The organism is Ruegeria sp. AN6, from assembly GCF_056540425.1.
Genome location: NZ_JBQFWR010000007.1, coordinates 115,344 through 170,540, shown reverse-complemented (window position 1 = coordinate 170,540; position 55,197 = coordinate 115,344). Strand labels below are relative to the sequence as shown.

The window sequence follows — 55,197 nt, the reverse complement described above, 5'->3', positions numbered from 1 at the left end:
GCCAAGTCGCCGGTACACTTTCAGGAGGTGAACAGCAGATGTTGGCCACAGCCCGAGCGTTATGCCTGCGCCCCAAGGTACTGCTTTTGGACGAACCGACCGAAGGCTTGCAGCCTTCAATGATCGAACAGATCCGGCAAGTCGTGGTTAAAATGAAAGCAGAAGGCTACGCTATCGTCCTTGTGGAACAGCGTATCGATGCGGTTTTGTCGATTGCTGACCGGATCACCTTTATTGAAAACGGCCAAGATCGTGTGACTGTCCAACCCGCAGATGTCGCAGAAGATCAGACGATCCTTACACGTTACCTCGGTGTCTAACAGCATCGACCCAGATAAGCTTCTGTAGATTTTTCTGGATTTGGGTCGAAATCATCGCTGTAAGCGGTGCCTACTCCGTCACCAATCCGTCAGAAGTTGGCTCAAAAAATTCCAGTTCATATAAATGTCAGCGCATGGTGAATGGATTGGCCATTGCCGCATCTGACGTATTGATCCAGGTGGTTTTGGTTCTCGTGTAGTCATAAACCACGTCAATCCCGGCCTCTCGCCCATAGCCGGACTGATTAAACCCACCAAATGGGGCAATGGGAGAGACTGCGCGATACGTGTTCACCCAGCAAATCCCTGCTTTGAGCCGTCCTGACACACGATGTGCACGGGCGACGTTTTGGGTGAATACCCCCGCGCCGAGCCCATATGGCGTTTCATTGGCGATTGCGATGGCTTCCTCTTCCGTATCAAACGGGATCAAGGACATAACCGGGCCAAACATCTCAACCTTCAGGGTCTCGATGTCGGTATTGGGGCATTCCACAAGCGTCGGCGCCATATAGTTGCCAGCGCGCTCCAACCTGCTTCCACCAAAACGGATACGCGCGCCCGCGGAACGGGCGGCATTTAGCGCGGCCTCTATTTTCTGTATCTGCGCTGACGTACAAAGAGGTCCGATTTGCGTATCGGGCGCAAGAGGATCGCCGACAGTGACGCCCTCCATTTTGGATTCAATCAGAGATACGATCTTTTCAAATACCGGGCGGTGGACAAGCCCACGACTACCAGCCACACAGCTTTGCCCTGATGCGCCAAAATTTCCTGCAATCAATCCATTCGCGGCACCATCGAGATCAGCGTCATCGAAAACGACCATCGGGGATTTCCCCCCCAGCTCAAGCGAGGTAACCGCGAAATTTTCGGCCGAGTTGCGAACGACATGACGTGCGGTTTCCGGCCCGCCGGTAAAGGCGATACGGTCTACATCCGGATGGCGCGTCAAGGGTATGGCGCAGTTTTCGGCATCACCAGTTAGGACCGATACAACGCCAGGCGGAAACCCGGCTTTTTCAATGAGACGGGCAAATTCAAACAGAGGCGCAGGAGCGATTTCTGAGGCTTTTAGTACAACAGCACAGCCCGCAGCCAGCGCCGGTCCCAACTTGGTTGCGGTCAGGAACATCTGTGCGTTCCAGGGGACGATCGCGACCACAACGCCGATCGGTTCGCGCTGGGTAAACGCATGCATGTCGGGTTTATCAATCGGCAGAACTGCACCTTCGATCTTGTCTGCCAGTCCCGCATAGTAGCGATAGTAATCCCCGACATAGGCGGATTGCGCCGCGGTCTCAGCCAGCAGCTTGCCGCTGTCGGTGGTCTCGATGCGGCCGATCTGTTCGGCATGCTCCTCGATCAATTCTGCCAGACGATACAACAGCTTGCCACGCTGAGTCTGGGTCATGTCGCGCCATGCAGGGTCGTTGAGGGCCCGGCGAGCGGCACTGATCGCGCAATCAACATCGTCGGGTGCCGCACAGGCAAAGGTGGCCCAATGTATTCCGGTGGCGGGGTTTTCCGAGGACATGGTTTGCCCTTGGGCACCGTCGGTAAATTCCCCGTCGATGAAAAGCTGGTAATGTGGTTTCTGGTCCATCTCTTCCCTCACTGGAATGCTGGCATGACGTCGTCGATAAAGCGGGCAAGCGAGGCGCGCTTACGCTCAAAACTCATGCCGCTGTCGATCCAGAATGAGAACTCATCATACCCTAAATCTTCGTAGCGTTTGATCTGATCAATCACCTCAGTTGCGGTTCCGACCGTCAGATCACGCCGCAGGTTTTCCGGGGCCATCAGCGTGTTGGCAGCGATTTCTTCTGCGGTCAGTTGTTGGATCAAACCTTGTTTCACTGGCCGCTTGTTCTGGAACCATGCACCAAAATAGCAATAAAACCGCGACAACTCTTGTGCAGCTAAATCTACATCGGCTGCATCTTTTCCGACATATGTGTGGTGCAAGAGCATGATTTTGGGGCGTGGCCCAGCATACCCTTCACAAGCGTCATTGAAACGGCCGACCAGACTCTCAATCTCTTCCATCCCTTGCCAGAGTGGGGTGACTTGGATGTTAAATCCATTGTGAACGCCAAATTCATGGCTGTTGGGATCACGCGCGGCGATCCAGATTGGAGGCCCGTCTTTCTGAACAGGTTTCGGCGCAGAGGTCGTTGCGGGAAACTGAAAGAACTCTCCTTCATGTGCACAATCGCCAGCCCATAGTTTGGGGATCAGGGGCACCAACTCGCGCATACGTTGCCCGGCCTCCCACGCGTCCATACCCGGCATGAGACGTTCGTATTCATAAGAGTAAGCACCGCGCGCGATGCCAAGTTCGATCCGGCCACCTGTAATCAGGTCCGCCGATGCAGCTTCGCCTGCCAGTTTGATGGGGTGCCAGAAAGGGGCGATGACTGTACCGGTCCCAAGTTTCACATGGTTGGTGTGATTGGCGAGGTTGACCAGTTCCAACAAAGGGTTAGGGGAAATGGTGAAATCCATTCCATGATGCTCACCCGTCCAGACCGCGCGCATTCTGGCGTCATCGGCCATTTTGCACAGCTCGATGAAATCGCTGTGAAGATTTTCCTGGCTTTGATCAGGGGTCATGCGTTCCATGTGCGCAAAAAGCGAAAAATCCATGGATCAGTTCCTTTCAATCAAGCTATGAACATCGCCGCGATCCGCATTGCCAAGGTAAAACCCAAAGCTGTTCGTGCGGGATTCGAGCGCAAATCGCTGCATCATGTCGGCAATCGCGGAGGTCGTGTATGAGAGGGTCGGCAGGGCATCGGTTGGGATGGGTTGCAACGAAGTTTGTTCGGTTTGCACGCCACTGTGGGCCAGAAAGTAAACATGGTGGGTCTGGCTTTGCGCATCGTCATAGACAGAATAAACCGGGCCAAGCTCGACGGGGCTTCCCTGCAATGCGAGGGCGTCGGTCAGGTCCTGCCGCAGATTGCCAATGTCGCTTAGGCTGATCTGAGGCGGTCGGTATCCATCGTCAGTGAGTTCCAGCAAAACGCAGTCGTTTGAGTTAATAATTGCGCCACAAGTTGTTGTGCCACCATTCCGGTCCATCGCGGAGCGTTCGAGGCCAAGGCTGAAATACTGCCCGCCGGTATATCCAAGCCCAAGGGCGTCGGATTCAGTGAACGCTTGCACTTCTCCGATCAGGATTTGGTGGTCCCCTGCAGGCAAGGATTGCCATGTGCTGCAAGAAAACTGAGCAATAGCCCCATCGATCAACGGAATGCCGTTCAGATCGAGCGTATGGGGGACCGCGGCGAAACGATCTCCGGTGAAACTGGCGAATGTATTGGATACTTCTTGCTGCCCCTCGGCCAGAATACTAATGGCGAAGTGACTACAGTTCGAGAACTGGTCAAAGGTCGACAGAAACCGACCCGGACAAACCAGAAGCAGAGGCGGATCAAGCGAGACCGACGAAAAGGAATTGGCGGTGAAACCGCAAAGTGTTCCGTCATTTGCACGGCAGGTCACCACGGTCACGCCCGTCATGAAACGGCCAAACGCGCTGCGTAGGGTGCGGGGATCAATCTCTGCCATGAGTTGACTTTCTAGCAAATTCCAGCAGCGCAGAATTGACTTCGGCTGCATGTGTCATGGGCATCATGTGCGCAGCGCCTGTGATTATTTGGGCTTTTCCTTTCGGGGTAAGCGAGGCCATGGTTTCAGACATCTCGGGTGTCGAATTGGGTTCGGCGCTCCCCGTCAGGAAAAGTGCGGGGCAGGTCAGCGCAGAGAGCGTGTCGATATCTGGGCCATTTTCATGCGCAAATATGCTGTAGGCTCTGCGGTAGGCCATCGGGTCGACGTTTGTGAGCCAATTTCTGCAAACCTCTTTCTCGATGACATCTGCATCATCACCGAACCAACGGGCCAGGGTAGGCGTCGGGTCAGCGCCTGTTTCCGTGTCCAAAAGAGATGCGCGCGCTTTTACGGCTTTGGCGGCTGTATCACTTCGATTGTATATGGCATTCAGTGCCGCCACACCCAGCACCTTTCCCTTATGTCGCGCAGCCAGATCCAGTGCGATCATGGCCCCCATGGAATGACCAATGACGATTGCCGGGGTATCCAGGCCGGATGCAATCGTATCTGTATAACCCCGGAGGTCTTTTGCTCCGGCTGGTAAGGCGCTTGCGCCATGGCCCGGCATGTCCACTGCGGTGACACGGAACATTGACGACAAGGTGTCCAGTTGCGCGTTCCATGCTTCGGCCCGAAGCCCGACACCATGTATCAACAGAACCGCAGGACCGTCACCTTGGCGGATCGCGCGGAGGCGTCCGAAATCAGACCGCGGCCGGGTTGTCCAGATCATGGCCCAAATCCTTCAAATCCTGATAGCGATCTCCAATCCTATGATGCGGGCGTCCACCGGTAGCTGCTCCCAGCACCACCACGATCTCGTCATCCCGCGGAGCATCAGGGATCGAGAATTGGATGGTGAGGTAGTGTGATCGCCGGCCTGCATCGTTTTTGTCCATCAGCGGAACCATGATCGGTGCATTGGCCGTTCCGCGTGTATTGGTAAATGCCAGATAAGATTTGGCGCCGACCGCCTCACGATAAAAATTGCCGAAGCGCAGCGTATGAATTAGCCCCGAGGCATGTTCGACCTCGCCGTTCAGACCAACCACGGCGGCTTTGCCATAAGCTTCGATTGCATCTCCGCCGCCGGCCAGGGTGATCATCCGGTTGGTCATCATCTCTCCCAAAACAGGGCCATAAGCTTGTATTTCGGGTTTCAGGTCCTCAACAAACCGCCCCGCCCACGGGTTTTTGACAACAGCGGCAACAGCGAACATGCGCCAAGGTTGTTGTGTTTCTTTGAAACCTTCGATGAGAACCTCTTCATCATAGGTCATGATCTTCCGTATCTCGGGGCGCATAAATTTCTCCTGTTCGCTACCCGAGAAATTCAGAGATTACACCGATTTTGACAAACGATTGATTTAAGGGCTTATGTATTAAAAAGACTAATGGCTTACTTGACCTATGAAAAAATCGCTGCCCCCGCTGACCTGGTTTCGCGCGTTCGAGGCCGCTGCGCGCCATCTGAGTTTTACCGCTGCCGGTGAAGAGATCGGCCTGACCCAATCTGCGGTCAGCCAACAGGTAAAGTCCCTTGAAACACGGCTGCGTGCAGCTTTGTTTACGCGCCATGCGCGTGGATTGTCGCTGACTGACGAAGGGCGCAAACTGCTGCCTCAGGTCGGGGCGGCACTGGGGGTGTTGTCTGCAGCGACAGATACATTCGATACTGGGCCGTCAGAGAACCTTTTGACCATCGCGTCGTCAGTCAGTGTTGCCCAGTGGATTATCGCGCCAAACCTTGCTGAATTTCGGAAGAGACATCCGAATATCCGCGTTCGTCTTCTAAGTGCGGTATGGCCGGACGAGTTCAGTTCTGCACGTGCAGATGTAGAAATCCGCTTCGGATCAGAAAAACAGGTAGGAAGAAATGCCAGATTGCTCACACCTAACCGGCTCATTGCCCTCAAATCACCCAGCCTTAAAGGTGGGGTAAGTGATTTGCCGTTGATCGAAGCGGTCGGCACATCCAGCGGATGGAAAGAATGGTCCGCAAAGGTTGAGCCTGTTCCGGAGCCTCAGATTTTTGCGGATTCGTACGGTGTGGCCTTGCACTTTGCTGCCCACGGCAATGGAATTGCGCTTGTGAGCGAACTTCTGATCAAACACGCGATCAATTCTGGTGTGCTTGAAAGGGCGCATCCGGCAACCGTCGAAAGTAACGAAGGATATTACCTGTCGAGCAACGAAGAGAATGAATTTGCAAGGCAATTTCAGGGCTGGCTGTTGGAGCAATTACCACAACAATAAAGAGATCAATGTCTCGAAAACACTAATCTACGAGTGGTTTGCCCTATTTGATACCAGAGACAAATTTCCAGTTAATGGATGTGGGCCATTCGCATTAGTCTAGATTCCCACTTTGCAACAAACAAACAGTCGACCAAAGCGGGCGCAAAGCTTATTGGAACACCCTAAATGGCATTTACCGACCCAAAGACTGAGAAGATGAATGGTGGGCGACCCTGGAATCGAACCAGGCGTGCGTCTCCGCGAGGGAGTTACAGTCCCCTGCCACACCTTGCGGCCTGTCGCCCACTGTCAGGCGTTGCACCTGACGTGGAGGCGTGATTACTAGCGCGTCTAAAGGGCGTCAACAGGAAAATAACGCTTTGACGCAGGAAACCGAATTCCCGGCCCGGAGGCCCGTAAAATGAAGAAACCAAAGTGGGTCGTCGAGAAAGAACAGGCGCGAAAAGCTGCTGCTGCCGAAACCGTATGGCTGTTTGGATTACATGCTGTTCGTGATGCCTTGATGAACCCGAAACGGCAGAAGTTACGCTTGATCGTGACGCGAAACGCCCGCGATAAGTTAGCGGAATCCATTGATTTTTCCGGGATTGAGGCCGAGGTAGTTGATCCACGGAAATTCACGGCTCCGATTGATCCGGGCTCTGTTCATCAGGGGGCTGCGCTTGAGGTCAAGCCACTGGACTGGGGTGGGCTTGCCGAGAATTGTATCGGGCAGGATATCCCGCGTGTGTTGCTTTTGGACCGGGTCACAGATCCGCATAACGTAGGTGCGATTCTCCGTTCAGCGGAAGTATTGGGCGCAAGTGCGGTAATTGGCACGCGGCACCATTCGGCCCCTGAAACGGGCGCACTGGCGAAAACTGCCAGCGGGGCGTTGGAACGGCAACCGTATCTGCGTGTCCGTAACCTGGCTGACGCGATCAATGCGCTGCAGGATATGGGCTTTCTGGTTCTGGGTCTGGATGGTGAGGCAGACGAAACCATCGAAACCGTATTGGAGGGCAAACGAACGCAGCCAGTAGCGTTAGTATTGGGGGCCGAGGGACCGGGCCTGCGTCAAAAGACCAAAGAAACTGTGGACCAGCTGGTCAAGATTGACGCGGCGGGCGGATTTGGGTCACTCAATGTCTCAAATGCTGCCGCAATTGCACTATATGCGTCACAGCCCAGATGACAGGAGGTTCACATTTCCACGCCGCACAAAATCGCCACCTGCTGTTATTGTGGAACCCGCGCCGCGCTGGTTCTTAGGGGGAAAAAGCAACATGAACTAAGTTGCTCAAGCTGTGGTGCGCCTTTGCATAACCTCAAGATGGTTCCAAAAGTCAAGCTTGTTGATCGTCCGGTACAAAAATCTAGGCCGGCCCATTACAATAAGAAAAAGGCAAAGAAGAAAAAGGGCCTGTTTTCGCGCGTATTGGACGAAGCCTGGGATGCTATTGAAGACGTTTTCGATTGAAGACCGCACGCGTGTTCACAAGGGCGTCATGGGGGTTTTCGTGACCAGATGAATTGTGCAACTTAAAACCCTCTCAAAATCAATCGATGAATCAGTGATGCTGTCCCGACGTTCCTTTTTAACCAGTCTCGCATGTCTTGCCGTAGCACCTTCAGTAAGAGCGCAGGAAAAGCCGATGTTCTATTCGGACGGCGGATTGGCTGTTTCTGGCTATGATGCGGTCTCATACTTCAGGATCGGAACGCCTGCGCTGGGGAAGTCTGATTTTTCCCTGATGTGGAAGGGGGCCGTGTGGCAGTTCACATCGGAAGAAAATCGTGACAGATTCGAGCGCAACCCACGGGCTTTTGCTCCTCAGTTTGGTGGATATTGTGCGTATGCGATGGTGCAGGGGATGCTCAGCAGCACTGACCCGCAAGCATGGCAGATCGTTGACGGAAAGTTGTACTTGACCCATTCGGAAGCGATTGAGCGTATCTGGAAACAGAACGTGTCGCAGAACATTCGCGAGGCCGAGGGGCATTGGCCTCAAGTTCTGTATAACTGATCGGCAAATCTCCGCCAATTGTGACTTGTCATCACAAAAATGCGCGCACCCTCTTTTTTTTCACAAACTTAGGCTTAAATGTCACAGTGACCGCGGAATGGAACTGCCGCGGGTCATTTCACTGTCCCTCGTTCCAACAACTGGCGCTCAGGCAAGACCTGAGCGCTTTTTTCTTTTTGGCATGGCGTCTAGGGTGCCATCATGACTGATTACTCTGACCAGTTCCTGACCACAGTGTTGAAACGTACCAAGGTTGTTGCCGTTGTTGGCGTGTCGATGAATCCGGTAAGGCCCAGCTACTACGTTGCGCGTTACTTGTCGCTCAAAGGCTATACGGTGATTCCGGTGAACCCGGGGCATGCCGGTAAACCTCTCTTTGGTCAGACGGTCAGGGCTTCGTTATCCGAGATCTCTGAAGCGGTAGACATGGTTGATATTTTTCGACGCTCTGAAGCCGTTCCGCCTATCGTTGACGAGGCTTTGGCCGAGTTGCCGAATCTACGCACGATCTGGATGCAGATCGGCGTAGAACATGCCGAGGCCGCCGCCAGAGCGCAGGCCCGCGATATTGACGTGGTCATGAACCGCTGCCCCAAAATCGAATATCAGCGTTTGTTTGGTGAACTGCGGATGGGTGGGTTCGCCACCGGGGTGATTTCATCTAAGTTGTAGAGGGCAGAATACTTAGGGGCATTGCTATTAAGTGATATACACCTTGGCGTGAGGTTCTACACTTCTCGCCTGGTATGGTTCTTCACTCAGGACAGTTTCGCGTAACAAGCGAACTTACGATACTAACATCCAGATCGCCACTGCTGCTAAAACAGACCCAAAAAGTCGGTTGAGTTTTTGGGCGCTTTCTGGGCACCGGAAGAAGCTTGCGATCCAGTCTCCAACCAATGTCCACACCACGAATGCTATTAGGTTGTTAAGTGTAAAGACGGTCGTGATCAGAATGACAGGGGCGAAATTGCTCGGGCTTTCTGGTCTCAGAAACTGCGTAAACATCAAAGCTATGATGACATATGCTTTTGGATTGAGCAGAAGCAGAATTGAACCGTCCATAAACGTGGCCGGCTTCGCGTCCTCTGCACCTTGAAGCGTTCCCGCTCGCAGCATTTTCCATGCAATCCAAAGAACATAGAGCGAACCCGCGATTTTCAGGATCGTAAATAGTTGAGGAAAACGCTCAATGGTCGCCAGAAATCCAAAGCCGATTGCAGCTGTCACGAACCAAGTCGCGATGTGGTATCCGGCGTTCGCGGGGACGGTAGCGCGGAACCCGAACCGCGCACCATTGGCCGCAAAAAACATGTTTCCGGGCCCGGGGCTGTAAGCGAGCGGAAGCAAGAACAAGAAAAGCGTTAGTGTGGTCTGATACATTCCGAAATTCCATGATTAATGGAATTTCAGGCTTAGGCGGTTTGTCCCTCTCAGAGCGACCCGTTTCATGCGTAATATTCCAGGCCGATGCCTTAGACTTGACTTTGAGGTCGCCATCTGGGCGACCTTACCGGTTCTCGGTTGGTTGAATGGGGAATACCCCAGCCAGCAGGCATCCAGCAGGGTTTAATTCGCAGGCAATGACGTTATATGCCCCGCCTGTTCCTTACGACGCTTTTCCAGAACCACTTCGCGTGGAACCCACTCGTAACGGGTGTCCTCAACCAAGGGCGACCAGAATAACACTCCACCATAACGCCAGGGGTCCAGGACGACGCCGTCATACATGCTCTCGCCTTTGCGGCTGATGATGGCGGTGCTGTGGTCGATGCGGAACGGGTTATCCGCATTGGCGATAGCGCGGTGCAACTCGAGCGTATGGAATTGTTCCTGATCCAGACGACGCTCGATATCCTCGGCCCAATGCCAGCACAGGCCACGCGGACGCAGACCCTTATTGACCTTGGCGTTATGGATAAGTGGAGGATCGGTGATTTCGTATTCTTGCACCAGTTGCGCAGTATAGGCATAGGCGATGCGGGCGGCGCGGGTGGCCTCTTCCGGATCGATATCGGGGCCGAGGCTTTGGATCTCGGCGGCAAGCCGCTGGACCTCATCTCCAGAGGAAGGGGGAGGGGTGGCACAGGCCGCGAGGGTGGCGAGTGCTGCTGCGAACACCAAAGCTCTAATCATCTGCACGCCCTTTGCCTCAATGCACCCGAACCCGGAGTATAGCGGGCCGGGTAATTGCACGAAACCCGCTTAGACTTTTGGCCGGGATGCCTTTTCCATGATGCCGCTGGTGCCCTGTCGACGGGCCAGTTCGCTCAAAACATCGTCCAGCGCCACGTCGCGCGCAGCCAGCATGACCAGCAAGTGGTAAAGCACATCCGCCGCCTCAGAGGTCAGCTTTTTGTTGTCGCCCTTGGCTGCCTCTATGATCGCTTCGATAGCCTCTTCACCAAATTTCTCAGCACATTTCTCAGGGCCTTTGGACAACAGCTTGGCGGTCCAGCTGCTGTCAGGATCCGCCCCTTTGCGGGCCTCAATGGTTGCGGCCAAATCGTGCAGAATACTCATGTCAGCCTCATTGGAATGCCGGCGGCGGCCATATGTTCTTTGGCCTCTTGGATGGTGTATTCGCCGAAATGGAAGATCGAGGCCGCCAGAACGGCGCTGGCCCCGCCCTTGGTGACGCCTTCGACCAGATGGTCCAGATTGCCGACGCCACCGCTTGCGATCACTGGCACATCGACGGCATCTGAAATCGCGCGGGTCAGGGGCAGATTGAATCCGGCCTTGGTGCCATCGCGATCCATCGAGGTTAGCAGGATCTCTCCCGCGCCTTTGGCGACAACGGTCTTGGCGAACTCAACCGCGTCGATACCGGTGGGCTTGCGACCGCCATGGGTGAAAATCTCCCACTTGCCGGGGCTAACGGTTTTGGCGTCGATGGCGCAGACGATACACTGGCTGCCGAACTGGTCCGCCGCCTCAGCAATCACATCCGGGTTGGCCACAGCGGCCGAGTTAAAGCTGATCTTATCGGCTCCTGCCAACAGCAGGGCACGTACATCATCCTTGGTGCGAACTCCGCCACCCACGGTCAGGGGGACAAAGCATTGTTCTGCCGTGCGTTGGACGACATCAAACATGGTGCCGCGATTTTCGTGGGTTGCATGGATGTCGAGAAAGCAGATTTCGTCGGCTCCAGCGGCATCATAGGCCTTGGCGGACTCCACCGGATCACCCGCATCGCGTAGGCCCACGAAATTCACACCTTTGACCACGCGGCCATCAGCGACATCCAGACAGGGAATGATACGGGTTTTCAGCATTGGGTATCCTCTGTTGCCGGCACCTCTACCGGCAAAGCCTCGCCGATGCCAGACTTGTGATTGTGATCTACCGAGAAGCCATGGAAATTAGAGATGAAATTCATGAAAAGGATTATCCAGATGCGACATCTTATTTTGGCTTCAATAATCACATTCGGAGGCGCGCTGTCCGCCATGGCTGACGACATCATCAAAGTACAAACCAATAAAACAGTGGCCGAGGCGCTGGACGCCCTCGAAGCTGCGGTAGGCAATGCAGGCGCGACTGTATTTGCCCGTATCGATCACGCGGCTGGGGCAGAAAAGGTCGGTACTCCGATTGCACCCAATCAGGTGCTTATCTTCGGCAATCCAGCACTGGGCACGCCTGCGATGCTGATTGATCCGCGCGCCGGGTTATTTCTGCCTCTGAAGGTGCAGGCCTATGAGGATGCGAATGGTCAGGTATGGCTGGCTTATGAAGACCCAAAAGAGACGATGGATGAACTCGATGAGGTCGAAAAGTCACCGGTCATCGATAAGATGCGTGGCGCATTGAAAAAGCTGACCACAGCCGCAGCTGGCTAGTGGGGCTTCGTGTCAGGCGCTTGCGCGGCTCACCCGTGCAAGCGCGTTGCGCGCAATCAGGATGTGAAAAGGCAAAATAATCGCCAAGTATAGTCGCCCACCCAGATTGTGTCGATGAACCCAGGTTGCGAGGGAAATACGACCGTCTTCGGAAAAGACAGACACGCGGAAATCGAGGTGACGGTCATCGAAGCCAGCGATCACCTCGCTCGCGTCATCGTGCTCAACCGGAAAAATACCCACCTTATCAGTTGCTTCTGGCCCTGTGTTATCAAGCCCAAACGGGGCGACCAGGATGCCGCGCAGTCGAACCAGCGCCTTGGCCCACGAAGGGAAATTGGTGATAACCTCTGCCGCCTGACGCGGCGAAAGATCAGAAACCACGCTGAAACAATCCAGAAAATCGCCATCTTCTAGCCGGCTATGCAGCAGACTCTTGGTTGGCAGTTCGGATCGCTTTACGCGTGATTTGAGCATCGGACTATTCTCTGAGTGTTGTCAGAGCCTCTTTCAGATCGATGGCGCCATCGTAAAGCGCGCGCCCTGAGATCGCACCATTCAAATCTGCGCCACAATCGCGCAGGGCAATCAGGTCGGAAATAGAAGACACACCACCCGAGGCAATGACCGGGATGTCGACGGCTTTGGCTAGGTCAGCAGTGGCTTCGATATTTGGTCCCTGCATCGCACCATCCCGGTTGATGTCGGTGTAGATGATTGCAGCGACGCCAGCATCCTCGAAACTGCGCGCCAGATCGGTGACCTGAACATTGGTCTCTTCAGCCCATCCTTTGGTGGCAACCATGCCGTTACGCGCATCGATACCGACAGCGACCTTACCCGGAAAGGCTTTGGCTGCGTCGCGCACCAGATCGGGGTTCTCGACCGCGACAGTGCCCAGAATCACTCGCGCCAAGCCTTTCTCGATCCAGGCCTCGATTGTTGCCATGTCACGAATGCCGCCACCTAACTGAGCTGGAACATTGCACTCCCTCAGAATAGCCTCAACCGGGGCTGCGTTTACCGGTTCACCGGCAAAAGCACCGTTCAAGTCAACCAGGTGCAGCCATTCACAGCCAGCTTCTACAAAGGCGCGGGCTTGCGCGGCGGGGTCTTCATTAAAGACCGTCGCCTTGTCCATTTCACCGCGCAGCAAGCGCACAGCATTGCCGTCTTTGAGGTCGATAGCGGGGTAGAGGATCATGTCAGGCGGCCCTATATCTTTGTTACACGCGCGGGATATCGCACAGGCGGGGCAGGGGCGCAACGCGACGCAAAGTCAATCTTGCCCGGTACCGACCGGCGGGTCAGACTGTCTGCAAAACAGGGAGACAACAATGAAGACATATACTCTTGCAGCTATATTCGCTGCGATGGCCACAACCGCCTTTGCCGCCGATCCGGTGGACGGTTTGTGGAAGACTGCCCCAGGAGATACGGGCGGTTATCTGCATGTGACGATATCCGAATGCGGCAGTGCCATTTGCGGTACCATCGACAGTGCGTTTGACGCTGAAGGCAATCAGCAACTGGAATACGAGAACCTTGGGAAGCAGATCATCTGGGACATGGTGCCAGATGGTGCCGGTGCCTATAGCGGCGGCAAAATCTGGGCACCGGATCGCGATAAGACCTACAACTCAAAAATGTCGCTGAACGGGCAGAACAAACTGACGGTGAAAGGCTGTGTCGCGGGTGGTTTGATCTGCCGTGGACAGGATTGGACCCGAGTTCAATAACCGATCACGGAGTCCAGGTCAGGAAATTCCCGATCATGCGCAGGCCTACGTCCTGGCTTTTCTCAGGGTGAAACTGCATCCCGACCATGGTGTCACGGCCAATCACGGCCGTGACCTCTTGCCCATAATCCACATATGCCAATCGTTGGACCGGATTAGTCACCCGAAAGTGGTAGGAGTGGACAAAATAGGTGTGATCACCTGATTTCACTCCGTCAAAAACCGGGTGGCCGCATTCCAGAACCAGATCGTTCCAGCCCATATGCGGAACCTTCAGGGTACTGTCCGAGGGTTCGATCTTCACGACATCACCGGCAACCCAACCCAGACCGTCGGTCTCGGAGTATTCGTGCCCCTTGGTCGCCATCAGCTGCATACCAACGCAGATGCCCAGAAACGGGCGGCCCTTCTGTTCCACCGCCTCGACCATCGCGTCATAGATGCCCTTGTGGCCGCGCAACTCGGTGGCGCAAGCTGGAAAGGCTCCATCTCCGGGCAGGACCAATCGATCCGCCCGCGCAACAATGTCAGCGTCCGAGGTCACGACGACTTCGCCAGCATCCAGCTCGCGGGCCATACGCTGAAACGCCTTCTCTGCCGAGTGCAGGTTACCGCTCTCGTAGTCAATGATGGCGGTCAGCATCTACAGCGCGCCCTTGGTGGACGGAATCGCATCCGCCTTGCGCGGATCGGTCTCGACCGCCAAACGCAGAGCGCGGGCGACTGCCTTGAAGGCGGCCTCGGCAATGTGGTGGCTGTTGAAGCCGTGTAATTGGTCGACATGCAGGGTTATGCCGCCATGGGTACTGAGCGCTTGAAAGAACTCGCGCACCAACTCTGTATCGAACGTACCGATTTTGGATGTCGGCAGGTCCACATTCCAGATCAGGAAAGGGCGGGCGGACAGGTCCAGCGCACAACGCACCTGTGCATCATCCATGGGCAGGTGACATTCGCCATAGCGGCGAATACCCTTTTTGTCCCCTAATGCCTGCGTCAGCGCCTGACCCAGAGCAATCCCGGTATCCTCCACCGTGTGGTGGTCGTCGATGTGGTAATCACCCTTGGCGCGGATCGTCATGTCGATCAGCGAATGGCGCGCCAGTTGGTCGAGCATGTGGTCGAAGAACCCAACACCAGTCTGGTTGTCATACTGGCCGGTGCCGTCCAGATTGACCTCGACCGAGATCTCGGTTTCAGCGGTCTGACGGCTGATCTTAGCGCTGCGCATGGGCGAATTCCTTTTGCTTCTGGGGCGCTTATAGACCCGGAAGAGCAGCCTATCCAGACCGCTTTGAGCCTTCGGTGCAAACTGTTGCAGGGGATTGCACCCGGGCGCGGCCCATGCCAGCCTGCGGTCAACACGAACCAACAAGGCCCGGCCCATGTCCACCTGCGTTTTCATCCAGATCCGCTGTAAACCCGGCACCACCTACAAGGTAGCCGAAGAGATTGCCCTCCGCGAAATCCACTCCGAACTGTATTCCACTAGCGGCGAATATGACCTGCTGCTGAAACTCTACATCCCCGAAACCGATGATGTAGGCCATTACATCAACGAAAACCTGCTGGTGATTCCCAATATCGAACGCTCGCTGACCACGATGACGTTCAAGGCTTTCTAGCCCAGTTCAAACGTCGTCACGCCGAAGATTCGGTTCAGGTCAATCTCGGGTTCGTGGTCGGAATACATCCGCGCGGTCTCAAAGACCTTCTCCAGCCCAAGCTCTTCGGCCAACGCGAACGCCGATACATTGGGCTGTGGCATATCGATGAACACTTCGTGCGCGTTATTAACCTCGGGAATCGACGGGAGAACAGCGGCTAGCAACGCCCTCGCGATTTCTGTAGTGTCCGCAAATAGGGGGCCGATCTTATAACCCGTTAAACAAGGGCGCAGTGCTGCATAGCCCCTGATCCTGCCGTTCTCGGTATAAAGCTTTGAAACGTGGCTGAAAGCACCAAGCCAGCTTTCCAGAAACAGATCGCGTGGTGCGGGGAACAGAGCGCGATCATATACATTCAATTCATCAGACGCTTGTTTCAGATCCGATGTATGGCTGTTTGGCTCAGCCTCTAGCTTGGCCAGAATCTGGTGTTTTGTCCCTGCGAAACGACAGTTGTATAAGCAAAAGAAAAGCCAGTCTTACGATAGTTTTCCTGCTGTTCGACCACGCCATCTAGGCCCATGTTTCGCCCCTTCAATTGCTCAGCGCATGCTGTGCGATTTCAAGCCCGTGGCCGTGGTGCCTGAGCTCGGGCTTTACGATGTAGAACCTCAAAAAAAGAAAATCTGTCGACGTAATTCACTGCCGAAACAGATGAGATCATCTCGCCATCCAGAAACCCACTAGAAACCCATCAGGGTCTGTCGGGCGAAAGCACTCGGCATCATTTACACCCGGGTTCCAACCTTCGTGCCCGGCCCAATCCACGGCGTGCCGAACCTCGGCTTCGGTGAGAGGGCGTTTGTCATAGCACGGTATGGTCAGGCCCCTGTTTTATGGTTGTATTGGTCAGAGTGGCCCAGCCCGCCGAAAAGAACCAACCCCTTGCTGGCTCGGCGCGCGCGCGTGTCCAGAGCAGCACTGCTTAATCCAAAATTGCGATCGCTTCGATTTCGATCATCATTCCTTCATAGATAAGCGCGGGCACGGGTATGCCAGTCGTAGCAGGCCCCGGCGCCGTGTAAGAATTCGAGCGTATCAGCAGGTTTTCATGCAGCGCTTCCGCCGAAGCACTTCCCTGATAGAAGGTCGTGACTTTTACGACGTCGTCCAGTGTCGCACCAAACTCGGCTAGAACTTTGGATAGGTTATCCATTGCGATCTTGGTTTGCGCGACCATATCTCCGGGCTGAAGGACTTGCGCCTGATGATCCAGGGCTACTTGCCCGCCAATGTGGATGACATTGCCACACCTGTTACCCTGTTTGTACGGAAGCGGTGTGGTCCAATTCCAATGCCCGTCTGGCCATGCAAAATTTTTGGGCTCATCAATCGCCGACGTGCAAATCGCCGTTGCCGCTATTTTGGTCGTCAATCCTTCGTGCGCAAAGTTGGATACCGGGATCCCCGTCGCTGCAGGTCCGGGATCGGAGAAATACGAAGCTCTTAGACTTGCGGCTTTCTTCCAGCTACTGCCATGTAGATCATCTTGATAAAATGTGTTGAGCTTGACGATGTCGTGCAAGTCCGCGTCGACCGTCGACAGCGCCCGCTTCAAACGCTCCATGGTTTTGGCAGTTTGCGCTGGAATATTGTCTGGGGCCTCAACCGTTCCATGTGGTGTCAGGGCAGACATCTCGCTGGTAAAAACCATATCCTCGGAACGAACCACATGTGAAAACCCGTCTGGCAAATACGGCATGTCCTCAAGTCGATGGCATTGTTTTGGTATTCTGGCACCGTCTGGACGCCGCATGGCAACGCCTTCGATTTCTGTGAGCATGTCCGGATAACATAGCTCTGGCATGTTGATCATGCTGATCACGGGGCGGGCCGTGTCGCCAATGATCTGGCTTAGAAGCTCCTGTAAGTGGCCTTCGTCATTCGCATCCCCTACGTAATAGACGACCAAGCGCACCAGATCATCGAAATCGACACCCAGATCAGAGAACAGGTTGGCCATATAGGCCATAGAGTTTCTGCATTGCGCTGTCAGATCGCCAATGTTGCGCACATTGCCTTGCGCATCCAGATCGACTTGCCCGCCAGTGAAAATCATGTCCCCGGCACAGACGGCGTGGTGATGAGTCAATTTGACGGGCCAATCCCAATGCCCGTCAGGAAAACTGTATCGTCTGGTCAATCCATCCTCCGCGCCTGATTTGGCAACTGTTGGATGGAAGCCAATATGATGTCAAAACAGAAACGAGTTCCGTAAAGCACCACATTCAAACAGGTGTTGAAGGTCTGGTATCTGGAGCGGGCGAGGCGATTCGAACGCCCGACCCTAACCTTGGCAAGGTTATGCTCTACCCCTGAGCTACGCCCGCATCAGATACTTATGTCGGTCCAAAGACCTCTCAATGGAGCGGGCGAGGCGATTCGAACGCCCGACCCTAACCTTGGCAAGGTTATGCTCTACCCCTGAGCTACGCCCGCGCCGTTGAGTGAGGAGGGATGTATAAATTCCCACACGTGGCTGCAAGAGGAAAATGGGGCCGTTGGAAAATTATTTCGACGGAATGCCTGCCCCTCACGCGTTCAAGAGCAAATGGAAAGCAAAGCAAGCTGCGCGGGAAGGTGTTACGATGATCAATGTCTCAGATTTGAAAGCCATAGCGTTGGGTGTCATGATCATTCTTGTGATCATGGTTTCGAAATTTGACAGCGAGCGCATGGAATCTGAGGTCTCGCACCGATTTAGCGGCGCTCAGCCTGGTTGGTACGCTCCTATCGGATAACAGCGATCAGGTGCTTCAAAGCGCCAGAATAAGACCCGCGCTGGCCGCGACCAAAATCGCCGAGAATGTCAGTAACATTCCGATCTGTCGCATAATGATTGTTTGTGGCGTCTTTCCGAAGCCGTAGGCGTGCGACAGCCGTCCGGCCAGCAACATCAGACCCAGCAGATTAACAAGCCATGCTTCAGCGCCCTGCAACTCAACCATGGCGATCAGCAGCAATGCGAAAGGAGCATATTCGGCACAGTTGGCCTGCGTCCGCATGGCTTTGATCATGGCCTTGTCGCCGTGATCTCCGACCGAGATTTTGCCTTTGCGACGCTGCAGGATGACGTCCACGCTGAGCGCAATGAACAGAAATGCAATCAGTGCAGCGTAGATCGGGGTGATGGACAGCATGACAGCTCCTGATATTGAAAAGGCCGCGCAGAGAACTGCGCGGCCCTGTATGCCTTTATGTGATAACTGGCTTATTCCAGTTCGACCAGCAGGTCCTTGGCGTCAATCTGGCCGCCGGGTTGGACGTGGACGGCCTTGACCGTTGCGTCTCGCTCGGCGTGGATGCCGGTTTCCATCTTCATCGCTTCGATGGTCAGCAGCAGATCGCCTTCGTGTACTTCTTGACCTGCCGAGACGGCAACGGTGGCCACGACGCCCGGCATCGGCGCGCCAATATGGTCGGGATTCCCAACTTCGGCTTTGGGCCGCTGCGCAGTAGTGGCTTTGACCATCCGGTTCGGCACGCGGATCACACGTGGTTGGCCATTGAGTTCAAAGAACACGCGCACTTCGCCGTTTTCGTCGGTCTCGCCGATGGCCTGACAGCGAATTTCCAGCGTTTTGCCGGGGTCAATCTCGGCAGTAATTTCTTCGCCGGGTTCCATGCCATAGAAGAAGGTGCGCGTGGGCAGGGTACGGACCGGGCCATAGGTCCGGTGGCGGCCCATGTAATCCAGGAACACCTTGGGATACATCAGATAGCCGTTCAGGTCCTCGTCATCGACCTCTTTGCCCTCAAGCTGTTTGGACAGATCGGCGCGGGTGGCTTCCAGATCGACGGCCTCGACATTTTTGCCGGGGCGTTCCGTATTCGGTACTTCGTCTTTTAGTACCTTGGTGATGATCGTGTTAGGGAACCCGCCCGGAGGTTGACCCAGATTGCCGCGCATCATGTCCACGACCGAGTCAGGGAAGGCGACGTCGGTGGCCGGGTCTTCAACCTGTTCACGTGTCATGTTCTGACTTACCATCATCAGTGCCATGTCACCGACCACTTTGGACGACGGTGTCACCTTGACGATATCACCGAACATCTGGTTCACATCGGCGTACATCTGGGCGACCTCGTGCCAACGCTCCTCTAGACCCAGCGAACGCGCCTGTGCCTTTAGGTTGGTAAACTGACCGCCGGGCATCTCGTGCAGATAGACCTCGGAGGCCGGGGCCTGCAGGCTGGATTCGAAGGCCGCGTATTGGCCACGGACGGCCTCGAAATAGTCGCTGATCTCGCGGATGGCCTTGATGTCCAGCCCGGTGTCACGCTCGGTATGACGCAGCGCCTCGACCACGGTCCCCAATGTTGCTTGGCTGGTGTTGCCGGAGAAGCTGTCCATCGCGCAATCCACCGCGTCCACGCCCGCCTCAGAGGCCGCCAGAATAGTGGCGCTGGCGATACCGGCCGTATCGTGGGTGTGGAAGTGGATCGGCAGGCCGACCTCTTCCTTAAGCGCGCGGATCAAAATGCGTGCCGAGGCTGGTTTCAACAAGCCCGCCATGTCTTTCAGGCCAAGAACATGCGCGCCCGCATCTCGCAGCTCTTTTGCCATACCGACATAATATTTCAGGTCATACTTGGCGCGATCCGGGTCGAGGATATCGCCGGTATAACAGACTGTACCTTCACAGATCTTACCGTTCTCGATCACTGCATCCATGGCGACGCGCATGTTCTCGACCCAGTTCAGCGAGTCGAAAACGCGGAACACGTCGATATTCTGCGAGGCTTGCCGCACGAACTCCTGCACCACATTGTCGGGATAGTTTGTATAGCCAACCCCGTTTGCGCCACGCAGTAACATCTGGGTCATCAGGTTCGGCATTGCCTCGCGCAGGTCGCGCAAACGCTGCCACGGGCATTCCTGCAGAAAGCGATAGGCCACATCAAAAGTCGCGCCACCCCAACATTCAACGCTGAACAACTGGGGGAGGTTCGCCGCATAACTTGGCGCTACCTTGATCATGTCGATCGAGCGCATCCGGGTGGCCAGCAGCGACTGGTGCCCGTCACGCATGGTAGTGTCAGTGATCAGCAGTTGCCGCTGCGCCTTCATCCAGTCGGCAACTGCCTGCGGGCCTTTTTGCTCCAGTAGGTTGCGTGTGCCCATTTGGGGCTCGGCCTTGGGCGCGGGGGGCTTGGCCTCTTTCAGGTCGGCGCGTGGTTCGGGGCGATCCTTGGTTTCGGGATGCCCGTTCACGGTGATGTCCGCGATATAGTTCAGAACCTTGGTGCCGCGGTCGCGACGCTTCTTGAACTGAAACAGATCCGGTGTCTCATCGATGAACTTAGTCGTGTATTCATTCGACAGGAAGGTTGGGTGCTTCAGCAGGTTCTCGACAAAAGCGATGTTGGTGGAAACGCCACGCACCCGGAATTCGCGCAGGGCGCGGTCCATCCGGGCGATCGCTTTCTCGGGGGTAGGCGCCCAGGCGGTGACCTTGGTCAGCAATGAATCGTAAAACCGCGTGATCACCCCGCCCGCATAAGCGGTGCCGCCGTCCAGACGGATGCCCATGCCGGTAGCCGAGCGATAGGCAGTGATGCGGCCATAGTCGGGGATGAAGTTGTTCAGCGGGTCTTCGGTGGTCACTCGGGTTTGCAGGGCGTGACCGTTCAGGCGGATCTCGTCCTGGCTGGTTTTGCCGGTAGCCTCGGCCAGCGTCTTGCCCTCGGCAATCAGGATTTGCGCCTGCACGATGTCGATGCCCGTTACCTCTTCGGTGACAGTGTGCTCGACTTGCACGCGCGGATTGACCTCGATGAAGTAGAACTTACCGGTGTTCATATCCATCAGGAATTCAACCGTGCCCGCGCATTCATAGTTTACATGGGCGCAGATGCGGCGGCCCAGCTCGCAAATTTCGGCGCGCTGTTCGTCGGTTAGGTAAGGGGCAGGGGCGCGCTCAACGACTTTCTGGTTGCGGCGCTGGACCGAGCAGTCACGTTCATAGAGGTGATAGATCTCGCCATGTTTGTCGCCGAGAATCTGAACCTCGACATGGCGGGCGCGGGTGATCATCTTCTCCAGATAACCCTCGCCATTGCCAAACGCCGCTTCGGCCTCGCGACGACCTTCCAGAACCTTCTCTTCCAGCTCATCTTCGGACAGGATCGGACGCATCCCGCGCCCGCCGCCGCCCCAGCTGGCTTTCAGCATCAATGGGTACCCAATCTCGGCCGCTTCAGTTTTGATGGCGGCCATATTGTCGCCCAATACTTCAGTTGCCGGGATGACTGGAACGTCAGCCGCGATCGCCACTTTCCGGGCGCTGGCCTTATCGCCCAATGCGCGCATGGTTTCGGCCTTGGGACCAATAAAGGTAATGCCATTCTGAACACAGGCATCTACGAAATCCGGGTTCTCGGACAGCAAGCCGTAACCGGGATGGATTGCATCCGCGCCACATTCCTTGGCAACTCGGATAATCTCGTCGATCGACAGATAGGCCGCGACCGGTCCCAGATCCGCACCAATACGATATGCCTCATCCGCCTTGAAACGATGCAGCCCCAACTTGTCTTCCTCGGCAAAAACCGCGACGGTCCGTTTGCCCATCTCGTTGGCAGCGCGCATCACGCGAATGGCAATCTCGCCGCGGTTGGCGATCAGGATTTTCTTGAAGTCTGTCATTGCAGGTCCCGGTCTTTACTAGGTGTGGCCTTGTGAATAGGCGGACAATACAGCCACGTACATATGTAGTTCTGGGTAGAACCGGCATGTTAACGCTCGCAATCGCCGCCTATTACCGCTTTTCTTTACACGCGCTGCGCCGCAGCATCAAATACTGTATCTATGATGTCAGATTTTCTGTACCCTAAGTGCTTAGGGCTGTGGATTTCACTTCTGAAATCCGTCTCAATCCGAGTGATTCGGAAGCGCACAGGGCCAAGATTTCCAGATCAGCGAAGTCCTAGACGCCATGCCGGTCGCAAGCAGGCAACGACTGGCATGGGCTCAAGGCTTAGCAAGAGAGGTCGAGGAACCTGAAGCCACCGGCCTTTTTCGGTCGGCAATGTCCGTGACGGTCTGATTGGATTTTCCAACCTGCACCTGATTGCGACCTTTGTCCTTTGCCGCATACAGCGCATCATCAGCAACACGCATCAGATCCTGCGGCATCACACCGTGGGTCGGATAATGTGCAACCCCAGCTGAGATGGTGATGCGCGGCAGTGATTTCTCGCCATACCGAACCGTGATCGCTTCGACCGCCTGCCGGATCTGTTCCGCACGGGTCATCGCATCATCCGGCGTATTGTCCGGTAGGATCAGCATGAATTCCTCGCCGCCGATCCGGCAGGCCACTTCATCCCGATCACACCCAGTTTCAAGGGCCGATCCAACCGCGCGCAGCACCATGTCACCTGCGTCATGTCCATGCGTATCGTTAAACTTTTTAAAATGATCCACGTCCACCGCGATCAGGCTCGGCGGAGAGCCGGTTTGCTGACTGCGGCTGATGGCTTTGCGCAGTGTCTCAGTCATGTGGCGGCGATTGAACAATCCGGTCAGAGGATCGCGGACGGACTGGTCATGCAACTGATCCCGCATTCTGACATTCGCGATGGCCATGCTGATTTGCTCTGCACACAGTTGTGCCAGTTTCTTACTGTCATGGAACGCCTCTCCGCTGCCTTCATGAGCGCGCAGATGCAGCAAACCCACTGTCTCGCCATGCGCAAGAATGGGAAAGCAGAAATAGGGCCGCCCGTCATGAGGTTCGGCATGTTCGCAGACAAAATCGACCTCGGAGGCACCGAATTCATAAGTCCGTCCACGTCGCAGACCCCAGCACCCCTCGGGATGAATGTGCGCTTTGTGCGAGCCACCATTCCAGCTGGCACAGCCATCCAGCACATCGCGCGAGTTTGAGTAGACATATACACTGCCCTCGGCCTCAGGCAGAATGTGGGTCATGAAACGCGATACCATATCGAAGAGCTCATCCAATGACCGGCTGGATTGCAGCCATTCATTCAACTCACCCAGCAGGCGCACCTCGCGCGCGAGGCGCAGTTGATCATCCATTAGCTCGCGTTCCTTGTCTGACCTGTTTTTCAGCGACTGGAGCTGATACCGGTTGGTGCGATAGGTCACCAGACTCACCGCACTCAACGCAAACAGGGCAATCCCGCTTAGAATGGCCAGAGAAACCCGCAACCGGTAGATGAATGTACTGCGCAGGTCGGTGAAATCCGTAAAGAACTCGATCGCGCCTATGAAGCGGCCGTTCTTGGTGACCGGCATGAATACCTCGGCCACGTGATGCTGGGTGGTTTTGCTGGTGTTTTCCGTGTGCAGATCAAGCCCGTCAATTTCGGACAAAGGAACAGTTTCCTGAATGTAGTGTGTCATGCCCCGCGCCACGTCACTGCGAAAGAAGTTTCGCGGTTCCGAGGTGCCGATTTCCTCGGGGCGGGTCGACCAGACCACCCGTCCGGACGTGTCGAACAGTTTGAAGCGATAAACATCCGAAGCCTCGGGCATTGTCGAAAGAAACTCGGCATCATGATGATCGATTTGCCCTGTGCGCAGGGCGTTTTCTGGATCCTCTAGATGCAACACGACCCGGCGCTTCCAAAGCTCGGCCTGTTTAAGAATATCGGTTCTGAGCATACGGTCTACGACCGGAGCGGGCAGCGCATAAATGCTCCATCCCGCGGTCGCAGCCAGCGCTATAAGCAGAATGGTGATTCCCGCCCATTTCAGGCGATGGCCAAGCGGTCGCCGATCCTTCAATTTCATATTCCGCACTCCCACTGCATTGAACCAAGCATCATTGCCAAGGTTTGACAGGGGGTTAACGGCGGTGGGTGATTGTTTGGAAATTAACGAATGTGGCCGCAAAATCCTTGTGAACAAGGCGTGAACAAACCCTTTCCCTTGGCGCGCATCCAGCGTAGTTTGAATCCATGAGCAGTTTTGATGAAATGGACGCCTTCGAGGGCGCCTCACTGTCGGCGCGGGCGATGCCTGTGCCCTCGGCAGAGTATCTCAATGATCTCAACCCGGCACAGCGCGAAGCTGTTGAACGACTGGATGGTCCGGTGTTGATGCTGGCGGGCGCGGGAACAGGTAAGACTAAAGCGCTGACCGCACGGATCACGCATCTGCTTAGAACCCACCGCGTGCGTGAGAACGAGATTCTGGCGGTGACCTTCACCAACAAGGCCGCGCGCGAGATGAAACAGCGCGTAGGGCGCATGCTGGGTCGACCCGCCGAGGGAATGCCCTGGCTGGGCACGTTTCATGCGATTTGTGTCAAGCTGTTGCGTCGCCACGCGGAATTGGTCGGGCTAAAGTCTAATTTCACCATTCTGGACAGCGATGATCAGAAACGGCTGCTGAAACAGCTTACTCAAGCCGCCAATATCGATGACAAGCGCTGGCCCTCGCGGATGCTGGCAGGGATCATCGATGACTGGAAAAACCGAGCCTTGACGCCCGATAAGGTGCCTGCCGCAGATGCCGGAGCCTATAATCATAAGGGTATCGAGCTTTATGCCCAGTACCAGACCCGCCTGCGCGAGTTGAACGCGGTGGATTTCGGCGATCTGCTGTTGCATATGGTCACGATCTTCCAGACCCACCCGGACGTGCTGGAGCAATACCAGCGCTGGTTCCGCTACATCCTTGTGGACGAGTATCAGGACACCAACGTCGCCCAATATCTCTGGTTGCGCCTGCTAGCCGGTGGACACAAGAATATCTGCTGCGTCGGTGACGATGACCAGTCGATCTACGGCTGGCGCGGTGCCGAGGTGGGCAACATCCTGCGTTTCGAAAAGGATTTCCCGGGCGCCTTTGTCGTGCGCCTGGAACAAAACTATCGCTCAACCCCACATATTCTCGCCGCCGCGTCCAACGTCATTCGCGGCAATGAAAGCCGCTTGGGCAAAGAGCTTTGGACCGACCGGGAAGAGGGTGAAAAGGTCCGTCTGATCGGCCACTGGGATGGCGAGGAAGAGGCGCGCTGGATCGGTGAGGAAATCGACGCGATGCAAGGCGGCACGCGCGGCGTGCGGCCCATGAACCTCGACGAAATCGCAATCCTCGTCCGCGCCTCGCATCAGATGCGGGCGTTTGAGGATCGGTTCCTGACCATTGGTCTGCCCTACAGGGTGATCGGTGGCCCCCGATTCTATGAGCGGATGGAGATTCGCGATGCCATGGCCTATTTCCGGCTGGTGGTCAGCCCCGAGGATGATCTGGCCTTTGAGCGTATCGTGAACACCCCCAAACGCGGCCTTGGCGATAAGGCGCAGCAAACGATTCAGGTGGTGGCGCGCGAAAACGGAGTGTCTCTGGTCGACGGCGCGCGGATCGTTGTCGACAATGGTTTGATCAAGGGCAAGGGCGGCAAGGCGCTGCGCGAGTTGATCGACGGGCTGGCGCGCTGGAATGCGATGACGCGCGGGCCTCGGATCGAGGTCGATGATGACACGGTGATCGATGATGGCGTCTCGCCGATCCGCTACGGCGCGCCCGAGCATACGCATATCGAGCTGGCGCAGATCGTGTTGGACGAATCCGGCTACACCGCCCATTGGCAGAATGAAAAGACGCCTGAGGCGCCGGGGCGGTTGGAAAACCTTAAAGAACTGGTCAATCAGCTGGACAATTTCGAGAACCTGCAAGGGTTTCTGGAACATGTCAGTCTGGTGATGGACAATGAGCAGGACAGCGACGGGGCCAAGGTCTCGATCATGACCCTGCACGCGGCGAAGGGCTTGGAATTCCCCGTCGTGTTCCTACCGGGTTGGGAGGATGGGTTATTCCCCTCACAGCGCTCGATGGACGAATCCGGTCTCAAAGGCCTCGAAGAAGAACGGAGGCTGGCCTATGTCGGCATCACCCGGGCAGAAGAGGTCTGTACGATTTCCTTTGCAGCTAACCGACGGGTGTTCGGACAATGGCAGAACTCGATGCCGTCCCGGTTCATTGATGAGTTACCCGAAGATCATGTGGAAGTGCTGACGCCGCCAGGTCTGTATGGTGGTGGTCAGACCACTACCGGTATCGAAACCCGCGCGGCTGAGGCGAATGTCTATAACTCGCCGGGATGGAAACGGATGCAGGCGCGGCAGGGACAGTATGGAATGTCGCAACCGAAAGAAAGCCGGAATACCGTGATCGACGCCACAGCGGTCGCCAGCTTTACTCTGGGTGAGCGGGTGTTTCACCAGAAGTTCGGTTATGGGGCAGTGATCGGCATCGAGGGCGACAAGGTTGAGGTTGAATTTGACAAGGCCGGAACGAAAAAGGTCGTCTCGCGTTTTCTGACTGCGAAGGATGACGTGCCGTTCTGACGCTTACAGCCCCTCGACCAGCACCAGATTCGCTGTCGCCGTTTGTTGCCTGATCTTGGCCAACTCAACATAGTCCGGATCGTCCTTCCACGCGTTTGCGGCAGCCATGTCTGGGAACTCCATCAAGACAATACCGTCTTCTGCCCAACTGCCTTCGATCACTTCGACGGGCTTTGAGGATATGGTCAGCAGGCGCCCGCCATGCCGGTCAAAGATCGGCATGAAGCCTTCAAGGTATTTCTGGTATCCATCCGGGTCATGAATGGAAATCTGGGCGATGAAATAGGCGGCCATGGGACACTCCTGAAAATCGTTCACGGCCCCAGCTTACATCTTGTGCGTCAAAAACGAAAAACGGCGGTTCCCAGGGAGGAGGGGAACCGCCGTTCTTTTCTACATCAGGGCAGGGAGGAGGTAGCCCTGATGTATCCGAGCCCGGGTTTGATCCCGGTATGAGGAAGACGCGGCGACGTCAGGGAGGAGGAAGGCGTCGCCGCGCGCTTTCAACATCAGGGCAGGGAGGAGGAGAGCCCCGATGTATCGGCTTCCGGCAGTCAGAGCCGGTATTAGGTGCGGCAACGTCAGGGAGGAGGAGAGACGTTGCCGCTGATTACAGACCCAATAGGGAGGAGGATGGGCCTGATCTCAGTATCTGTGTCGCGCTTACTGCGCGGTTTGCTCTTCGGTGGCCTGCTGGGCCAGTCGACGGATCATCGAACGGTGCAGGCCCAGATCGGCCAGCTCGCGATCCGACAGTGCCGACAGTTCGTTTACCGTCTGGCGGTACAGGCGGTAGCGCGCAACGCGGGTCTTTACGGTTTCAACCAGTGCTGCGACTCCAAATACCGGAGCGCTCTTCAGACCTGTTTGTGTGCTTGCGACTGCCATCTTCATCATCCGTTCATTCTTGTTGCTGCCGGCATCGTCCGGCGCTTGCTTGAGACTGAAGATAGGCAAATGCTGCGATTGCACAATAGTTCGCGCCGTCAATGCTGCTATGCAGCAAATGCATGGATTGTCGGGATAATCCGGGCTACCCCAATAATTGCCTTTAAAATATAGGTTTTCGCATGCGGTTGGCTTTTTGCCAGTTCAGGTGCCGTGATTAAAGGTGCTTATCCCTTAAGCGGGATTGGCATTTGTTTGGGCATGTTGTGTCAGATCAAGAGGGGGTAGAGCTGTTCGCCTCTGATCCAGCTCGTGGTGTGACGGTGCCATGGGAAAGCATGGGTCGACTATGGGAATGGCCTCCTAAGCGATCGCGATTCGTCCTGTTTGGTTGGATCTCATGGGGGCTTGCACCGGATTTATCGCCAACTAGGAAGTTTAATGGGAATTCGTGGGAAAAAAATTTTTCAACACTGGGTTGCGCATATGTGGTGTTGACGGATACAAAAATCACAATTTATGGTGTATTTAGCCCTGATTTCGATTGCTTTAATCTTATTTTGAAGCCAGAATCAGTTCTCTTCTTGCAAAATTCCTGTTGATTTCCATGATTTCCCATGGCATCCCTTGTTTACCCGATGAGGGCGAGGACAGTTAAGGGGCACCAAACGACCCCGAACCAAAAATACAAAAACAGGTTTCATACAGGCATCTCGCTTTCATCAATCAACAGATCCGGCGCGCGGGCGAGCAGACATCCCCCCAGGTGGCGCGCGCAGCTGGACATCCCGCAAAGCGGGTCAATGCGGCGGGTTGATCAGTGGCAGCAGATCAACCCGCCGTTTTTCATCCGGGGGGAACGTGAATTTTGAGGTGGGGCGCAAGCGAAAGGGACAGTCGTCTTGGCGCGCAGGTTTAGAGGTGAAAGCCACCATAAGGTGGATACGAAGGGCAGGGTCTCGATCCCGGCCTCGTTTCGCCGTGTGCTTGAAGCGTCCGATCCCAACTGGCAGCCCGGTGACAATCCTGAACTGGTGATTGTCTATGGCGACCACCGCCGCAAATACCTTGAATGCTATACGATGGAAGCGATCGACGAGGTGGACGCCAAGATCGACGCGCTGCCGCGTGGCTCGATGCAGCGTCGGATGCTCCAGCGGATGTTCCACGGTCAGTCCTTTCCGACCAATGTGGACGAAACTGGCCGTCTGGTTTTGCCCGCCAAGTTGCGTAACAAGATCGATCTTGAGAACGAGGCATTCTTTATCGCCGCTGGTGATACCTTTCAGATCTGGAAGCCCGAGACATACGAGGCCGAGGAACTGGCCACGACCGAGGAATGGCTGGACGATCTGCCAGAGGATTTCGATCCGATGCAGTATCTCGACGGCATTGGGGACGGGTGACGGCATGGCCGGCGCTCAAAGCTCATCGGACAAACCTCACATCCCTGTTTTACTACGCCCGTTGCTGGCTGCAGTGGCGCCTGTGTCCGGCATTTGGCTGGACGGAACCTTTGGTGCAGGTGGATACACGCGCGGTCTGCTCGAAGTCGGGGCCGAGAAGGTCATTGGTGTGGATCGCGATCCACTGGCCTTTGAGATGGCCGCGGATTGGGCCAGTGAATACGGTGATCGGTTGGTGATGCTGCAGGGTGTGTTTTCGCGCATGGATGATTATGCGCAAAATCTGGACGGCGTCGTGCTGGACCTCGGCGTTTCTTCAATGCAATTAGATCAGGCGGAACGTGGCTTTTCCTTCATGAAAGACGGTCCGCTCGACATGCGGATGAGCCAGGAGGGTGAAAGCGCTGCTGATTTGATCAATACGGCAACCGAGACGCAACTGGCCGACATCCTGTTCCATTTCGGCGAAGAACGCGCCAGCCGTCGCATTGCCAAAGCCATCGTGAAGGCGCGGGCCGAAGAGCCGATCACAACGACTTTGCGGTTGGTCGAGATTATCGAATCCTGCCTGCCGCGCCCGAAACCCGGTCAGTCACACCCGGCGACGCGCAGCTTTCAAGGACTGCGGATTGCTGTGAATGCGGAATATGAAGAGCTGTTTCAAGGTCTTATGGCAGCAGAACGCGCTTTGAAGCCGGGCGGGCAGCTGGCTGTGGTCACTTTCCATTCTATTGAGGACCGGATGGTCAAGCGGTTCTTCCAATCGCGCGCGGGCAAGACAGGCCGCGCGAACCGCTATGCACCCGAGATGGCGCAGGAACAGCCGCAATTCACCCTCAAAACCCGGAAAGCCGTGGGGCCGGATGAGCAGGAGCTGCGGGAAAATCCACGCGCACGCTCGGCTAAGTTGCGTGTCGCCATTCGTACAGATGCTCCGGCGGGTGAAATTGAGGCACGGGCCATCGGGATGCCGGAACTGGGGGGAAGGGCAAGATGAAGAGTATTTTGTATATGTTGACGGCCCTTTCTGTCTTTGGGCTGGCGCTCTGGGCCTATCAGGAAAACTACCGCACCCAACAGGTGGTGAAGGAAACTCAGTCATTGCAGGGCCAGATCGGTATGGCGCAGGCACGACTGGCGGTGCTGAACGCTGAATGGGCCTATCTGAACCGGCCGGATCGTCTACGTGAACTAGCAGACCTGAATTTCGAGCGTCTCGGGCTGCTGCCTCTGCGCGCTGAACAGTTTGGCCGCGCGGACCAGATTTCTTATGGTGAAGATCCGGACCTGCCCATAGTCGACCCGCTTGAACTGCAGGCGATTGCCGAGACGCAGGCACTTGGTGAGGTGCAGTTCCCATGACCCGAACACCACTCCGTCCGCTGGCCCGAATCCTCGACGCCCGCGCCAAGGGCGAGAACCCGAAGACGATCGAGCGGGAGAATATCCGCAAACGTCACGAAGACATGAAAGACCGCGCCCGTGCGCGCGCCGAAGGCCGCCTGCTGGTATTGGGTCTGTTCTTCTTCTGCGCTTTCTCGGTGGTGGGTTTCCGCATGGGCGTTTTGGCCACGTCTGAAGCACAGGAACCACTGGCCAGTGCGCCGGGTGCTACCATCGCGATGCAACGCGCGAACATAGTTGATCGCGAGGGACGCATTCTCGCGACCAATCTCGACACCTATTCCGTCTACGCCCAGCCGCCGCTGATGATTGATCCGATTGCCGCCGCGGATCAATTGGTGGCGATTTTTCCCGATCTCGAAAAAGAGCGGCTGGTCAAGGATTTCACCGGCAAGCGTAAGTTCCTATGGATCAAGAAACGCATCTCGCCCGAGCAGAAGCAGGCCGTGCATGACATTGGTGATCCAGGTATCCTGTTCGGACCACGTGAAATGCGGCTATATCCCAATGGCCGACTGGCGGCGCACATTCTGGGTGGCTCGGGATTTGGTCGTGAAGGTGTCAGTGCAGCTGAAGTGATCGGTGTTGCGGGCGTCGAAAAACAATTCGACGATTATCTGCGCGATCCGGCCAATGGCAACAAACCCCTGCAACTGTCGCTGGACCTGACCGTTCAGGCAGCCGTTGAACAAGTGCTCTATGGTGGCATGAAGATCATGAATGCAAAGGGGGCATCGGCGGTACTGATGAACGCCCATACGGGTGAGGTTGTCTCGGCCGCTTCACTGCCGTCATTCGACCCCAATGATCGTCCACGCCCGCCGACGTCGGGCTTTGACCCCTCGGACAGCCCGTTGTTTAACCGCTATGTGCAGGGTGTGTATGAGTTGGGCTCAGTCTTCAAAATCTTCACCGCCGCACAGGCCGTTCAGTTGGGGCTGGTCAATTCCAACACGATCATCGACACATCCGGCCCGATGAAAATCGGGCGTTTCCCGATCGGCGAATTCAACGGCAAGAACTATGGCGAGATCAGCGTGGCAGATGTGATCGTCCATAGCTCAAACCGGGGCACCGGTCGCCTGGCCTTGCAAATTGGGGCCAAGCGGCAGCAGGACTTCCTGAACGCATTGGGAATGTTCGACCCAACCCCATTTGAAATCGTCGAAGCCAAAGGCGGTCAGCCTCTCAAGCCCAAGAAATGGGGCGAGTTGAGCACTGTGACCATCTCCTATGGCCACGGCTTGTCGACCAGCCCAATGCATCTGGCCGCTGGGTACGCTGCGGTTGCCAATGGCGGGCACTATGTCAGCCCGACCATCCTGCGCCGCAATGGTCCGCAATACGGCCCACGCGTGATGTCCGAAAACACGGCCAAACAAGCGCAGAATATGCTGCGCAAAGTGGTCACGGATGGCACCGCCAGCTTTGGGGATGTCAAAGGCTATGACGTAGCAGGCAAGACCGGCACTGCCGACAAGCCCAAGCCACGCGGCGGGTATTACGACGACAAGGTTATCGCCACTTTCGCCACCATCTTCCCGGCTTATGATCCGAAATATGTGCTGATCGTCACGCTGGATGAGCCCTCGATTGTCGCCTATGGCGAAAAGCGCCGCACCGCAGGCTGGACTGCTGTTCCGGTTGCCGCTGAACTGATCGGGCGCGTGGCGCCGCTCTTGGGGCTCAGACCCCGGCTTGAGCCTGAGGCGCGCGCTGCTATAACGCTGACCTCAAATTAGGCCGTCGGACAAGAGGTGGGTCATGGGCAATCGGTCAAAGAAACTTAGCCAACTGGCCCTGACCGCGCGGGGTGGGGCGAATCCCGACATCACCGGACTGGCCGTCGACAGCCGTGAGGTGAAAGACGGCTTCCTCTTTGCTGCCCTTCCCGGCACTCGCGTTCATGGCGGAGAGTTTATCCAATACGCCCTGCGTATGGGGGCAACCGCCATTCTCACAGACGCAGAAGGGGCCGAGCTCGCTGCCAAAGAACTGGCCGCATCCGACGCGGCGCTGATCGTGACCCAAGACCCCCGTCAGGCCTTGGCCGGGGCCGCGGCACTTTGGTTCGGCGCTCAGCCGCAAACCATCGTGGCGGTCACTGGCACTAACGGTAAAACATCCGTGGCCAGCTTTGTGCGCCAGATCTGGACCGAGTTGGACCTCGCCGCCGTCAACCTGGGCACCACCGGGGTTGAAGGTGCATGGACCGCGCCTTTGGCGCATACCACGCCCGAGCCGATCACGCTGCACCGCTGTCTGGCCGAGGCAGCCGACAATGGTGTGACCCATGCGGCGATGGAGGCCTCATCTCACGGCCTTGAACAACGTCGTCTGGATGGTGTGCATTTGGCCGCCGCCGGGTTCTCGAATTTCACACAAGACCATCTGGACTATCACGATACGTTCGAGGCCTATTTCGCCGCTAAGGCCGGGCTGTTTGACCGTGTGCTGCCCGAGGACGGGGTCGCGGTGATAAACCTTGGCGACCCGAAGGGCGTCGAGATGCGCAAGATCGCTGAGGCGCGGGGGCAAAATATTATCAACGTTGGACCTGAGGGTTCTGATCTTTGCCTGTTGAACCAACGCTTTGACGCAACCGGGCAAGACCTGCGTTTTTCGTGGAAAAGCAAGACCTATCAAACCCGTTTGAACCTGATCGGCGGATTTCAGGCTGAAAACGTCCTGCTGGCCTGCGGTCTGGTTATCGCGGCAGGAGAGGACCCCGACCGCGTTTTCGAAACCCTGCCGCATCTGACAACGGTCCGGGGCCGAATGCAACTGGCCGCCACCCGCAACAACGGCGCGGCGGTGTTTGTCGATTACGCGCATACGCCGGATGCGGTTGCTACAGCGCTGAAAGCGATGCGCCCTCATGTAATGGGTCGTCTGATCGCCATTGTTGGCGCAGGTGGGGATCGGGATGCCACTAAACGCCCTCTCATGGGGCAGGCGGCCACAGAGAATGCAGATCTGGTCTTCGTTACCGACGATAACCCCCGCAGCGAAGACCCGGCGATCATCCGTGCCGCTGTCATGTTGGGTGCGCCTGAAGCGACTGAAGTCGGCGATCGGGCCGAAGCGATCCTGCGTGGCATCGACGCGCTGCAACCGGGTGACGCCCTGTTGATCGCGGGCAAAGGCCACGAAACCGGCCAGATCGTTGGCGATCAGGTTCTGCCCTTTGATGACGTGGAACAGGCCAGTATCTCGGTCGCCGCGTTGGACGGGAGGGTCGCATGACGCTCTGGACCGCAGCCGAGGCCGCCGAGGCCACCGATGGACGCGCCACCACCGATTGGCAGGTGAGTGGGGTCTCGATCGACACCCGCACCTTGCAACCCGGAGACCTGTTCGTCGCGCTCAAAGCTGCCCGCGACGGCCATGATTTCGTCGCGCAAGCGCTGGAAAATGGTGCAGGTGCCGCGCTGGTATCCCGCATTCCCGAAAGCGTAACCGAGGATGCGCCGCTTTTGATCGTTGATGACGTACAGACCGGGCTGGAAGCTTTGGGTCAGGCGGCCCGTGCCCGGACAGCGGCGCGCATAGTGGGTGTGACCGGCAGTGTCGGCAAAACCTCGACCAAAGAAATGCTGGCCAGCATATTGGAAACGCAAGGGAAAACCCATGCAAGCGTCGCCAGCTACAACAACCATTGGGGTGTACCGCTGACACTGGCGCGGATGCCGCGTGATACCGAATTTGCCGTGATTGAAATCGGCATGAACCACCCGGGTGAAATCGCCCCTCTGGCGCGTCAGGCGCAGCCGCATGTGGGGTTGGTGACGACGGTGGCTGCGGTGCATCTCGAGGCGTTCGACTCGGTCGCGGGGATCGCCCATGAGAAGGCCGCGATTTTCGACGGGTTGACCAAGGGCGGGGCCGCCATCGTGAACGCCGATATCGAACACGCCGACATCCTGCGCAGCTGCGCGCAGGCGCTGGGCGCGAAGATTATCGATTTTGGTCGAACGGCCCAAGATTACGCTCTGACCGAGGTGGAGCAGGGCGCCAACAGCCTTCAGGCGCGGGGTAAGGTTGGCGAAAACACTATCTCGTTCAACGTTCAATCGGCAGGAACGCATTTTGCGATGAACGCGCTGGGCGCTCTGGCGGCTTGCGTCGAACTTGGCGTCGATCTGGATCAGGCCGTTGCTGGCCTGCGCCGCTGGTCCCCGGTCAAAGGTCGCGGGGTGCGCGAAGTGATCGCGCTGCCTGGCGGCGATCAGATCGAGCTGCTGGATGACAGCTACAACGCCAACCCAACATCGATGGAGGCCGCATTGGACGTGCTAGCCGCATCGCAAGGTAATCGTAAGATCGCCTTTCTGGGCGACATGAAAGAGCTGGGTGCGCAGGAACACGCGATGCACGCGGCCATGGCCGATGTGGCCGCGATGGCTCAGGTCGATCAGGTTCACTGCATCGGTCCACTGATGCAGGCGCTGCATCAGGCCTTGCCGGAGGGCAAGCGTGGGCTTTGGACTGAGACCAGCGCCGAGATGGTCGGGCAACTGCCCGAGTTGATCCGTAACGGCGACGCAGTGCTGGCAAAGGGTTCGCTCAGCATGGCATTGGCACAGATTGTTGACGGTCTGCGGAAAATGGGGCAAGGGGGCGCGCTTGAGCCGTAAGCGCCCGTGATGCCCGTGTGAGAAAGGTTTTGGTATGCTCTATTGGTTGACCGCCCTGTCGGACGGAGGGGATTTCTGGAACCTCTTCCGCTACATTACGTTCCGGGCAGGTGGAGCCTTTCTGACGGCACTGATCTTTGGATTTATCTTCGGAAAACCTCTGATTAACGTACTGCGTCGCAAGCAGGGCAAGGGCCAGCCAATCCGGGATGATGGCCCCGAAGCGCACCTGTCCAAAGCCGGAACCCCTACTATGGGTGGCCTTTTGATTGTTGGCGCACTGGTAACTTCAACGCTGGTCTGGGCGCGTTGGGACAATCCCTATGTGTGGATGGTTCTTTTCGTAACACTGTCTTATGCGGCCATTGGATTCGCTGACGACTACGCCAAAGTATCAAAACAGAATACCAAAGGCGTTTCGAGCAAGATGCGTTTGGCTTTGGGAGTTCTGATTGCGGTTTTGGCGTCTTTTTGGGCTGGATTGCACCATCCTGCCGATTTGCAAAATCAACTGGCTATGCCGGTGTTCAAGGATACGCTGATCAATCTGGGTCTATTTTATATCCCATTCGCGGTCATTGTGATCGTCGGGGCTGCCAATGCGGTAAATCTGACTGATGGATTGGACGGGTTGGCCATCATGCCCGCGATGATCGCCGCCTCGACGCTGGGCGTGATTGCCTATGCGGTGGGGCGGGTCGACTTCACCGAATACCTTGACGTGCATTATGTGCCCGGCACCGGAGAAATCTTCATATTCACCTCAGCGCTTTTTGGAGCGGGGCTTGGCTTCTTATGGTACAACGCCCCTCCGGCAGCAGTGTTCATGGGGGATACAGGATCGTTGGCTCTGGGCGGTGCACTTGGCGCAATCGCTGTTGCAACCAAGCACGAACTGGTGTTGGCCATTGTGGGTGGCCTATTCGTGGTCGAAGCGCTGAGCGTGATCATTCAAGTGCTTTACTACAAGCGCACTGGTAAACGTGTATTCCTGATGGCCCCAATCCATCATCACTATGAGAAAAAGGGCTGGGCTGAGCCGACGATTGTGATCCGCTTCTGGATCATCTCGCTGATCCTGGCGATGATTGGTCTGGCGACGTTGAAAGTGCGGTAGGACTCCCGCCGGGTTCGGAGGGCCTGTGGCCCGCCTGCCACCCGTTGGGCCCGGCTCGCGCTGCCGCGCGAGCCTGAGCGCCCCCTTGCCTTTGGGAAATCCTTCGGTGCAGTGTGGCGCAAATTTCTATGCGATGAAGGTGGACAGCAGATGATCCCGGTCAAAGGGTTTTCAGGGAAAAAAGTTGCGGTTCTGGGGCTAGGGCGGTCTGGTTTGGCCACGGCTCGTGCATTGCAGGCGGGCGGCGCCCAACCGGTGTGCTGGGATGACAATCCGGCCGCGCGTGAGGCGGCTGAAGGAGAGGGGCTGGTCTGCTCTGATCTGCGCCGACATGGAGCGTTCGAAAATATTGCTACCCTGATTGTTTCACCTGGTATACCGCATCTTTATCCCACGCCCAATCCGGTGGTGGCTGCTGCAACGGATGCTGGCGTCCCGGTAGACAATGATATTGGTTTGTTCTTTCGCTCCTTCGCCGGGCCTGAATGGCACAACTATGACACCCCGCCGCGTGTCATTGCAGTGACGGGATCGAACGGCAAATCAACCACTGCAGCCCTGATCCACCATATCCTGACCGAGGCCGGGCGCGACTCGCAGTTGGCGGGCAATATTGGACGCGGTGTTCTGGATATCGATCCGGGCGGTGATGGCTCGGTGGTGGTGTTAGAGCTGTCCAGTTATCAAACTGAACTGGCCCGCGCCCTGACGCCAGATGTGGCGGTTTTCACCAATCTCTCACCTGATCATCTTGACCGGCATGGAGGTAAGGGTGGCTATTTCGCAGCCAAACGCCGCCTCTTTGCCGAAGGCGGGCCGGATCGCGCCGTGATCGGGATCGATGAGGCTGAAGGCGCGTTTTTGGCTGGTCAGCTGGCCGAGGGGCCGTCTGATGATCGGGTGATCCGCATTTCGGTTGCGCGTAAACTGACTGGACCGGGCTGGCAGGTTTTTGCACGCAAGGGATACTTGTCTGAATACCGCAAGGGACGTCAGACGGGATCAATTGATCTGCGCGACATCAAGGGTTTGCCAGGCGCGCATAACCACCAGAACGCTTGTGCTGCCTATGCTGCCTGCCGTTCTCTGGGCTTGGCCCCCCGCGTGATCGAAGACGCGCTGCATAGTTTTCCTGGTCTGCCGCATCGCAGTCAAATTATTGCCGAAGTGGATGGGGTGACCTTCGTGAACGACTCTAAGGCCACCAATGTGGACAGCGCCTTGAAAGCGCTGAGCGCCTTCAAAAAGGTTCGCTGGATCTGTGGCGGGCTTGAGAAAGAGGGTGGGCTTGAGGCGCTGAACGGGGCCGAAGGTCACGTGATCAAGGCCTATGTCATTGGACGCGAAGCTGCGGGTTTTGCCATGCAGCTAACTGCGGATGCTCAGGTTTGCACCACTATGGCTGCCGCTGTTGAACAGGCCATGGCAGACGCGCAGCCGGGCGAGGTGGTCTTGTTGGCCCCTGCAGCGGCCAGTTTCGACCAATATGACAATTTCGAACAGCGCGGTGATGACTTCACCGCCGAGGTGAAAAAACGCCTCTGAAAGCAAGGCGTTTGCAATTGTTTGCCGGTTCGGCGAAGCTGAGCGCCTATCTGCTTGACGCGCAATCTGCATTGGTTTTTGCCTTCAGGAAATTCAACACGAGGTTATGAAAATGCCAAACCGTAAGTTTCTATTGATCGTTCCCGCTCTGCTTGTGGCGGGGGCATGCACCAATACCGGTGCCAACTATCAGCCTGTGATCGATGGCCCTGTAGGCCCGAACTACAATGTTGATCTGCAGCAATGCCAGCAACTGGCGGCCTCACAGGCCAGCGTTGATGGGTCCACTGCTGGCAATGCGGCCATCGGCGCGGTAGGCGCAGCTGCCGTAACGGGCATCGTTCAGGACAGCAGCGACAATCTGGGTCGCGCAGCCGTTGCCGGCGCTCTGGTTGGGGCAGGCGCGGACGTGATCAACAAGAACCAGAACAAGGAAGTGCTGGTGCGCAATTGCATGCGCGGACGAGGCTATAACGTCGTTGGTTAACGGCCTGCGATGGCACTTCCTGCAGCGTGGCCCGAAGACCACGCCCATTGGAAGTTATAACCACCCAGCCAACCGGTGACATCCACCGCTTCACCAATAACATAGAGGCCGGGGACTTCCCTGGCCTCCATCGTTTTGGACGACAACCCTTGAGTATCGATTCCACCCAGCGTTACCTCGGCCGTGCGATAACCTTCAGTGCCAGCAGGGGTGAGGTGCCAGTCCGACAGAGCCGCGACTAGATCGGTCAGCGCAGCATCGGATTGATCCGCCAGATTGCCTTGCATCTGGAAATGGTGCTTGAGGTAGTCCACCAGACGCGAAGGTAAATGGCGTGCAAGCTCTGTGGTCAGCGCCTTGCGTCCACCCGCCTGCCGCTGTTCCCGCAACAACTCGAACAGCCCTAGATCCGGGATCAGATTCACCCGAATGACCTCGCCCTCGCGCCAATACGAAGATAGTTGCAGTACAGAAGGGCCGCTCAGCCCGCGATGGGTGAACAGCAGGGCCTCATCGAAACTGATGCGTTGATTTGACAGCCGCACGGGCAGCGAGACACCGGATAGGTCTTTGAACCGTCCATCTGAAAAGGTGAATGGCACCAGCGCTGCCCGGGTTTCGGTCACCTTTAGCCCGAATTGGCGCGCAATGTCGTAGGCCAACCCTGTTGCACCCATCTTGGGGATCGACTTGCCGCCCGTGGCCAAAACCAGATTGCGGCATGTCAGGGAAAGGCGATTGCCTTCTCGCTCGACCTCCAGCGAAAACCCGCTCTCGGTCTTGCGCAGCGAGTGGAGGATAGTCTGTACCCACAGCTCGGCCCCCGCACGCGCCATTTCGTCCAGCAACATTTGGATAATCTGTTTTGACGAACCGTCACAAAACAACTGCCCCAGAGTCTTCTCATGCCAGGCAATGTGGTGACGTTCTACCAGATCGATGAAATCCCATTGTGTATACCGCGCCAAAGCCGATTTGCTAAAATGGGGGTTCTGCGACAGGAAATTTCCTGGCCCCGCATGCAAATTGGTGAAATTGCACCGCCCGCCGCCGGATATACGAATCTTTTCGCCGGGCGCTTTTGCGTGATCGATCACCAGCGCGCGTCCGCCGCAATGGGTCGCGCACATCATGCCAGCCGCCCCGGCACCAAGGATGATTGTATCGTAATTCATGTATGGCCATTGGCCTGTTATCCACCAGATGGCAAGGGCCACCGGACCACGCGCGTTGAAGTGAGGCGGATTGAACTTGTTCTACAAGCCTCATGGTCCAGTATTGGAGCAGTGCGCACGCGCCACAGGGGTGAAATATCCCGTGAGCTCAGCTTGACCGGTCGTAAACCAGGCTCTAGCAAAAAATGGCACATATACTGGATATGTGCGTGTGTTTTGAAATGTTGTGGAGTTACGCCCGATGCCGACGAATATCTATGGTGCGTTTCGCAGCAACACCACGTTGTCCGACGCAGGCGCTTCAACAACCGTCGTGGGATCAACTTTCCAGATTTTTGCATATGATCAAATCACCGTCGAAGATGGTGCCGACGGTACGATTTACAGCGGTGACAGCATTTCCAACGAAGTCTCGAACGATCCGACGCAGACTTACAACGGTGAGATCATATTCTGGGATTTTACGGTTACGGTGACAGATGGCACCAACACCTACCAGATCGGCCTGTTTGACTATGATATCAACGGCGATGGTGACTCGATCGGAGTTGACAGCGAAGACGGATATTTCATGGCATTTATCGGTGGGTCTATTCCGCCGTTAAATACGACGCTGACGATCACGGCGATCGTCGATAATGGACCCAGCATTGATGTAGATACCGTTGTACCATGTTTCACTTTGGGGACTAAGATCGATACCCCGTCTGGCCCGAGACCGGTTGAAACCCTCGAAGCAGGTGATTTTGTTCTGACACTCGATAATGGACCTCAGGCCATCCGTTGGATCGGAAGGCGCACCTTGGACAGTATTGACCTGAATATAAAACCCAAGTTGCGCCCCGTCAGAATTGCCAAGGGTGCGTTGGGCGAAGGTCTGCCCGAACGCACATTACGCGTTTCTCCGCAACATCGGATGCTGCTGCGCTCATCCATTGCTGAACGCATGTTTTCCAGTCACGAGATCCTGGTTCCAGCGATCAAACTTTTGGGGCTGCCGGGTGTTTCGGTGGATGAGGAGGCGCAGAGCGTAACATATGTTCACATCCTTTTTGACAGGCACGAGGTGGTCTTCGCAGAAGGCGCACCATCGGAAAGCCTGTTAACCGGGCCCGAAGCACTAAAAAGCGTTGGGAAAGACGCCCTGGCGGAAATCACCGAGTTGTTTCCCGAAATTGTCGCCAAAGACTACGAGCCTCAGGTGGCACGCCTCGTGCCGCAACAGGGTCGGAAGATGCAATCTCTGATCCAGCGTCACGTGAAAAACGACAAGCCGTTGTTGTCCTGACAGATGGTCCCAGCGTGCGGTGCTGGCTTTGACAATGATGTCGTCATGTCGGGAAAAGTGTTTTGAAAATCTATTCCGTCATTTCTCTGGTCTGAAAACAAAAATCACTGTAGACTCCCGAACAGATCCCGAAAACGGGACGTTGACGAGGCAGATAGTGGCGGTATCTCATGACTGAGATGGTGTATGGCGCGGTCCAGGACCAGCGCGGAGAACCGATTCTACCGAAGTGGTGGCGGACGATTGACCGCTGGACGATGTCCTGCGTTTTGATCCTGTTTGTCATAGGGCTTCTGCTTGGGCTGGCTTCTTCGCCGCCGCTCGCGGGGCGCAACGGATTTGATCCCTTCCACTATGTCGAGCGGCAGGCGCTGTTTGGAGGGCTCGCGCTGGTTGCGATGCTTCTGACCTCGATGATGTCACCCACGCTGGTGCGGCGTCTGGCGATCTTGGGCTTTCTTGTCTCGTTCGTGGCGCTGGCATTTCTGCCGATCTTCGGCACGGATTTTGGCAAAGGCGCAGTGCGCTGGTATTCGCTGGGCTTTGCCTCGCTGCAACCATCAGAATTTCTCAAGCCCGGATTTGTCGTCGTGGCAGCGTGGCTGTTGGCTGCTTCGCAGGAAATCAATGGCCCTCCGGGGCGGTTATGGTCATTCGCGCTGTGTATGGCCATTGTTGCGATGCTGGTGATGCAACCCGATTTTGGACAGGCCTGCCTGATCCTCTTTGGTTGGGGGGTAATGTATTTCGTGGCGGGCGCTCCGATGTTGCTGTTGGTTGGCATGGCGGGGGCCGTGGTTTTGGGCGGAATGTTCGCCTATTCCAACTCAGAGCACTTTGCGCGCCGTATCGACGGTTTTCTAAATCAGGAACTCGACCCGACCACTCAGCTTGGTTACGCGACGAACGCAATCCGCGAGGGTGGATTGTTCGGCGTTGGCGTGGGCGAGGGACAGGTGAAATGGTCGCTGCCTGACGCGCATACTGATTTCATCATCGCGGTGGCGGCAGAGGAGTATGGTCTGATCCTCGTTCTGATCATCATCGCACTCTATTCGTTGATCGTCGTGCGTTCGCTGCTGCGACTGATGCGCGAACGCGACATGTTCATTCGCCTGGCGGGCACCGGGCTGGCCTGCATGTTCGGTGTACAGGCGATGATCAACATGGGCGTTGCTGTACGTCTGTTGCCTGCAAAAGGCATGACGTTGCCTTTCGTCAGCTATGGCGGCTCGTCACTGATCGCAGGCGGCATCGCGGTCGGCATGTTGCTGGCCTTCACCCGAACCCGCCCGCAAGGCGAGTTGGGTGATATTTTGCGCGGGCGAGGATGATGCCGTATCTTCTGATCGCAGCAGGTGGCACCGGAGGACACATGTTCCCTGCGCAGGCATTGGCAGAAGCGATGCTGGCCAAAGGCTGGCGTGTGCGCTTGTCCACCGATCCGCGAGGCGCGCGCTATACCGGTGCGTTCCCCGAAGGTGTTGAAATTGTCGAGGCATCCTCGGCAACCTTTGCCCGCGGCGGTCTGGCCGCCAAAGTGCTGGTCGGGCCCAAGATTGCTGCTGGTGTGACCGGTATGGCGGCGCAGATGATGCGCGACAAGCCGGACGTTGTGGTGGGATTTGGAGGCTATCCGTCGATCCCGGCGCTGGGCGCGGCAACGCTGTTGAAAATCCCGCGTATGATCCATGAACAGAACGGCGTTCTGGGTCGCGTGAATAAAGTGTTTGCAACTCGGGTCGCACAGGTGGCCTGCGGTGTCTGGCCCACCGATCTGCCGGACGGGGCCAACGGTATCCACACCGGCAACCCGGTGCGCGGCGCAGTACTGGAACGCGAAGGAGCGCCCTTTATTCCGCCCGGAGATTACCCGATGTCGGTGCTTGTAATGGGCGGCTCGCAAGGCGCGCGTATTCTCAGCGATGTGGTCCCCGGTGCGATTGCGGCGTTGCCCGAAGCCGTACGCGACCATATCCGCGTCTCGCATCAAGCCCGCGACGAGGATAGCGAGCGGGTCAAAGCCTTTTACTCCGATCACGGCATCCGCGCCGATGTGCAGCCATTTTTTGACGATGTGCCGCGTCGCATGTCTGATGCGCAGCTGGTTGTCAGCCGCTCGGGTGCCTCCAGCATCGCCGACATCTCGGTGATTGGCCGTCCGTCGATATTGATCCCGCTTGCTGCCGCCGCTGGTGACCACCAAACCGCCAATGCGCGCGGGTTGGTTCAGGCGGGTGGGGCGATCATGATCCCCGAAAACGCCCTTGACGTTCCCGCGCTGACAGAGCAGATGACCACGGTTCTCACCAACCCCGAAGCCGCACAGCAAATGGCCCATGCCGCGCTATCGGTCGGGGCCCCGGACGCGACCGAGCGTCTGGTTGCCCTTGTCGAGCAACTGGCGCAGAAGGAGACCTCATGAATCCAGCAACCAAACTGCCGCAGGACGTTGGGCCGATCCACTTCGTGGGCATCGGCGGGATCGGGATGTCGGGCATCGCCGAGGTGCTTTTGAACCTTGGCTACCGGGTGCAGGGTTCGGATCTGAAAACCTCGAAGATTACTGACCGACTGGCTGGGCTCGGCGCTGAGATTTTCGAAGGCCAGCGTGCCGAGAACCTGCAGAACGCCGCCGTGGTCGTGGTCTCGACCGCGATCAAACCGGGGAACCCGGAACTGGACGAGGCACGCGCGCAGGGCCTGCCCGTCGTCCGTCGCGCCGATATGCTGGCCGAGCTGATGCGCCTGCGTTCGAACATCGCCATCGCCGGAACCCACGGAAAAACCACCACGACCACGATGATGGCGGAACTGATGGTCGCGGGCGATTTCGATCCCACCGTCATCAATGGCGGCATCATCCACGCCTATGGCTCGAATGCACGGATGGGGCAGGGTGAATGGATGGTGGTTGAGGCGGATGAGAGCGATGGCTCGTTCAATCGCCTGCCTGCAACCATCGCCATCGTCACCAATATCGACCCTGAGCATATGGAGCACTGGGGCGATTTCGACCAACTGCGCGACGGGTTTTACGAATTCGTCTCGAACCTGCCATTTTATGGCCTTGCTGTCTGCTGCACCGATCATGCCGAGGTGCAGGCTCTGGTCGGTCGCATCTCGGACCGTCGCGTGCGCACCTATGGCTTCAACGCACAGGCCGATGTGCGGGCCGAGAACCTGACCTATAAAGGTGGCGTTGCCCATTTCGACATCCATTTGCGCTACGAAGACAAGGTGATCGAAGGCTGCACCCTGCCGATGCCCGGCGATCATAACGTATCGAATGCTCTGTCCGCAGTGGCTGTTGCCCGTCATCTGGGGATGAAAGCTTCGGAAATTCGCGACGCGCTGGCCAATTTCGGTGGCGTTAACCGCCGCTTCACCAAGGTCGGAGAAATCAACGGCGTCACCATCATCGACGATTATGGCCACCACCCTGTTGAAATCGCAGCTGTCCTCAAGGCTGCGCGCCAAGCTACCGAGGGCCGCGTCATCGCCGTCCACCAGCCGCACCGCTATTCGCGATTGTCTGATCTGTTTGATGATTTTTGCACCTGCTTCAACGATGCCGATGTGGTCGCCATCGCCGAGGTCTTTGCTGCGGGCGAAGACCCGATCGAAGGGGCCGACCGTGACGCACTGGTCGAAGGGCTGATCCGTCATGGCCACCGCCATGCGCGGGCCATTCTGGATGAAAGTGACCTAGTGCGGCTCGTCCGTGAACAGGCCCGACCGGGGGATATGGTTGTATGCCTCGGTGCCGGGACCATCAGCGCCTGGGCCAATGGATTGCCTGACCAATTGATTGCGAAGGCGAGTTAGGCTCGTGTCGCTTTCGCTCATCATCGCCTGCGCCTGGGTTTTTGCCTCAACCATCGTCGCAATGCTACCGATGCGTCTGCAATTTCCACCGGGCGTTGTGCTGCTGGTTAGCGCACCCGTACTGATTTTTTGGCTTGGACATGATTATGGATGGTTCATTGGGGCATTGGCTTTCGCCGCCTTTGCTTCGATGTTTCGTAATCCGATCCGCTATTACTGGCGTAAATGGACGGATAAAGAGGTATCAGAGTGAATTGGTCGCTTGCGCTTGCCGGTCTTTGGGGCGTTGTTGCCAATATATTGGCAATGCTTCCAAGCAAAGACAATCACTGGAAACGGGCATATTTCTTGATCGCCGTAGGAATTCCAATTCTTGGTTATGTCACCTATGAAAGCGGTCCCTGGATCGGGCTTATGGTGCTGGCTGCGGGTATGTCGATCTTGCGCTGGCCGGTGATATACCTGACCCGTTGGACAAAGGCGAAATTGCAGGGCATGAAGGCGGTCAACAAGTAACCGACCATATCAGGAGGCCCCCATGGTCGACATTGCCACCTTTGCTTATCTGCCATTGATCTCTCTCATCTTCGGCGCCGTATCTGGTTTTGTTGCCGGACACTGGATCAGTATCAAAGCGGTGCTTTGGCTGATCGGTTTGACCTCGGCTGTGGCGTTGGTGCTGATCGTGATGTTGGCTGGTGTCGAAACAGGCGAAGAGGAACTGGCATTTGGCCCATTTGTTTGGCTCACAGGTGGTGTCCTACCGTTCCTGTTTGCCGCCATCATGGGGGGCGTTGGCGGACGCAGCCTGTCAGCTAGGACAAATGCATGACCGATCTACCCGTGGTCCGAGGTCGCCTGACCGAGGCGCGTGCGCTCAATGATTTGACTTGGCTTCGCGTTGGTGGGCCCGCTGATTATTTGTTTCAGCCTGCCGATACCGAAGACCTGCAGGCCTTTTTGCGCGACCTGCCCGCAGACGTTCCGGTTTTTCCCATGGGTGTCGGATCAAACCTAATTGTACGGGATGGCGGCCTGCGGGCCGTGGTGATCCGTTTAGGGCGCGGGTTCAACGGTATCTCAGTCGACGGAAATACTGTTACAGCAGGCGCGGCGGCGCTGGATGCGCATGTGGCGCGCAAGGCAGCGGATGCAGGCGTTGACCTGACATTTCTGCGCACGATCCCCGGTTCTATCGGTGGGGCGGTGCGCATGAACGCGGGTTGCTATGGCAGCTACACGGCGGATGTGCTGCAAAAAGCCACAATCGTCACACGGCAGGGCGAACTTGTCGAACTCAGCCCCGATGACCTCAAATTCCGCTACCGTCAATCTGATCTGCCCGAAGGTGCGGTGCTGGTTTCAGCCACCTTCCAAGCCCCCTCGGGCAATCCGGCCGGGCTGCACGCCCGCATGGAAGCGCAGCTTAAGAAGCGCGACGAAACGCAGCCAACCAAGGACAGAAGCGCTGGTTCGACCTTCCGCAACCCGGCTGGGTTTTCTTCGACCGGGCGCGAAGATGATGTGCACGACCTCAAGGCGTGGAAGGTGATCGACAACGCGGGCATGCGCGGCGCTACCAAAGGCGGCGCGCAAATGAGCCCCAAGCACTCGAATTTCCTGATCAATACCGGTGACGCGACTGCCGCTGACCTCGAGGGACTGGGCGAAGAGGTCAGAAAAAAGGTTTACGAAACAAGCGGCATCACGCTAGAGTGGGAAATCATGCGGGTCGGTGATCCGCTGAAATAATATAGCCCCAACCGTCAGACCAAAACAGGCAAATTCAGGCGACGGATCAAAGGCATAAACGCAATACGGACCACTACATAAGGTCCGGGGACATTGAGGCGCACATTGGGTATGTCGAGCAGGACAAACCCCAAAGTGGCGGTATTGATGGGCGGCCCCTCGGCGGAACGCGAGGTGTCTCTCAGCTCTGGGCGCGAATGCGCAGCCGCCCTTGTGGGAGAAGGCTTTGAAGTGGTCGAACTGGACGCGGGTCCCGACCTCTACGCGCGCCTTCTGGAGATCAAGCCAGATGTGGTTTTCAACGCCCTGCATGGCCGCTGGGGCGAGGATGGCTGTGTGCAGGGTCTACTGGAATGGATGCGCATTCCCTACACGCATTCCGGCGTGCTGGCCTCGGCTTTGGCGATGGACAAACAGCGCAGTAAAGAGGTTTATCAGGCCGAGGGTCTGCCTGTCGTACCCAGCGTGATCGTGCCCAAGGTCGAAGTGGTCGAAGTCCACGTGATGGAACCACCCTATGTGGCCAAGCCCAACAACGAAGGTTCTAGCGTCGGGATTTATATCGTGCACGAAAATGCCAACGGCCCGCCGCAACTGGACGCGGCGATGCCCGATCAGGTGATGGTTGAGAAATACGTTGCAGGTCGTGAACTGACCGTGACGGTGATGGGCGACCGCGCCCTTACGGTAACCGAAATCATGACCGATGGTGGCTGGTACGACTATGACGCCAAGTACAAACCCGGCGGCTCGTGGCACGTGCTGCCCGCCGACATCCCGCAGGATATCTTTGACCGCTGCATGGACTACGCGCTGAAAGCCCATAATGCACTGGGTTGTCGCGGCGTATCCCGTACCGATTACCGCTGGGATGACAGCATGGGTGCGGATGGTCTGTTCCTGCTGGAAACCAACACGCAGCCCGGCATGACGCCAACCTCGCTGGTGCCCGAACAAGCCACGCATCTGGGCATAACATTCGGCGAGCTTTGCGCCTGGATGGTGGAGGACGCCTCATGCGACCGCTGACCCCCACCCGCACGCCAGTGATCCACCGGACCAAACCGCTGGCGGGGCCAGATGCGGATTTTGGTGCTGCTCCAAAGTCGGAATCCGAAGTTGAACCTAAACTGCGCTTGCGAGGCACCCGATTCTTTGGTCGCGGACGCTTGTCTGATCCTGCGCCTTCGCGCCTCAGCTACCGTTTTCAGCGCTGGATGCTCACCCCCGGCATCCGGCGCGGGGTGAAGATTGGTCTACCGGTTCTGGCGGTCGTCGGATTGGTCGGAGGCTTCTTTGCCGCTGAAGAACGCCGCGAGGCCGTCAGCGCCTATGTCGCCGGCATCAAGACCTCGATTCAGGAACTTCCGGAATTCATGGTCAACCTGATGGCCATCGACGGCGCGGGGACCGCGCTATCGGAAGATATCCGCGAGGTTGTGCCACTCGATTTCCCGCTCAGCTCTTGGGACCTGGATGTCGAGATGATACGCGACACCATCACTGGGCTTGATCCGGTGAAATCGGCAACCGTACGCATTCGCCCCGGCGGAATCTTACAGGTGGATGTAGTTGAACGTCAGCCGGTCATCGTCTGGCGTACGCGTGACGGGATCGAGCTATTGGATGAAACTGGTGCCCACGTGGATATGATTGCGGCACGTGCTGATCACGCAAACTTGCCTTTGATTGCCGGGAAAGGCGCGGACAAGCATGTGCCCGAAGCGCTGCAGATTCTGACAACCGCTCGCAGTTTGGGCGAGCGGGTCCGGGGGCTCGTGCGTGTTGGTGAACGCCGCTGGGATCTGGTTTTGGATCGCAACCAGCGCATCATGTTGCCAACCGAGCGACCCGCTCGTGCACTGGAACGCGTACTGGCCGTAAACGAGGTACAGGACCTTTTGGAACGCGACGTGGCTGCGGTTGATATGCGCCTTGGCCAGCGACCAACCATCCGAATGAACAAAACAGCCAGCGCAGACTGGTGGAACACAAAAGTAGATGTGAGTAACGGGCAGTAACGACCATGATGACCGATCTTTATCAGTCCCAACGGGCCATGCGGCAGATGCGCCGGCAGGCAATGCAACGCGGTGTTGTCGCCATTTTGGATGTGGGCAGCTCCAAAATCGCCTGCCTCGTCCTGCGCTTCGACGGGACGGGGCGGTTGTCCGAGGACAATTCGATTGGCTCCATGGCGGGTCAGACCGGGTTTCGGGTGATTGGTGCCGCGACCACTCGCTCGCGCGGGGTGCAGTTCGGCGAAGTTACCGCGATGCAGGAGACCGAGCGCGCCATCCGCACCGCCCTGCAGGCGGCGCAGAAAATGGCCGATATCCGTGTTGATCACGTCATCGCGTCCTTCTCAGGGGCCAATCCGCGCTCATACGGTCTGGACGCACAGGTCGATCTGGAAGGCCAGCTGGTCACCGAGGCCGAAGTGGGGCGCGTGCTGAACGCCTGTGATGTGCCGGATTATGGCGAAGGACGCGAAGTGTTGCATGCCCAGCCGGTGAATTTCGCACTGGACAACCGTTCGGGTCTGATCGACCCGCGTGGACAGTTAGGTCAAAGCCTTGCAGTGGATATGCACATGCTGACCGTCGATGCGGTTGCGATCCAGAACATCGTCCGCTGTATCAAGCGCTGCGATCTGGAACTGGCAGGGATTGCGAACTCAGCCTACGTTTCGGGCATTTCCGCATTGGTCGAGGACGAACAAGAGCTGGGTTCAGCCTGTATCGACATGGGCGGCGGTACGACCAGCATCTCAATCTTCATGAAAAAACATATGATCTATGCCGATTGCGTGCGCATGGGCGGCGATCACGTGACCAGCGATATCTCCATGGGTCTTGGAGTGCCCGCAGCAGTGGCCGAACGGATCAAGACCTTTAACGGCGGCGTCCATGCCACCGGGGCTGATGATCGTGACCTGATCGATATTGGCGGCGATACCGGTGATTGGGAGCATGACCGTCGCACCGTCAGCCGTGCCGAATTAATCGGCATTATGCGACCACGCGTCGAAGAAATCCTCGAAGAAGTCCGCACCCGCTTGGATGCAGCAGGATTTGATCACCTGCCCAGCCAGCAAATCGTTCTGACTGGCGGTGGCAGCCAGATCATGGGACTCGACGGTTTGGCCAGTCGTATTCTGGGCCAGCGTGTTCGCTTGGGTCGCCCGCTGCGCGTCCATGGTTTGCCGCAATCGGCCACGGGGCCGGGTTTTTCCTCGGCGGTGGGGCTTAGCCTGTTTGCTGCGCATCCACAGGACGAATGGTGGGACTTTGAAATCCCGGTTGACACCTACGCTGCTCGCCCGTTCAAACGCGCCGTGCGTTGGTTCCGTGACAATTGGTAAACAACTGCGCCTGGTAGCACTTTGCGCGGCGTTCTTACCCACCGTCGCAAAGGCCCAGACACTGATCACGCCTGAAGCGTTTCTGAACGCTGTTGTTGGTAAAACGATCACCTTTCACGAAATCCGCAGCGGCATGCTGGTCGGAACCGAAGAGTTTCTGAGCCCGACTCTCTCTGTCTGGCGGATGGAGGGGCGGGGATGCGTTTACGGCCAGATCACCACGCCAAACGGCCAGATATGCTTTCTCTATGATGACACACCCGATGGCGTACCAGTCTGCTGGTGGCCCTTCTTGCAAGATGACCGGCTGATGGTGCGTCTCGCGCGTTTCATCGGGAGCGAAACGCAAGAAGTCCGAAGTGTTACAGATGACAGTCTAAACTGCCCAAGTACTCCTGTAGGCTAAAGAAATCGGTTGCAGCCCGCGCCAGAATCCCGCAAGATATCCACAAGGCCCGAAAGAGGTCTAGCGGCAGGACGTTGAGCAGTTTTCCGCGACCATATTGAATGATCAACGAGTTTCGCACCCCCGTAGGGCGGGTGTGGTTTTCCGTACGTAGTGGTACATGAGCCATTCGCCGCAACATATCGCGGTTGCAGCGAAATGCGGCAGTTTATTGCCTTACTTCCTCCATATTTTGTGGAATCTGGCGATTTTTCTGGTGACGTTTCCGAAATGACACAGTAAAATCAATTGTGGATAGGTCAGAATAAACCGCATTTTGCGGCAACATATAAAACAGGCGGACAGAGCATGACATTAAATCTTTCGATGCCCGGGCACGACGAACTCAAGCCTCGGATTACCGTATTTGGCGTTGGCGGCGCTGGGGGCAATGCTGTCGACAATATGATTGAAAAGCAGTTGGACGGCGTTGAATTTGTCGTCGCCAATACAGACGCGCAGGCGTTGCAGCAAAGCCGCTCATCAGCGCGGGTGCAACTGGGTGTCAAAGTCACAGAAGGGCTGGGTGCGGGGGCACGCCCGACCGTGGGAGCCGCGGCTGCCGAAGAAAGCATCGAACAGATCGTTGACCATCTGGCAGGGGCACATATGTGCTTTATCACTGCCGGTATGGGCGGCGGCACCGGCACAGGTGCGGCCCCGATCATAGCACAGGCTGCGCGGGAACTCGGTGTTCTGACCGTTGGTGTTGTAACCAAACCCTTCCAGTTCGAAGGGGCCAAGCGGATGCGTCAGGCCGAAGACGGCGTTGACGCATTGCAGCAAGTTGTCGACACACTGATCATCATCCCGAACCAAAACCTGTTCCGTCTGGCCAATGAAAAGACCACGTTCACTGAAGCGTTCTCGATGGCGGATGATGTGCTTTACCAGGGCGTCAAGGGCGTGACCGACCTGATGGTGCGTCCGGGTCTGATCAACCTCGACTTTGCCGACGTCCGCGCTGTGATGGATGAGATGGGCAAGGCGATGATGGGTACGGGTGAAGCCACTGGTGAAGACCGCGCCATTCAGGCTGCTGAGAAGGCGATTGCCAACCCGCTGCTGGACGAAATTAGCCTCAAGGGCGCGAAGGGCGTGCTGATCAACATCACTGGTTCGCACGACCTGACCCTGTTCGAATTGGACGAGGCGGCCAACCGCATCCGCGAGGAAGTGGATCCCGAGGCCAACATCATCGTCGGTTCGACCCTCGATACCGAGATGGAAGGTGGCATGCGCGTGTCTGTTGTTGCGACGGGTATCGATGCCAGCGAAAAAACCGACGACGTGCCAGTCGCACGCCGCTCGATGTCGGCTCCGCTGACCCGCACGGTTTCAGCAGAAGAGCAGCCGCAGGAGCCGGTTGCCAGCGCCTCGGCAGCAGAAGAGGACAACATTGCTCCGACGCTGTTTGAATCCATCGAAGATGTTGAGTTCAACGAGGGCTGGCAAGACGAACAACCCGCGGCTGAACAGGATGATGACGGGCTGCCTCCGCCTGCCTATCAGCCACAAGTGGCACAATTCGAGCCGCAGCCAGAAGTGGAAGAAACCCCCGAGGCTTACGTCGATCAGCGTGCTCCGACCCCCGGCACTCCGTCGCCAGAAGCGATGCAGCGATTGCAGGCAGCCGTACAGAAGGTACCGCATAACCGGCTACGTCCAACGGCTGAAGCCCCTCGTGAACCTGCCCCACAGCCGCAGCAGGCAGCCGAGGATCGTCCGCGTTTTGGATTTAACCGACTGATCGATCGTATGACTGGTCATGCGGCCGATACGCCTGCGCAACCGGTGCGCCAACAGCCTGCAATGCGGTCGGTTGACGCTACGGCACCTGCGCAGGATGAGGTTGATCCAGACCAGGAGCGCATCGAAATTCCGGCCTTCCTGCGGCGTCAAGCGAACTGATCGCGGTAACAAAATCGTTTGAAAGGGTCGCAAACGTGCGGCCCTTTCCCATTGAAACACAAGGCATTAAACCCATGTAAGCAGGGATTTGCCGATGTGTCACAATCATGTTTCATTCGGTTGCAAAGAGTGAGTTGAGCCTTGACGCCCCCTTCCTTAGTTGAGGGTGCAACACAGCCCCCGGCAGGCTGGACACAATTCACCGAGGCTCACATTGCAACATACGCTCAAATCTTCAGTCACGTTTACGGGCACTGGGCTGCATAGCGGCAAGCCTGCGACGATGGTTCTGAAGCCTGCGGCAGCAGGTCATGGAATCTGGTTCAAACGGATTGATATCGAGCTGGGCAATGCGATGATTCCCGCGATCTACGATGTCGTTGAACGTACGCCGCTTTGCACCCGTCTCGTGAACGAAGCGGATGTTTCGGTTTCGACGGTTGAGCACATCATGGCGGCACTCGCCGGGTGCGGCATACACAACGCTCTGATCGAGATTGACGGCCCCGAGGTTCCGATCATGGATGGCTCGTCTATCGAGTTCGTTCGCGGTATCATGGCTAAAGGTGTGCGTCGTCAGGCGAGCCCCGTGCTGGCCTACGAAGTTCTCAAACCGATCACCGTTTCGCGCGAGGGCGCAAGCGCGTCGATCGTTCCTGCCGACGGGCTTGAGATCGAATTCCACATTGATTTTGAAGATCACGCTATTGGCAGTCAGACCAAAGTTCTGGATATGCGCAACGGATCCTTTGCGAGAGAGTTGTGCGACAGCCGCACATTCTGCCGCCGTACGGATGTTGAGGCGATGCGCGAGAACGGTCTGGCGTTGGGTGGAACGCTGGAAAACGCGGTCGTTGTGCAAGGTGATGAAGTTCTGACTCCTGGTGGTTTCCGCCACGATGATGAGGCCGTGCGTCACAAGATGCTGGATGCCTTGGGTGATCTTTATCTGGCAGGCGGTCCGATCCTGGGTCGCTTTACCGGTGAAAAGTCGGGTCATGCTATGACCAACACGCTGCTGCGCAAGCTGTTCGAGACACCTGGTGCGGTGCGCCCGATCCTATGTACGCCTGAACAAGCCGCACGCTTGCCGGGTCAGGGTCTGGTGCGGGGTGAAATTCCACAAGTCGCGTGACCTGGTCAACTCTGGCGACATTTGCGTCAATAGGGTGGATAAGGCGTTTTGCACTGGAATTTTATGTGCTAGACCGAGGTCCGATCAGGGATAAATCCCGCTAAGTTAACGACAAGGATGGGCGGAATGGTTGGCACCAAAGCGGCAGTCAGATTCGCAGCGGCGATTCTTCTGGCAGCATCTTTGACGGCGTGCGGGGACGGAGGCCTTTTCAGAAAAAAGGGCGCTGACCGCAACCAGAACCTCGAAAGTTTCACACCAGAACAGATTTATACCCGTGGTGAATATGAGCTGTCTCAGAACCGTTCTGACGACGCGGCGTGGTATTTCTCTGAGGTCGAGCGGCTTTATCCCTATTCCGACTGGGCCAAGCGAGCGCTGATCATGCAGGCGTTTTCCTTTCATTCGGATCAAAACTACGAAGAAAGCCGCGCCGCTGCGCAGAGATACATCGATTTTTATCCAACCGACGAAGATGCGGCGTATGCGCAATATCTTCTGGCGCTCAGCTACTATGATCAGATCGACGAAGTTGGTCGCGATCAGGGCCTGACCTTTCAAGCGCTGCAGGCCCTACGTACGGTGATCGAAGTCTACCCTGATAGCGAATATGCCACCTCAGCGGTTCTCAAATTTGATTTGGCCTTTGACCATTTGGCCGGAAAAGAAATGGAGATCGGGCGCTATTACCTGCGTCAGGACCACTTTACTGCGGCCATCAACCGATTCCGTGTTGTGGTTGAAGACTTCCAAACCACCTCGCACACGGCTGAGGCGCTGTATCGTCTGATCGAGGCTTACTTGGCACTGGGTCTGGTAGATGAGGCGCAATCCGCCGGCGCAATTCTGGGTTACAACTATCAATCCTCTGAATGGTACGATGCAGGTTACACACTGTTGACCTCACGCGGGCTGGATCTGAAGAGCCGAGGCAATAACTGGCTCAGCACGATCTATCGCCAGACCATCAAAGGTGAGTGGTTGTAAACGCGATGGCTAAAGGCGTGGGACGCTAAGACCCGATGCTGCGCGCCCTTGATATCCGCGACATGCTGATCATCGACCGGTTGGAGCTGACGTTCCAGCCGGGCTTGAACGCTTTGACCGGTGAAACCGGGGCAGGTAAGTCGATCCTTCTGGACTCTTTGGGTTTTGTGTTGGGTTGGCGCGGGCGGGCTGAACTGGTCCGTCAAGGCGCTGAACAAGGCGAGGTTGTCGCTGAGTTCGAGTTACCTGAAGGCCATCCTGCCCATGCCGTGTTGGCAGACGCCGGTTTGCCTGGGGGCGAGGAATTGATCCTGCGTCGGGTCAATACGGCTGAGGGACGTAAGACTGCTTGGGTCAACGATCGTCGTTGCACGGGTGAGGTGTTGCGGGCTTTGTCAGAAACCCTGATCGAGTTGCATGGCCAACATGATGACCGGGGCTTGCTGAATCCGCGTGGCCATCGCGGAATGCTGGATGCGTATGCAGAGGCAGAGGACAAACTAGCTGCTGTTCGCTCCGCATGGGGTCAAATGTCTACTGCTCGAAAAGTGTTGGCTCAGACCGAAGCTGCGCTGACCTCCATGCGCGCGGAGGAAGAGTTCTTGCGTCATTCCGTGGCTGAGTTGGACAAGCTAGATCCGCAGCCGGGTGAAGATGCCGACCTCGACGCTCGCCGCCGTATGATGCAGGGGGCCGAGCGCATCCGCGATGACGTAGCCCGCGCTTTTGCGTTGATGGGCGGAGATGGGGCCGAAGGCGCCTTGGCCGACGCAGTGCGCTGGCTGGAAGGTGTCTCGGACCATGCGGAGGGGCAGTTAGAAGAACCCATCGCTGCGCTTGGCCGTGCCCTAATCGAATTGGGTGAGGCGCAGGATGGTGTGAATTCCTGCCTGCAAGCGCTTGAGTTTAACCCCTCGGAGCTGGAGCAGATCGAAGAGCGTCTCTTTGCGATCCGCGCACTGGCCCGAAAACACGATGTGGCACCAGATGAATTGGCTCCCTTCGCTGATACGCTGCGCGACCGTCTAAACCGATTAGAC

The 55,197-nt window shown here is 56.9% G+C and carries 57 protein-coding genes and 3 tRNA genes (2 of these 60 running past the window's edge); 36 read left to right on the top strand and 24 right to left on the bottom strand.

What is annotated here, in order from left to right; genetic code table 11:
- Positions 1–320, top strand: partial view of an ABC transporter ATP-binding protein gene (locus ACR0MQ_RS13125; protein ID WP_170543561.1) — the end only. Its footprint begins 376 nt before the window's first position; only the last 320 of its 696 coding nucleotides appear in the window; the start codon falls outside the window, past its left edge; its stop codon occupies positions 318–320.
- A 127-nt stretch (positions 321–447) separates the two neighbouring features.
- Here ACR0MQ_RS13125 and ACR0MQ_RS13120 read toward each other — a convergent pair whose 3' ends face one another.
- Genes ACR0MQ_RS13120 through ACR0MQ_RS13100 form a run of 5 tightly spaced genes read right to left on the bottom strand, consistent with a single transcriptional unit; the run spans position 448 to position 5,245 of the window.
- Positions 448–1,926, bottom strand: coding sequence for an aldehyde dehydrogenase (locus tag ACR0MQ_RS13120; protein WP_170775379.1), 1,479 nt, complete (start codon positions 1,924–1,926; stop codon positions 448–450).
- Between the two features lie 8 nt (positions 1,927–1,934).
- Entirely contained in the window at positions 1,935–2,969 is a 1,035-nt protein-coding gene (locus ACR0MQ_RS13115; protein ID WP_010442631.1) for an LLM class flavin-dependent oxidoreductase, read from the bottom strand.
- 3 nt (positions 2,970–2,972) lie between these two features.
- Positions 2,973–3,896 carry a flavin reductase family protein gene (locus tag ACR0MQ_RS13110; RefSeq protein WP_480608645.1) on the bottom strand — a complete coding sequence of 308 codons (924 nt, stop codon included), beginning with the start codon at positions 3,894–3,896 and terminating at the stop codon, positions 2,973–2,975.
- Entirely contained in the window at positions 3,883–4,674 is a 792-nt protein-coding gene (locus ACR0MQ_RS13105) for an alpha/beta fold hydrolase (protein WP_480608643.1), read from the bottom strand. Before ACR0MQ_RS13105 ends, ACR0MQ_RS13110 begins: the two co-directional genes overlap by 14 nt.
- The gene (locus ACR0MQ_RS13100) at positions 4,646–5,245 is read right to left on the bottom strand and encodes an amino acid synthesis family protein (protein WP_480608641.1); all 600 of its coding nucleotides are present in this window, start codon (positions 5,243–5,245) and stop codon (positions 4,646–4,648) included. Before ACR0MQ_RS13100 ends, ACR0MQ_RS13105 begins: the two co-directional genes overlap by 29 nt.
- Positions 5,246–5,351: 106 nt before the next feature.
- On the opposite strand from ACR0MQ_RS13100, the gene ACR0MQ_RS13095 reads away from it, so the two are divergent.
- Positions 5,352–6,197, top strand: coding sequence for a LysR family transcriptional regulator (locus ACR0MQ_RS13095; protein WP_170775371.1), 846 nt, complete (start codon positions 5,352–5,354; stop codon positions 6,195–6,197).
- A 203-nt stretch (positions 6,198–6,400) separates the two neighbouring features.
- Here ACR0MQ_RS13095 and ACR0MQ_RS13090 read toward each other — a convergent pair.
- Positions 6,401–6,484, bottom strand: a tRNA-Tyr gene (locus tag ACR0MQ_RS13090).
- A gap of 116 nt (positions 6,485–6,600) precedes the next feature.
- Here ACR0MQ_RS13090 and rlmB point away from each other — a divergent pair.
- The 4 genes from rlmB to ACR0MQ_RS13070 all read left to right on the top strand — a co-directional run bounded on the left by rlmB (position 6,601) and on the right by ACR0MQ_RS13070 (position 8,878).
- Positions 6,601–7,374 (top strand): 23S rRNA (guanosine(2251)-2'-O)-methyltransferase RlmB, encoded by a 774-nt coding sequence (gene rlmB / locus ACR0MQ_RS13085; protein ID WP_480608639.1) that lies wholly within the window; start codon positions 6,601–6,603, stop codon positions 7,372–7,374.
- A 12-nt stretch (positions 7,375–7,386) separates the two neighbouring features.
- Positions 7,387–7,659 carry a hypothetical protein gene (locus tag ACR0MQ_RS13080; RefSeq protein WP_260026327.1) on the top strand — a complete coding sequence of 91 codons (273 nt, stop codon included), beginning with the start codon at positions 7,387–7,389 and terminating at the stop codon, positions 7,657–7,659.
- Between the two features lie 175 nt (positions 7,660–7,834).
- Positions 7,835–8,206: a YHS domain-containing (seleno)protein gene (locus tag ACR0MQ_RS13075; RefSeq protein ID WP_170543575.1), complete on the top strand. Its 372-nt coding sequence runs from the start codon at positions 7,835–7,837 to the stop codon at positions 8,204–8,206.
- Positions 8,207–8,407: 201 nt separating this feature from the next.
- Complete coding sequence (locus tag ACR0MQ_RS13070) at positions 8,408–8,878, top strand: CoA-binding protein (protein ID WP_170775336.1); 471 nt, start codon at positions 8,408–8,410, stop codon at positions 8,876–8,878.
- Between the two features lie 114 nt (positions 8,879–8,992).
- Here ACR0MQ_RS13070 and ACR0MQ_RS13065 read toward each other — a convergent pair whose 3' ends face one another.
- The 4 genes from ACR0MQ_RS13065 to hisF all read right to left on the bottom strand — a co-directional run bounded on the left by ACR0MQ_RS13065 (position 8,993) and on the right by hisF (position 11,487).
- Positions 8,993–9,589, bottom strand: a complete 597-nt coding sequence (locus ACR0MQ_RS13065; protein ID WP_170775334.1) for a LysE family translocator — start codon at positions 9,587–9,589, stop codon at positions 8,993–8,995.
- A 186-nt stretch (positions 9,590–9,775) separates the two neighbouring features.
- On the bottom strand, positions 9,776–10,342 hold the full coding sequence (locus ACR0MQ_RS13060) for a hypothetical protein (RefSeq protein ID WP_170543578.1): 567 nt from the start codon (positions 10,340–10,342) through the stop codon (positions 9,776–9,778).
- Between the two features lie 69 nt (positions 10,343–10,411).
- Complete coding sequence (locus ACR0MQ_RS13055; RefSeq protein WP_170775331.1) at positions 10,412–10,729, bottom strand: phosphoribosyl-ATP diphosphatase; 318 nt, start codon at positions 10,727–10,729, stop codon at positions 10,412–10,414.
- Positions 10,726–11,487 (bottom strand): imidazole glycerol phosphate synthase subunit HisF, encoded by a 762-nt coding sequence (gene hisF, locus ACR0MQ_RS13050; protein ID WP_170775329.1) that lies wholly within the window; start codon positions 11,485–11,487, stop codon positions 10,726–10,728. The genes ACR0MQ_RS13055 and hisF overlap by 4 nt, the downstream gene beginning before the upstream one ends.
- Before the next feature lie 120 nt (positions 11,488–11,607).
- Here hisF and ACR0MQ_RS13045 point away from each other — a divergent pair, with 120 nt between their 5' ends.
- Positions 11,608–12,054: a DUF302 domain-containing protein gene (locus ACR0MQ_RS13045; RefSeq protein WP_480608636.1), complete on the top strand. Its 447-nt coding sequence runs from the start codon at positions 11,608–11,610 to the stop codon at positions 12,052–12,054.
- Between the two features lie 12 nt (positions 12,055–12,066).
- On the opposite strand, the gene ACR0MQ_RS13040 is transcribed toward ACR0MQ_RS13045, so the two are convergent.
- Both ACR0MQ_RS13040 and hisA read right to left on the bottom strand, forming a co-directional pair.
- Entirely contained in the window at positions 12,067–12,531 is a 465-nt protein-coding gene (locus ACR0MQ_RS13040; protein ID WP_170543583.1) for a DUF2867 domain-containing protein, read from the bottom strand.
- Between the two features lie 4 nt (positions 12,532–12,535).
- Positions 12,536–13,258 (bottom strand): 1-(5-phosphoribosyl)-5-[(5-phosphoribosylamino)methylideneamino]imidazole-4-carboxamide isomerase, encoded by a 723-nt coding sequence (gene hisA / locus ACR0MQ_RS13035; protein ID WP_170477003.1) that lies wholly within the window; start codon positions 13,256–13,258, stop codon positions 12,536–12,538.
- A 133-nt stretch (positions 13,259–13,391) separates the two neighbouring features.
- Here hisA and ACR0MQ_RS13030 point away from each other — a divergent pair, with 133 nt between their 5' ends.
- Positions 13,392–13,793 (top strand): DUF2147 domain-containing protein, encoded by a 402-nt coding sequence (locus tag ACR0MQ_RS13030; RefSeq protein ID WP_010442615.1) that lies wholly within the window; start codon positions 13,392–13,394, stop codon positions 13,791–13,793.
- A 4-nt stretch (positions 13,794–13,797) separates the two neighbouring features.
- Here ACR0MQ_RS13030 and hisH read toward each other — a convergent pair whose 3' ends face one another.
- A complete protein-coding gene (hisH, locus tag ACR0MQ_RS13025) occupies positions 13,798–14,436 on the bottom strand; it encodes an imidazole glycerol phosphate synthase subunit HisH (protein WP_480608634.1) in 639 nt (212 codons plus the stop codon).
- Positions 14,437–15,024, bottom strand: coding sequence for an imidazoleglycerol-phosphate dehydratase HisB (gene hisB, locus ACR0MQ_RS13020; RefSeq protein ID WP_170775323.1), 588 nt, complete (start codon positions 15,022–15,024; stop codon positions 14,437–14,439).
- Positions 15,025–15,178: 154 nt separating this feature from the next.
- Here hisB and ACR0MQ_RS13015 point away from each other — a divergent pair, with 154 nt between their 5' ends.
- Positions 15,179–15,418 carry an Lrp/AsnC family transcriptional regulator gene (locus ACR0MQ_RS13015; protein ID WP_010442612.1) on the top strand — a complete coding sequence of 80 codons (240 nt, stop codon included), beginning with the start codon at positions 15,179–15,181 and terminating at the stop codon, positions 15,416–15,418.
- Here the strand turns inward: ACR0MQ_RS13015 and ACR0MQ_RS13010 are convergent.
- The 4 genes from ACR0MQ_RS13010 to ACR0MQ_RS12995 form a co-directional block, all read right to left on the bottom strand.
- Positions 15,415–15,819 carry a hypothetical protein gene (locus tag ACR0MQ_RS13010; RefSeq protein ID WP_480608632.1) on the bottom strand — a complete coding sequence of 135 codons (405 nt, stop codon included), beginning with the start codon at positions 15,817–15,819 and terminating at the stop codon, positions 15,415–15,417. The genes ACR0MQ_RS13015 and ACR0MQ_RS13010 overlap by 4 nt on opposite strands.
- Positions 15,820–16,385: 566 nt before the next feature.
- Positions 16,386–17,603 carry a RidA family protein gene (locus ACR0MQ_RS13005; RefSeq protein WP_480608630.1) on the bottom strand — a complete coding sequence of 406 codons (1,218 nt, stop codon included), beginning with the start codon at positions 17,601–17,603 and terminating at the stop codon, positions 16,386–16,388.
- Between the two features lie 112 nt (positions 17,604–17,715).
- Positions 17,716–17,790: transfer RNA gene (locus ACR0MQ_RS13000), tRNA-Gly, on the bottom strand.
- 34 nt (positions 17,791–17,824) lie between these two features.
- A tRNA-Gly gene (locus ACR0MQ_RS12995) sits at positions 17,825–17,899 on the bottom strand.
- A 149-nt stretch (positions 17,900–18,048) separates the two neighbouring features.
- Here ACR0MQ_RS12995 and ACR0MQ_RS12990 point away from each other — a divergent pair.
- A complete protein-coding gene (locus ACR0MQ_RS12990) occupies positions 18,049–18,201 on the top strand; it encodes a hypothetical protein (RefSeq protein WP_170781885.1) in 153 nt (50 codons plus the stop codon).
- A gap of 15 nt (positions 18,202–18,216) precedes the next feature.
- Here ACR0MQ_RS12990 and ACR0MQ_RS12985 read toward each other — a convergent pair whose 3' ends face one another.
- The 3 genes from ACR0MQ_RS12985 to ACR0MQ_RS12975 form a co-directional block, all read right to left on the bottom strand.
- Complete coding sequence (locus ACR0MQ_RS12985) at positions 18,217–18,600, bottom strand: MAPEG family protein (protein WP_480608628.1); 384 nt, start codon at positions 18,598–18,600, stop codon at positions 18,217–18,219.
- Between the two features lie 71 nt (positions 18,601–18,671).
- Entirely contained in the window at positions 18,672–22,109 is a 3,438-nt protein-coding gene (locus ACR0MQ_RS12980; protein ID WP_480608626.1) for a pyruvate carboxylase, read from the bottom strand.
- Between the two features lie 324 nt (positions 22,110–22,433).
- Positions 22,434–24,224 (bottom strand): sensor domain-containing diguanylate cyclase, encoded by a 1,791-nt coding sequence (locus ACR0MQ_RS12975; protein ID WP_480608624.1) that lies wholly within the window; start codon positions 24,222–24,224, stop codon positions 22,434–22,436.
- Between the two features lie 167 nt (positions 24,225–24,391).
- On the opposite strand from ACR0MQ_RS12975, the gene ACR0MQ_RS12970 reads away from it, so the two are divergent.
- Complete coding sequence (locus ACR0MQ_RS12970) at positions 24,392–26,788, top strand: ATP-dependent helicase (protein WP_480608622.1); 2,397 nt, start codon at positions 24,392–24,394, stop codon at positions 26,786–26,788.
- Positions 26,789–26,791: 3 nt separating this feature from the next.
- On the opposite strand, the gene ACR0MQ_RS12965 is transcribed toward ACR0MQ_RS12970, so the two are convergent.
- On the bottom strand, positions 26,792–27,082 hold the full coding sequence (locus ACR0MQ_RS12965; protein ID WP_010442602.1) for a DUF1330 domain-containing protein: 291 nt from the start codon (positions 27,080–27,082) through the stop codon (positions 26,792–26,794).
- Positions 27,083–27,451: 369 nt separating this feature from the next.
- Positions 27,452–27,676 carry a DUF1127 domain-containing protein gene (locus ACR0MQ_RS12960; protein WP_029622106.1) on the bottom strand — a complete coding sequence of 75 codons (225 nt, stop codon included), beginning with the start codon at positions 27,674–27,676 and terminating at the stop codon, positions 27,452–27,454.
- A 902-nt stretch (positions 27,677–28,578) separates the two neighbouring features.
- On the opposite strand from ACR0MQ_RS12960, the gene mraZ reads away from it, so the two are divergent.
- The 9 genes from mraZ to ACR0MQ_RS12915 all read left to right on the top strand — a co-directional run bounded on the left by mraZ (position 28,579) and on the right by ACR0MQ_RS12915 (position 38,272).
- The gene (mraZ, locus tag ACR0MQ_RS12955; RefSeq protein ID WP_170476981.1) at positions 28,579–29,082 is read left to right on the top strand and encodes a division/cell wall cluster transcriptional repressor MraZ; all 504 of its coding nucleotides are present in this window, start codon (positions 28,579–28,581) and stop codon (positions 29,080–29,082) included.
- Positions 29,083–29,086: 4 nt separating this feature from the next.
- Entirely contained in the window at positions 29,087–30,079 is a 993-nt protein-coding gene (gene rsmH, locus ACR0MQ_RS12950) for a 16S rRNA (cytosine(1402)-N(4))-methyltransferase RsmH (protein ID WP_480608620.1), read from the top strand.
- Complete coding sequence (ftsL, locus tag ACR0MQ_RS12945) at positions 30,076–30,444, top strand: cell division protein FtsL (protein WP_170476976.1); 369 nt, start codon at positions 30,076–30,078, stop codon at positions 30,442–30,444. The genes rsmH and ftsL overlap by 4 nt, the downstream gene beginning before the upstream one ends.
- A complete protein-coding gene (locus ACR0MQ_RS12940) occupies positions 30,441–32,228 on the top strand; it encodes a peptidoglycan D,D-transpeptidase FtsI family protein (RefSeq protein ID WP_170476974.1) in 1,788 nt (595 codons plus the stop codon). The genes ftsL and ACR0MQ_RS12940 overlap by 4 nt, the downstream gene beginning before the upstream one ends.
- 22 nt (positions 32,229–32,250) lie before the next feature.
- Entirely contained in the window at positions 32,251–33,732 is a 1,482-nt protein-coding gene (locus tag ACR0MQ_RS12935; RefSeq protein ID WP_480608618.1) for a UDP-N-acetylmuramoyl-L-alanyl-D-glutamate--2,6-diaminopimelate ligase, read from the top strand.
- Positions 33,729–35,123 carry a UDP-N-acetylmuramoyl-tripeptide--D-alanyl-D-alanine ligase gene (locus ACR0MQ_RS12930; protein WP_480608616.1) on the top strand — a complete coding sequence of 465 codons (1,395 nt, stop codon included), beginning with the start codon at positions 33,729–33,731 and terminating at the stop codon, positions 35,121–35,123. The genes ACR0MQ_RS12935 and ACR0MQ_RS12930 overlap by 4 nt, the downstream gene beginning before the upstream one ends.
- Before the next feature lie 34 nt (positions 35,124–35,157).
- Positions 35,158–36,240, top strand: coding sequence for a phospho-N-acetylmuramoyl-pentapeptide-transferase (gene mraY, locus ACR0MQ_RS12925; RefSeq protein ID WP_170781876.1), 1,083 nt, complete (start codon positions 35,158–35,160; stop codon positions 36,238–36,240).
- Between the two features lie 150 nt (positions 36,241–36,390).
- Positions 36,391–37,785, top strand: a complete 1,395-nt coding sequence (gene murD / locus ACR0MQ_RS12920) for a UDP-N-acetylmuramoyl-L-alanine--D-glutamate ligase (protein ID WP_170781875.1) — start codon at positions 36,391–36,393, stop codon at positions 37,783–37,785.
- A 112-nt stretch (positions 37,786–37,897) separates the two neighbouring features.
- Positions 37,898–38,272 (top strand): glycine zipper family protein, encoded by a 375-nt coding sequence (locus ACR0MQ_RS12915; RefSeq protein WP_259462652.1) that lies wholly within the window; start codon positions 37,898–37,900, stop codon positions 38,270–38,272.
- On the opposite strand, the gene ACR0MQ_RS12910 is transcribed toward ACR0MQ_RS12915, so the two are convergent.
- Complete coding sequence (locus tag ACR0MQ_RS12910) at positions 38,269–39,447, bottom strand: BaiN/RdsA family NAD(P)/FAD-dependent oxidoreductase (RefSeq protein WP_480608613.1); 1,179 nt, start codon at positions 39,445–39,447, stop codon at positions 38,269–38,271. The two genes, ACR0MQ_RS12915 and ACR0MQ_RS12910, sit on opposite strands and share 4 nt — an antisense overlap.
- A 241-nt stretch (positions 39,448–39,688) precedes the next feature.
- Here ACR0MQ_RS12910 and ACR0MQ_RS12905 point away from each other — a divergent pair, with 241 nt between their 5' ends.
- The 16 genes from ACR0MQ_RS12905 to recN form a co-directional block, all read left to right on the top strand.
- Positions 39,689–40,735, top strand: coding sequence for a Hint domain-containing protein (locus tag ACR0MQ_RS12905; RefSeq protein WP_170775293.1), 1,047 nt, complete (start codon positions 39,689–39,691; stop codon positions 40,733–40,735).
- A gap of 170 nt (positions 40,736–40,905) precedes the next feature.
- Positions 40,906–42,069, top strand: coding sequence for a putative lipid II flippase FtsW (gene ftsW, locus ACR0MQ_RS12900; RefSeq protein WP_170476957.1), 1,164 nt, complete (start codon positions 40,906–40,908; stop codon positions 42,067–42,069).
- Positions 42,069–43,160: a UDP-N-acetylglucosamine--N-acetylmuramyl-(pentapeptide) pyrophosphoryl-undecaprenol N-acetylglucosamine transferase gene (locus ACR0MQ_RS12895; RefSeq protein ID WP_480608611.1), complete on the top strand. Its 1,092-nt coding sequence runs from the start codon at positions 42,069–42,071 to the stop codon at positions 43,158–43,160. The genes ftsW and ACR0MQ_RS12895 overlap by 1 nt, the downstream gene beginning before the upstream one ends.
- Positions 43,157–44,563: a UDP-N-acetylmuramate--L-alanine ligase gene (gene murC, locus ACR0MQ_RS12890; protein WP_480608609.1), complete on the top strand. Its 1,407-nt coding sequence runs from the start codon at positions 43,157–43,159 to the stop codon at positions 44,561–44,563. The genes ACR0MQ_RS12895 and murC overlap by 4 nt, the downstream gene beginning before the upstream one ends.
- Positions 44,564–44,567: 4 nt before the next feature.
- Positions 44,568–44,816, top strand: a complete 249-nt coding sequence (locus tag ACR0MQ_RS12885; RefSeq protein ID WP_170775287.1) for a DUF2484 family protein — start codon at positions 44,568–44,570, stop codon at positions 44,814–44,816.
- Positions 44,813–45,079 (top strand): DUF2484 family protein, encoded by a 267-nt coding sequence (locus tag ACR0MQ_RS12880; RefSeq protein WP_480608607.1) that lies wholly within the window; start codon positions 44,813–44,815, stop codon positions 45,077–45,079. Before ACR0MQ_RS12885 ends, ACR0MQ_RS12880 begins: the two co-directional genes overlap by 4 nt.
- A 22-nt stretch (positions 45,080–45,101) precedes the next feature.
- Positions 45,102–45,395, top strand: coding sequence for a hypothetical protein (locus ACR0MQ_RS12875; protein ID WP_480608605.1), 294 nt, complete (start codon positions 45,102–45,104; stop codon positions 45,393–45,395).
- Complete coding sequence (gene murB / locus ACR0MQ_RS12870; RefSeq protein ID WP_170775281.1) at positions 45,392–46,315, top strand: UDP-N-acetylmuramate dehydrogenase; 924 nt, start codon at positions 45,392–45,394, stop codon at positions 46,313–46,315. Before ACR0MQ_RS12875 ends, murB begins: the two co-directional genes overlap by 4 nt.
- A 111-nt stretch (positions 46,316–46,426) precedes the next feature.
- Positions 46,427–47,344, top strand: a complete 918-nt coding sequence (locus tag ACR0MQ_RS12865; protein ID WP_480608603.1) for a D-alanine--D-alanine ligase — start codon at positions 46,427–46,429, stop codon at positions 47,342–47,344.
- Positions 47,332–48,336, top strand: a complete 1,005-nt coding sequence (locus ACR0MQ_RS12860) for a cell division protein FtsQ/DivIB (protein ID WP_480608600.1) — start codon at positions 47,332–47,334, stop codon at positions 48,334–48,336. The genes ACR0MQ_RS12865 and ACR0MQ_RS12860 overlap by 13 nt, the downstream gene beginning before the upstream one ends.
- Positions 48,337–48,344: 8 nt before the next feature.
- Positions 48,345–49,679, top strand: a complete 1,335-nt coding sequence (ftsA, locus tag ACR0MQ_RS12855) for a cell division protein FtsA (RefSeq protein WP_480608704.1) — start codon at positions 48,345–48,347, stop codon at positions 49,677–49,679.
- Complete coding sequence (locus ACR0MQ_RS12850; protein ID WP_480608598.1) at positions 49,666–50,085, top strand: hypothetical protein; 420 nt, start codon at positions 49,666–49,668, stop codon at positions 50,083–50,085. Before ftsA ends, ACR0MQ_RS12850 begins: the two co-directional genes overlap by 14 nt.
- A 348-nt stretch (positions 50,086–50,433) precedes the next feature.
- The gene (ftsZ, locus tag ACR0MQ_RS12845) at positions 50,434–52,035 is read left to right on the top strand and encodes a cell division protein FtsZ (protein WP_170776839.1); all 1,602 of its coding nucleotides are present in this window, start codon (positions 50,434–50,436) and stop codon (positions 52,033–52,035) included.
- A 214-nt stretch (positions 52,036–52,249) separates the two neighbouring features.
- A complete protein-coding gene (gene lpxC, locus ACR0MQ_RS12840; RefSeq protein ID WP_170775271.1) occupies positions 52,250–53,170 on the top strand; it encodes a UDP-3-O-acyl-N-acetylglucosamine deacetylase in 921 nt (306 codons plus the stop codon).
- A gap of 126 nt (positions 53,171–53,296) precedes the next feature.
- Positions 53,297–54,157, top strand: coding sequence for an outer membrane protein assembly factor BamD (locus tag ACR0MQ_RS12835; RefSeq protein ID WP_170476932.1), 861 nt, complete (start codon positions 53,297–53,299; stop codon positions 54,155–54,157).
- Between the two features lie 35 nt (positions 54,158–54,192).
- Positions 54,193–55,197, top strand: the 5' portion of a protein-coding gene (gene recN / locus ACR0MQ_RS12830) for a DNA repair protein RecN (protein ID WP_480608595.1). The gene runs 645 nt beyond the window's last position; the window shows 1,005 of its 1,650 coding nt (coding positions 1–1,005); the start codon lies at positions 54,193–54,195; the stop codon falls past the right edge of the window.

What these genes read in the sequence shown, in the direction of transcription:
- ACR0MQ_RS13120 (WP_170775379.1), bottom strand. Translation starts at nt 1,926, where the DNA reads ATGGACCAGAAACCACATTACCAGCTTTTCATCGACGGGGAATTTACC.
- ACR0MQ_RS13115 (WP_010442631.1), bottom strand. Translation starts at nt 2,969, where the DNA reads ATGGATTTTTCGCTTTTTGCGCACATGGAACGCATGACCCCTGATCAA.
- ACR0MQ_RS13110 (WP_480608645.1), bottom strand. Translation starts at nt 3,896, where the DNA reads ATGGCAGAGATTGATCCCCGCACCCTACGCAGCGCGTTTGGCCGTTTC.
- ACR0MQ_RS13105 (WP_480608643.1), bottom strand. Translation starts at nt 4,674, where the DNA reads ATGATCTGGACAACCCGGCCGCGGTCTGATTTCGGACGCCTCCGCGCG.
- ACR0MQ_RS13100 (WP_480608641.1), bottom strand. Translation starts at nt 5,245, where the DNA reads ATGCGCCCCGAGATACGGAAGATCATGACCTATGATGAAGAGGTTCTC.
- ACR0MQ_RS13095 (WP_170775371.1), top strand. Translation starts at nt 5,352, where the DNA reads ATGAAAAAATCGCTGCCCCCGCTGACCTGGTTTCGCGCGTTCGAGGCC.
- rlmB (WP_480608639.1), top strand. Translation starts at nt 6,601, where the DNA reads ATGAAGAAACCAAAGTGGGTCGTCGAGAAAGAACAGGCGCGAAAAGCT.
- ACR0MQ_RS13075 (WP_170543575.1), top strand. Translation starts at nt 7,835, where the DNA reads ATGTTCTATTCGGACGGCGGATTGGCTGTTTCTGGCTATGATGCGGTC.
- ACR0MQ_RS13070 (WP_170775336.1), top strand. Translation starts at nt 8,408, where the DNA reads ATGACTGATTACTCTGACCAGTTCCTGACCACAGTGTTGAAACGTACC.
- ACR0MQ_RS13065 (WP_170775334.1), bottom strand. Translation starts at nt 9,589, where the DNA reads ATGTATCAGACCACACTAACGCTTTTCTTGTTCTTGCTTCCGCTCGCT.
- ACR0MQ_RS13060 (WP_170543578.1), bottom strand. Translation starts at nt 10,342, where the DNA reads ATGATTAGAGCTTTGGTGTTCGCAGCAGCACTCGCCACCCTCGCGGCC.
- ACR0MQ_RS13055 (WP_170775331.1), bottom strand. Translation starts at nt 10,729, where the DNA reads ATGAGTATTCTGCACGATTTGGCCGCAACCATTGAGGCCCGCAAAGGG.
- hisF (WP_170775329.1), bottom strand. Translation starts at nt 11,487, where the DNA reads ATGCTGAAAACCCGTATCATTCCCTGTCTGGATGTCGCTGATGGCCGC.
- ACR0MQ_RS13045 (WP_480608636.1), top strand. Translation starts at nt 11,608, where the DNA reads ATGCGACATCTTATTTTGGCTTCAATAATCACATTCGGAGGCGCGCTG.
- ACR0MQ_RS13040 (WP_170543583.1), bottom strand. Translation starts at nt 12,531, where the DNA reads ATGCTCAAATCACGCGTAAAGCGATCCGAACTGCCAACCAAGAGTCTG.
- hisA (WP_170477003.1), bottom strand. Translation starts at nt 13,258, where the DNA reads ATGATCCTCTACCCCGCTATCGACCTCAAAGACGGCAATGCTGTGCGC.
- ACR0MQ_RS13030 (WP_010442615.1), top strand. Translation starts at nt 13,392, where the DNA reads ATGAAGACATATACTCTTGCAGCTATATTCGCTGCGATGGCCACAACC.
- hisH (WP_480608634.1), bottom strand. Translation starts at nt 14,436, where the DNA reads ATGCTGACCGCCATCATTGACTACGAGAGCGGTAACCTGCACTCGGCA.
- hisB (WP_170775323.1), bottom strand. Translation starts at nt 15,024, where the DNA reads ATGCGCAGCGCTAAGATCAGCCGTCAGACCGCTGAAACCGAGATCTCG.
- ACR0MQ_RS13015 (WP_010442612.1), top strand. Translation starts at nt 15,179, where the DNA reads ATGTCCACCTGCGTTTTCATCCAGATCCGCTGTAAACCCGGCACCACC.
- ACR0MQ_RS12990 (WP_170781885.1), top strand. Translation starts at nt 18,049, where the DNA reads ATGATCAATGTCTCAGATTTGAAAGCCATAGCGTTGGGTGTCATGATC.
- ACR0MQ_RS12985 (WP_480608628.1), bottom strand. Translation starts at nt 18,600, where the DNA reads ATGCTGTCCATCACCCCGATCTACGCTGCACTGATTGCATTTCTGTTC.
- ACR0MQ_RS12980 (WP_480608626.1), bottom strand. Translation starts at nt 22,109, where the DNA reads ATGACAGACTTCAAGAAAATCCTGATCGCCAACCGCGGCGAGATTGCC.
- ACR0MQ_RS12975 (WP_480608624.1), bottom strand. Translation starts at nt 24,224, where the DNA reads ATGAAATTGAAGGATCGGCGACCGCTTGGCCATCGCCTGAAATGGGCG.
- ACR0MQ_RS12970 (WP_480608622.1), top strand. Translation starts at nt 24,392, where the DNA reads ATGAGCAGTTTTGATGAAATGGACGCCTTCGAGGGCGCCTCACTGTCG.
- ACR0MQ_RS12965 (WP_010442602.1), bottom strand. Translation starts at nt 27,082, where the DNA reads ATGGCCGCCTATTTCATCGCCCAGATTTCCATTCATGACCCGGATGGA.
- ACR0MQ_RS12960 (WP_029622106.1), bottom strand. Translation starts at nt 27,676, where the DNA reads ATGGCAGTCGCAAGCACACAAACAGGTCTGAAGAGCGCTCCGGTATTT.
- rsmH (WP_480608620.1), top strand. Translation starts at nt 29,087, where the DNA reads ATGGCCGGCGCTCAAAGCTCATCGGACAAACCTCACATCCCTGTTTTA.
- ftsL (WP_170476976.1), top strand. Translation starts at nt 30,076, where the DNA reads ATGAAGAGTATTTTGTATATGTTGACGGCCCTTTCTGTCTTTGGGCTG.
- ACR0MQ_RS12940 (WP_170476974.1), top strand. Translation starts at nt 30,441, where the DNA reads ATGACCCGAACACCACTCCGTCCGCTGGCCCGAATCCTCGACGCCCGC.
- ACR0MQ_RS12935 (WP_480608618.1), top strand. Translation starts at nt 32,251, where the DNA reads ATGGGCAATCGGTCAAAGAAACTTAGCCAACTGGCCCTGACCGCGCGG.
- ACR0MQ_RS12930 (WP_480608616.1), top strand. Translation starts at nt 33,729, where the DNA reads ATGACGCTCTGGACCGCAGCCGAGGCCGCCGAGGCCACCGATGGACGC.
- mraY (WP_170781876.1), top strand. Translation starts at nt 35,158, where the DNA reads ATGCTCTATTGGTTGACCGCCCTGTCGGACGGAGGGGATTTCTGGAAC.
- murD (WP_170781875.1), top strand. Translation starts at nt 36,391, where the DNA reads ATGATCCCGGTCAAAGGGTTTTCAGGGAAAAAAGTTGCGGTTCTGGGG.
- ACR0MQ_RS12915 (WP_259462652.1), top strand. Translation starts at nt 37,898, where the DNA reads ATGCCAAACCGTAAGTTTCTATTGATCGTTCCCGCTCTGCTTGTGGCG.
- ACR0MQ_RS12910 (WP_480608613.1), bottom strand. Translation starts at nt 39,447, where the DNA reads ATGAATTACGATACAATCATCCTTGGTGCCGGGGCGGCTGGCATGATG.
- ACR0MQ_RS12905 (WP_170775293.1), top strand. Translation starts at nt 39,689, where the DNA reads ATGCCGACGAATATCTATGGTGCGTTTCGCAGCAACACCACGTTGTCC.
- ftsW (WP_170476957.1), top strand. Translation starts at nt 40,906, where the DNA reads ATGACTGAGATGGTGTATGGCGCGGTCCAGGACCAGCGCGGAGAACCG.
- ACR0MQ_RS12895 (WP_480608611.1), top strand. Translation starts at nt 42,069, where the DNA reads ATGCCGTATCTTCTGATCGCAGCAGGTGGCACCGGAGGACACATGTTC.
- murC (WP_480608609.1), top strand. Translation starts at nt 43,157, where the DNA reads ATGAATCCAGCAACCAAACTGCCGCAGGACGTTGGGCCGATCCACTTC.
- ACR0MQ_RS12875 (WP_480608605.1), top strand. Translation starts at nt 45,102, where the DNA reads ATGGTCGACATTGCCACCTTTGCTTATCTGCCATTGATCTCTCTCATC.
- murB (WP_170775281.1), top strand. Translation starts at nt 45,392, where the DNA reads ATGACCGATCTACCCGTGGTCCGAGGTCGCCTGACCGAGGCGCGTGCG.
- ACR0MQ_RS12865 (WP_480608603.1), top strand. Translation starts at nt 46,427, where the DNA reads ATGTCGAGCAGGACAAACCCCAAAGTGGCGGTATTGATGGGCGGCCCC.
- ACR0MQ_RS12860 (WP_480608600.1), top strand. Translation starts at nt 47,332, where the DNA reads ATGCGACCGCTGACCCCCACCCGCACGCCAGTGATCCACCGGACCAAA.
- ftsA (WP_480608704.1), top strand. Translation starts at nt 48,345, where the DNA reads ATGACCGATCTTTATCAGTCCCAACGGGCCATGCGGCAGATGCGCCGG.
- ftsZ (WP_170776839.1), top strand. Translation starts at nt 50,434, where the DNA reads ATGACATTAAATCTTTCGATGCCCGGGCACGACGAACTCAAGCCTCGG.
- ACR0MQ_RS12835 (WP_170476932.1), top strand. Translation starts at nt 53,297, where the DNA reads ATGGTTGGCACCAAAGCGGCAGTCAGATTCGCAGCGGCGATTCTTCTG.